The following is a 57,671-nucleotide window of genomic DNA, read 5'->3' as shown; positions in this document are numbered from 1 at the left end:
CGTGATGAATTACGGGGTTTTTATTTTGCGTATACACAGGATAATTTACCGGGACCAATGGCAACTACCGAATCCCAACTGGATACCTATCTTAAAATATATTGCCAAGCAGGGAAGTTTGATGATTTCGCCAATAATTTAGAACGATTCAATCAAAAATTTTGTGCTTGGGAAAATGGTGATGCATCTAAACAAGTTAGTCAATTAATCTTAAGGGGGAAATAACATGAATGATCAATCATTATTAATCGGTTCACACGTTAGTATGAATGGTAAAGATATGTTTCTGGGATCAGCAAAAGAGGCAGCCGGTTTTAATGAAACAGCCTTTATGGTTTACACAGGCGCACCACAAAATACGATCCGTAAACCGATTGAAAAACTAAATGCCGACAGTGGTAAAGCCTATATGCATGATCATGGTTTAAAAGAAGTGGTCGTTCACGCACCATATATTATTAATTTAGGAAATACATTAAAACCACAAAATTTTGCATTTGGCGTTCAATTTCTTCAGCAGGAAATTACACGTGCTGAGGCAATTGGTGCGAAACAAATTGTCCTACATCCTGGCGCCCATGTGGGGGCTGGTCCGCAAAAGGCGATCAATCAAATTGCTAAGGGGTTAAATGAAGTAATCACACCTAATCAAAAAGCACAGATTGCCCTTGAAACTATGGCCGGCAAGGGAACTGAAGTGGGTGTTAATTTCGAACAATTGGCCGAAATTATTGAAAAAGTGACTGATAATGAAAAACTGTCTGTTACTTTTGACACGTGCCATACGAGCGATGCCGGATACAATATTAAGAATGATTTTGACGGTGTTCTCAACGAATTTGATCACATTATTGGAATCAATCGCTTAAAAGTCATTCATTTAAATGATTCAAAAAATGAACAGGGGAGCCATAAGGATCGTCATCAAATTATCGGTTTGGGGACAATTGGTTTTAATACTTTAAACTATATTGCTCACTATCAACAGCTTGCAAACGTGCCTAAGATTATGGAGACCCCTGTGTTAAAGGATCCAGATAATAAAAAAGTCCGCTATAATCCTCACGGGTATGAAGTAACCATGTTGCGGAGACAAGTTTTCAATCCCAACATTATTGATGATATGAAAGCCAATCGACCATTTTAGTCCAATGTGCTTAAGAGCGACAAGGGACACTTTTTGATAATATTTTCTGGTTTTGGCACAAGAATTACAAATGAATAAAAGTGTATGGCATCTTAATTTTAAAGTAAAACCCCGTCAAATCAGTTTACAAAAGCACTGATTTGACGGGGTTTTAAAAAATAACTATTTTATCGACTTATGTCCCAAGGACCCGTTTCTTATAATCACGACTATTATCAAGAAAAAAAGTGAGACAAAAGCCCTTCCAGAACACAGCCGAATCATCCTATTATTTCACTCGGAGCATATCCAAACTATCCAATTGTAATCTGGAAGTTACCCGTCTTTTATCTCACTCTGAATTTGTTTAATCACAATTATTACCACGTAAAAGCGCCAATAAACGGGCAAATTCCGGTCATACAGTCAACTTTTCTCTGACCGGAATTTTTAATCGTGTTCATTGCCAAACGGAAATACACAATAATTTCGAAAAAAGGTTTCGCCTACTTATCTTGATCTGAATTGGTCCCCTGATTTTCAGTTAGACACGTTAGTCCTCAAAGGTTGTCGTATCCAAATTTAAGCTTTCCAAAATAATCGTTGCCGTTTCTTCAATCGATTTATTCGCAACATTAATTGTCAGACAGCCGATTTTTTTATATAATTTTTTCGCGTATGCCAATTCCTTCTTGATATTATCAGTATCGGAATATGGTGTATCCGCGTTTAATCCATAGGACAACATCCGTTGTTTTCTAATTTTGCTTAATTTTTCAGGTGTATTAAGTAGTCCAAATATCCGATTCTTATTAACTTCGGCCAATTCTTCTGGAATGTGCAGGCTTGGACCAATCGGTAAGTTAGCAACCCGTTGATTTTGATTTGCTAAATATAAGGAGAGCGGCGTCTTGGAAGTTCTGGAAACGCCAAGCAACACAATGTCAGCTTCTAACAATCCCTTTGCGTTTTTACCATCATCGTTTTCAACTGCAAATTCAATTGCCGAAATTCGCTCAAAATAGTTTTCGTTTAAATCGTGAATTAATCCTGGAACATGGGCTGGCTGCTCACCGGTAACCTTGGCCAATGTATTCATTGGCGTTTGAATACAATCAAAGTCAGCAATATGATTTCTTTCGCAAAAAGTTTCGACCATCTGACTTAGATCGACACTTACCAGAGTATGAAAAATCATAGCATGGTTAGTTTTAGCAATATTTAGAATTCCCTTTAAAATTGAGTCGGTTTGGATAAATGGGAAGCGCCGGATTTCAGCTTTTAAATTGGGAAATTGAGAAACCACCGTTTGGGCAACCGTTTGAGCTGTTGCCCCACTTGAGTCGGAAATGATAAAGACGTTCTGCGTTTTCATATAAATTTGCTCCTCACAAATAGAATTTACCAATTAATTCTAACATGTTCAATCAATTTTAGCTTAAATCATTGACGCATTCTCGATTAATATGTATAATTTATTTCGAACCGTTTTAGGATGCACATTTTTAGTGCTTTTAGACAGTTACATTTAAGCTCGGAGGGAGGGAATTTCATATGGCAAAGACGGTCGTTCGCAAAAACGAGTCTCTTGATGATGCTCTTCGACGCTTCAAACGTACAGTTTCAAAAAGCGGTACTTTGCAGGAATATCGTAAACGTGAGTTTTATGAAAAACCAAGTGTAAAGCGTAAGTTAAAGTCCGAAGCAGCACGTAAGCGTAATAACAAAAAGAAACGCCGTTATTAATAATAACTTTGAAGAGGTCGGAGCCTAATGTTTATTAGTCTCTGATCTTTTTTAATGGTAAAATTTAATTATCAATTGAAAAGGGGTTAATTTGATGAGTGTTTATGATCAATTAAAGTCTGATTTAAAGGATGCTATGAAAGCTAGGGATAAAGTAAGGCTCGGTGTTATTCGCGGCCTTAAATCGCAAATAATGAACGCTGAGGTTGATAGTAGTAATCACAAGCTGACTGATGATCAAATTAATACAGTTGTTATGAAAGAAATTAAACAGCAAAAAGAATCTCTTGAAGAGTTTCAAAAAGCGAATCGTCAAGACCTGGTCACTGATCAACAGGCCAAATTAAAGATTGCCGAGGAATACGCGCCAAAACAGCTATCTAATGACGAAGTTGAAAAGATTGTGGTTGAAACAATTTCTCAAGTTGGTGCTGAATCAATGGCTGATTTCGGAAAAGTAATGGGTGCTGTTATGCCAAAGTTAAAGGGCAAGGCAGATGGTAATATTGTGAACCAATTTGTAAAAAAACAGTTGAAAGGTTAAGATCGTCACTGTTTTCTTTAGCAACCACCCATTTTGTGATAGTATCTGATTAATATTACTAAATGAAAAGGAGCTCAAGTATTTGGCTGATACTCAACAAATTACAAAGGAATTTATCGTATCTGATCCAAATGAATTGTTGCAAATCGTTGGTGCTCAAGATGAATATATTACAATTATCGAGGAGGGCCTTGGCGTTTCTATTAATGTGTTTGGCAATTCTCTTCGTGTGACTGGTCAAAATGATTCGGTTGAAATTGCGATTCATGTTTTGGAAAATACATTAGCACTGATTCAAAAGGGCATTAGTGTTAATAGCAGCGATTTCATTAGCGCCATCAATATGGCGCAAAACGGCACCCTTGATTATTTCCAAGACCTATATAATCAGGTGCTGATTAAAGATGCCAAAGGTAAGGCTGTTCGGGTTAAAACATTCGGACAGCGACAATATGTTCAGGCAATACAACATCATGATGTGGCGTTTGGCATCGGACCTGCCGGAACCGGTAAAACTTATTTAGCGGTTGTTATGGCAGTTGCAGCATTAAAAAAGGGGACTGTCGATAGGATTGTTTTGACTCGGCCGGCAGTTGAAGCCGGTGAAAGTTTAGGCTTTTTACCCGGAGACCTTAAAGAAAAAGTTGATCCGTATCTTCGGCCAATTTACGATGCGTTACATTCGATCCTAGGTGCCGAACACACTGAACGTTTAATGGATCGTGGTGTCATTGAAATTGCACCGTTGGCTTATATGCGTGGTCGGACTTTAGACAATGCATTTGTTATTCTTGATGAAGCTCAAAATACGACAAACATGCAAATGAAGATGTTTTTAACCAGATTGGGTTTTGGATCAAAGATGATCGTTAATGGTGACATCTCTCAAATTGATTTACCAAAGCATGCCACCAGTGGTTTGGTAACTGCACAAAAAATTTTACAAAATATCGATCAAATCGAATTTGTTACCTTTAGCGCCAAGGATGTGGTAAGACATCCGGTTGTAGCCAAGATTATTACTGCGTATGAAGATAATGGACAATAATTTAAACGAGGACTAATAATTAATGGATTTAGAGATTTATGATAAAACCGATAAGGGTGTTTCTGAAAAAGACCAAAAGTTAATCCGTGATGTGCTAAACTTCGCTGGATCATACATTCATTTAGCCGATAATACTGAAATGTCAGTTACTTTGGTCAATAACCAAGAAATCCATCAAATCAATAAAAAATACAGAGGAGTCGATCGCGCAACGGATGTGATTAGTTTCGCAATTGAAGATCAGGGCGACGATGATTTTCCAATTCTCATGGATGAAGAACTTGAAGAAGAAATTCCTGAAAACATTGGGGATATCTTTGTTTCCGTCGATAAAGTTGCCGAACAGGCAGATTACTTAGGCCACTCATTTGAACGTGAGCTGGGATTTTTGGTTGTTCACGGTTTCCTGCATCTCAATGGCTATGATCACATGAAGAAATCTGATGCGGATGTGATGTTTCCGTTGCAAAAAGAGATTTTAAATGCATATGGGCTTAAAAGATAAACGACAAATAGATAAGAATAAAACATTTTTTCAATCACTTGGACACGCATTGGAGGGAATCAAGCGGCTGGTTCTAGAAGAACGCAACTTTCGCTTTGATCTCATCATCGCTGCCATTGTGCTTTGTTTGGGGATTGTACTTCAAATTAAAATTAATGAGTGGCTCTGGCTCTTTGCGGCATTTTTCTCAGTGATTGGATCTGAAGTTTTGAATTCAATTATTGAAAATGTGGTTGATTTAATTGTTGGCCATCACTTTGATTTAATGGCAAAGCGAGCAAAAGATATCGCAGCCGGTGGCGTTTTACTGTCGGCAACTTTTGCTGCAATTATTGGCGCATTAATTTTTATACCAAGGTTAATCATGTTATTCAAATAAAAGAGATGGAAGCCAAGATGTTACCCTCCAAAATTCAAGTGAGTACTGGGGTATCCTTTGGATCTAATTATCTGAATGATTAATTAGAATGGTTGAGCTGTGTGCCAATTAAATTGGCGACCCAGTTAACGTAAATTAAAACGAAGATGGGACAGAAACTTTTGCCCCGTTTCTATCAAAATAAAGGGAGTATATCATGGATAATCCAAATTATCGATCAGGATTTGTAGCAATTGTTGGTCGACCAAACGTTGGTAAATCAACTTTTCTAAATCGAGTTGTGGGCCAAAAAATTGCAATTATGAGTGACAAAGCACAAACAACTCGAAACAAAATTCAGGGTGTTTATACGACCAAGGATGCTCAAATCGTTTTTATTGATACACCTGGGATTCACAAGCCTCAAAATAAGCTTGGCGATTTTATGATGGCCTCTGCACTTTCAGCGCTTAAAGAGGTCGATGCCGTTCTTTTCATGGTTAATGCGACAGAGCGTCGCGGCGCCGGCGATAACTTTATCATTGATCAGCTGAAAAACGTTCACAAGCCAATTTATCTGCTTATTAATAAAATCGATGAAATTTCACCTGACGATATTATGGCAATTATTGAACAATACAAAAATGTACTTCAGTTTAAGGATGTTTATCCCATCTCTGCTTTGCAGGGAAACAATGTCCCTGAGTTGATCGATGCGCTTACTAAAGAGCTGCCGACCGGTCCACAGTATTATCCTGCCGATCAGGTGACTGATCATCCTGAACGTTTTGTGATCTCTGAGTTGATTCGAGAAAAAGTGCTGCAGTTAACGCGGCAGGAAATTCCGCATTCAACTGCCGTTTATGTTGAAAACATCAAAAACGATCGTGACATCCTGCATATCCAAGCCACAATTATTGTTGAAAGAGATGGTCAAAAGGCAATCGTGATTGGAAAGGGCGGCTCAATGCTGAAAAAAATTGGCACGCTTGCCCGCAAAGACATTGAGCATATGATGGGAAACAAAGTTTTTCTTGAATTATGGGTCAAAATTGAACCACGTTGGCGAGATAAAGCCAATTTACTGAATTCCTATGGTTATAGTAAAAAGGATGAGATGTAAGGATAAATAGTTGGTGCTTTTTAATTTCAATGCTTCAATCCTGATTAATTCGCAACCAAGCTGTTTTTTACCAATATGAGGAGGAATGAATGTGGCAACAGGCGATAGGGCTGATTTTAACGGGATTCTTTTATACACCAAGGACTATCGTGAACGTGACCTGTTAGTCAAATTTTTAACCCGTGAGTTCGGTAAAAAGATGTTTCTGGTTCGGGGGGCAAAACGACCAAAGTTTAAAATGCGTGCGGCAATCCTGCCGTTCACGTATGGCCTTTACGGCGGTGATATTCAAAGTAACGGTTTGTCTTACATTATTAACGACAAACGGCTTGACCATTTTCAGGCAATGGCCGAGGATATTGCCAAGAATGCCTATGCAACCTACATTATGTCGTTAATTGATCTGGCATTTCAAGACGGTGAGCCCATCCCAGCCTGGTATGATAAATTATTGGTTGGGCTTAACTTGATTAACGAGGGATTTGATGCCGAGATTATTGCTAACATTTTTGAAATCCAACTGCTTAAGCCATTCGGCGTCGCACCAAATTGGGTTGATTGTGCAATTTGTCATCGGCGTGACTTACCATTTGATTACTCGGAAACATACGGCGGTTTGCTATGCCAAAACCATTGGGATAAAGATCCTTATCGATTACATTTAGACCCGCGGACAATCTATTATCTGCGCTTGTTCTCCGTTGTTGATCTTAGTAAGCTCACTCATATTAAAGTTAACGACACAACTAAGAAGACATTACGGCAGGTTATTGATCAAATTTATGTCCGCAGCGTTGGTGTAACGCCCAAAAGCAAGCGGTTTATTGATCAGTTGGGGAAATTCAAAATCTGAACAGCATGACGTTGACATTCTTTTTAATGTCAACTATGATTATTTTTGAATTAAATAATTTAGCATTGAGAAAAGAAATAGATTAGCCGGTTTTTACAACGAGATCAGGCAGGTGTGAGCTGGTCAAAATCAGTTAATCAATTTGGCACTTTTTGAGCTAAATAATTAAGAGCTGGTAGTGATACCAGAAGTAGGGTGGAACCGCGATCTGATCGTCCCTATGTTTAAGTGGCTTACTGTAGTGAGCGCATTAAACATAGGGATTTTTTTGTGAAAAAATTAGGAGGAAGATTAATGACTGAAAAATTATCAGTGCAAGAAATTATTTTGCGATTACAGCAATATTGGGCGGCTCAAGGCTGCATGTTGATGCAAGCCTACGATACCGAAAAAGGTGCCGGAACGATGAGCCCATATACCTTTTTACGATCAATCGGCCCCGAGCCGTGGAACGCAGCTTATGTTGAACCGTCCAGGCGACCAGCAGATGGCCGATATGGTGAGAATCCAAACCGTCTTTATCAACATCATCAATTTCAAGTCATTATGAAACCGTCGCCTGAAAATATTCAAGAACTTTATCTGAATAGTCTCAAGGAACTTGGCATTAACCCGCTGGAACATGATATTCGCTTTGTTGAAGATAATTGGGAAAATCCATCAATGGGGTGTGCCGGTGTTGGTTGGGAAGTTTGGCTGGATGGAATGGAAATCACACAATTTACCTACTTCCAAATTGTGGGTGGCCTAGAAATGGATCCGGTTGCTTCCGAAATCACTTACGGACTGGAACGATTGTCCTCATACATCCAAAACGTAAACTCCGTCTTTGATTTGGAGTGGGGCGATGGCGTTCTATATGGTGACATCTTCAAAGAACCAGAGTATGAACATTCAAAATATAGTTTCGAAGTCAGTGATCAGGAGATGCTCTTCAACTTCTTTAACGATTATGAGCGTGAAGCCAAGCGGTTATTAAAGCAACGTTTAGTGCATCCTGCATACGACTATATTTTGAAATGTAGTCACACTTTTAATTTACTTGATGCCCGTGGTGCCGTTTCGGTAACTGAACGAGCCGGCTATCTCTCAAGAATTAGATATTTAGCTCGTTGGGTTGCCAAAGAGTTTGTAGCCGCCAGAAAGCGTCGAGGTTTCCCATTGATTAAAGATGAGAAAAAACGTCAGGAACTATTAAAAGATGACAAGGAGGAAAAGTAATGGCTAACAATTTCTTACTCGAAATCGGCTTGGAAGAAATTCCTGCTCATGTGGTAACGCCAAGTATTAATCAATTCAAAAAGCGTGCGAGCGATTTCTTAAAAAAACAACGCATTTCGTTTAAAGCAATTAAAACTTTTAGTACACCACGGCGATTAACATTATATATCACGGGACTTGCTGACAAGCAACCAGATATTGATCAATCCGTTAAAGGTCCGGCCAAAAAGATTGCTCAAGACGCTGACGGTAACTGGACAAAAGCAGCGATTGGCTTTTCTCGTGGACAGGGCGCGACACCTGACGATATTACGTTTAAGGATGTTAAGGGAACCCAATACGTCTTTGTTGAAAAACATATTGCCGGCAAACCTGTGGAAGAGATTCTGCCCGGAATGAAAAAGGTTATTACCGCAATGACTTTCCCGACAATGATGAAATGGGGGAGTTACTCATTCGAATACGTCCGACCCATCAAATGGTTAGTTGCCTTACTCAATGACACTGTCATTCCCTTCTCAATTCTTGATGTTACAACTGATCGAGTGACATCCGGGCACCGTTTCTTAGGAAAAGACGTTTCGCTTGCCAACGCCGATGAGTACGAAGAAAAACTCACTGAGCAATTTGTAATTGCTGATGCTGCCAAACGAAAAGAAATCATTACCAAGCAGATCAACAAAATTGCGGCCGATCACAACTGGAAAATCAATCTTGATCCAGACCTATTAGAAGAAGTTAATAACTTGGTTGAGTGGCCAACCGCTTTTGAGGGCAATTTTGACGATAAATACTTAACAATTCCCGATGAAGTCTTAATTACATCAATGAAGGACCACCAGCGTTTCTTCTACGTTACCGATCAAGAGGGCAGTCTCCTGCCAAACTTTGTTTCTGTTAGAAACGGTAATGATTATGATATTCAGAACGTGGTTGCCGGCAATGAGAAAGTCCTCACCGCTCGTTTGGAAGATGCCATGTTCTTCTATCAAGAGGATCAAAAGAAAACGATCGCTGATTACGTTGAACGTTTGAAAAAGGTAAGTTTCCATGACAAAATTTCGACGATGTACGAAAAAATGCAACGAGTTCAAGTTATTTCAGGTTATCTTGGCAAATTAATCGGTCTTTCTGATAATGAGTTGAAAGACCTGAAACGCGCCGCTCAAATTTACAAATTTGATTTAGTAACTGGGATGGTTGGGGAATTTGCTGAGCTACAAGGCATCATGGGCGAAAAATATGCCTTATTAAATCACGAATCACCTGTCGTTGCCAAGGCGATTGCCGAACATTATATGCCGATTTCCGCCAATGGTGATTTGCCTCAATCAGCCGTGGGAGCTGTTTTAGCGATTGCCGATAAGCTTGACAGTATTCTGACATTCTTTGCTGCCGGAATGGTGCCAAGTGGCTCAAACGACCCGTATGCCCTGCGTCGTCAAGCAACCGGGATTGTCCGAATCGTTGCTGAAAAAAATTGGAATTTTGACTTGGGATCAACATTAGACCAAATTATTCAGTTACAGAATCAGGAAAATGTTGCACCTAAATTGGATCAAGCCGCTCAGATTGACGCTGTCAGCAACTTCGTCAAGGACCGTATCAAACAATATCTTGATGACCTTGGGATTCGGTATGATATTTCAGATGCAGTTACTACTGGATCTCACACGAATATTTTATTTAATATTGCCAGTGGTAAAATGTTGCAAAGTCACAAAGATGATGATAACTTTAAAGCCATTATTGAATCGCTAACTCGAGTTCTTCGGATTTCTCAGAAGGGATCATTTAAGGATGATGACTTAACCGTTGATCCATCATTGTTTGAAAATGATTCAGAGAAAGCTTTAAACAAGGTTGTTAGCACAGCTGCTAATGACTACGATAGTCTAAACGCAGAACAAGATTTTGACCGCTTAGCTTCATTGGAAAATCCAATTAATGACTATTTCGACGCAACAATGATCATGGCCAAGGATGATGCTTTAAAAAATAATCGGCTTCGTCAATTAACAATTATTTCGAAAATGATCTTATTAATTGGTGATTTGGATAAATTGGTTGTTAAAGGATAATATCTATTCGGTCATTAACAGATTATTTCACCAGCTGTCACCCCTGATTTGAGTCCGCTTGTTTTAAGGGGTAATTGATTGTTTAATCTTGCATTGTATGCTACTATTTAATATGTATCGCTAGCAAAAGAGTCGCACTTCAAAGTGCGACTCTTTGCGGGTATTTAAATAGTTTTGAAGATGGGAGGCGAGGATGGTTGAAGATCCCTGAAGACGTGATTGAGCAAATCAGATCGCAAGTCAACATTGTTGATGTTGTTTCACAGTTTGTTCAATTAAAGCAATCCGGAAAGAATTTATTTGGCCTTTGTCCGTTTCATGAAGAACGAACCCCATCTTTTTCTGTTTCAGAAGAAAAACAAATTTTTCACTGCTTTAGTTGTGGCCGTGGTGGAAACGTCTTTAAGTTCATTATGGAACTTGAAAACTTATCCTTCCCAGAATCAGTTAAAAGAGTTGCTCAACTTGAAAATATTGATGTTGATGATCGTTATTTTAATGATACTGAGCCTGGCAGCCAAAATTCCGCTGCAAATGAAAAGGTCAAGCAATTAATCGATCTCCACGAACAGTCAGTTAAACTTTATCATCATATTTTGACGAATACTAAAATGGGGCAACCAGCGCTTGATTATTTGCACAACCGTGGTGTAACCGATGAAATTATCGATACGTATCAGCTTGGCTACGCACCCGGCCAACGACTGTTGAAACCATTTTTTGATCAGCGGAAAATCGATTATCAGCTTTTGCGAAAATCAGGCTTATTTTCTGAAGATCAGGAAGGCAATTTACGGGACCGATTTATTGATCGCGTAATGTATCCAATTCGCACTTCAAGTGGTCAAACCATTGCCTTTTCAGGTCGGTTATTAACGACAAATTCCGACTTACCAAAATATTTGAACAGTCCGGAAACAGAAATTTTCAACAAGCGAAAAATTCTATTCAACTTGGATCTTGCTCGATCGAACATTCGCAGTGACCAGCCGGCTATCCTGTTTGAAGGATTTATGGATGTGATTACAGCGTTCCAAGCAGGGATTAAGTCTGGAATTGCCTCAATGGGAACTAGTTTAACCGAACAGCAAATATACGACATTAAGCGAATTACCCATCACGTGATTATTTGTTACGACGGTGATACTCCAGGCCAAAAGGCAATTAAACGGGCAATTGATGCGTTTGGTGAATCTTCAAAGCTCGACATTAAGATTGTTACAGTTCCCGATGGGATGGATCCTGATGAATTCATCCGTAAAAAGGGTGGCCCAGCATTTCAAGAACTCATTAAACATGCATTAGCGCCAATTGAATTTGAATTAAATTATTTAAAAAAACAGTATAATTTAGACTCCGAAGTGGATCAAAGTCACTATATTACTGAAGCAATCAAATTAATTAGCGGACTTGATTCAAGCATTTCACGTGATTTGTATCTTAATCGGTTAGCCGATGAGTTTTCAGTTGACAAGCAGGTTTTGATTCAACAACTGGCACCTCTCACAAAAAGGGTGCCGGTGCATCCTAGTCAACATCAAACATCATACCATCAATCGATTCCCGTTGAACATCCAACTAAACACATGACATTAGTTCAGCGAACCGAGATGCAATTGTTAAATCGAATGTTGCACAATCATGATGTTTGGATAAAGGTCCGTGGTGTTCAAGGATTCGCTTTCGTTGATGAACCCTTTCAGATGTTGTACCTTTTAGCAGAGGGCTATTTCAGCAAATTTGCTGATTATCATGTCGCGACCTTTAGCAACATGATTACAGAGAGTTCGCTGCAAAGTCTATTGGTAGATATTGAAATGCTTGAACTACCCGAGCAGTCCACAGATGAAGAGGTTGATAACTATTTAACAATTTTGATGCGTCGCGTTCCGGTTGAAACTAAATTAAAAAAGAAACTCGCTGAGTTAAAGCAGGCTGCTAAAATTGGTGATGTTGATAAACAACGTCAGTTAACAATTGAAATTGTTAAACTTGAGCAGGAAAAAAGAATGAAGCAAAAAGTATAACTTCAGGAGGCATTTTGATGGCTAACAAAAAAGCAGGTAAAGTACGAGTAACAAAGAGTAAAAAAGCAATTACCAAGGAAGCTCAAAAACCATACAAGAAGGTTTTTGATGCCATCGTTAAGCAGAACAAGCCAATTGGACATATCACTTATGATGAGCTTGAAGAGAAGATCCAAAAGCCGTTTTCATTAAATCAAAAAGATATGGAAGAATTACTTGAGAACATTGAGGACTCCGGAATTAGTGTGGTTGATGAAAAGGGAGATCCTGATCCCCGAGCAATTGGTGCTGCTAAGAAGGTTACTAAAAAAGAACTTTCCGATGTTTCAGCGCCAACCGGTGTCAAAATTAATGATCCTGTGAGAATGTACCTGAAGGAAATTGGCCGAGTTTCATTGTTAAAGGCTGACGAAGAAATTAGTTTAGCTAAACGGATTGAGGCCGGCGATGAAGAAGCTAAACAAGAATTGGCAGAAGCCAACCTTCGTTTAGTTGTTTCGATCGCTAAGCGCTATGTTGGGCGTGGCATGCAGTTTCTTGATTTAATCCAAGAAGGAAACATGGGATTAATGAAAGCTGTTGAAAAGTTTGATTATCGAAAGGGATTCAAGTTTTCAACCTATGCCACATGGTGGATTAGACAGGCGATTACCCGTGCTATCGCTGACCAAGCTCGAACAATTCGAATTCCGGTTCATATGGTTGAAACCATCAATAAGTTAATTCGAATTCAACGTCAATTGCTTCAAGATTTGGGTCGTGAGCCATTACCTGAGGAAATTGGTGCCGAAATGGATATGCCAACTGAAAAAGTTCGAGAGATTCTTAAAATTGCTCAAGAACCTGTTTCGTTGGAAACCCCAATTGGTGAAGAGGACGACTCACATCTTGGTGATTTTATTGAAGATCAGGATGCCACTTCACCGGCTGATCATGCAGCTTACGAACTATTAAAGGAACAACTCGAGAGCGTTCTTGACACATTGACTGATCGTGAAGAAAATGTTTTGCGATTACGATTTGGGTTGGATGATGGTCGTACCCGAACACTTGAAGAAGTTGGCAAAGTTTTCGGTGTCACCCGAGAACGAATTCGTCAGATTGAGGCAAAAGCCCTAAGAAAATTACGTCATCCATCACGAAGCAAACAATTAAAAGACTTTTTAGAATAACCATCCTAACAGGGGCTGAGACAAAAGCAATTTTGTCCAGCCCCATTTTTGTAATCACGACTATTATCAGGCAAAAATGTGAGGCAAAAGGCAACTTCCTGTCGTACAATCGAATCATCTCACTATTCCACCCGGAGCATATTCGGATAATCCAATTATACTCTGGAAGTTAACCACCTTTTCTCCCACTCTGCTGTTTTTTTATGTTTGGATAATTTATAATGAAGGTATTAACAAGATATTAAGGAGTTATCAATGAATAGTAACCACTTATCTAAACGATTAGAAACCGTTAGCGAACATGTTGAAAGAGGCAGTCGACTAGCGGACATTGGCTCAGATCACGCATATTTGCCGATTTATCTCGCAAAAAATAAGATCATTCCGTATGGGGTAGTTGGTGAAGTTGCAAAGGGACCCTTATCAAACGCAGTTTCAGAAATAAAAAAAGAAAAGTTACTCTCGGTTTTGCAACCAAGATTAGCAGATGGGTTGGCCGCAATTGAACCCGGTGATAACATTACAGCCATCACGATTGCCGGAATGGGAGGAAACTTAATTACCCACATTTTAGAATCCGGTAAGGAAAAATTAAAAGGTAACGAGAAACTTATTTTGCAACCCAATGTTGGTGAGCCAATTGTTCGGAAATGGCTGATGGTTAATGGTTACCAAATTAAAGCCGAACAGATTTTGGTCGATGATAGCCACACTTACGAAATTATTACAGCGATTAAAGCTTCGCAAAAAATGGCCTATTCGCCTAATGAATTAATGTTTGGATCACTGCTCCTAAAAGAAAAGTCACCGGTTTTTAAAGCAAAATGGCGAGAAGAGATTGGTCAACGTCAACGGGTGATTGCAAATATGCAGAAGGCTTCTCATACAGATATTCAAAAGATTCAACGGATTAAAGTGGAAATTAAGACAATCAATGAGGTGATAAAGGGTGAAAGCTAGTCAACTAATTAATCAATTTGAAAAGTTCGCGCCAAAAAAGTTAGCAATGCAGCACGACCCAATTGGTCTGCAAATTGGATCATTAAATCAAGATATTCATAAAGTCATGACGACCCTGGATGTTCGACCAGAAGTTGTTGAGGAAGCGATTAAGAATGATGTTGATTTTATCTTTGCACATCATCCAGTGATGTTTCACCCAGCACATAATCTCGATCTCAGTGATCCTCAAAATGCCATGTACGCAAATATTATTTCTCACCATATCACAGTTTATGCAGCTCACACCAATTTAGATTCTGCAGATGGCGGGATGAATGATTGGTTGGCAGCCGCCTTAAATTTAAAAAATATTGCCGGATTAGTTCCTGAATACGAAGGGTCGGTTTTTCGACTTACGGTTCAAGTCCCCAAAGTATATGCAACTGCCGTTCGGATGTCATTGGTTGATGCCGGTGCCGAAGTAAGTGAAAATCAATATACGGGCTACACTTATGAAATTGACGGTACTGTCTTTTATGTACCCAAATCTGGTGCCGATCCAACGATTGGTGTTGCTGGTGAGCCTCGAGAAATTGAAGATTCACGTTTAGAATTTGAAGTTCCTGAAAAAAATCTGGACCACGTTTTAAAGACACTGGCAGACGTTCACCCACTGGAAAAACCTTTATACAACATCATTCGTCTTGAGGACAAGAAACATCAGTACACGATGGGGCGAGTTGGCGAGTTGCCGGATGAAATGACATTATCGACTTTCGCAAATTACTGCAAACAAGTTTTCAACGTTTCAGGCTTACGCGTAATTGCTAGCGATTTAAACCGCCCAATAAAAAGGGTGGCAATTTTAGGTGGTGATGGTGGCAAATTTTATAAGTTGGCCCAACAAGCTGGTGCCGACGTTTATGTCACCGGCGATGTTTATTATCATACCGGTCACGATATGTTGGCCGCCGACATGCCGGTTATTGATCCGGGTCATCACATTGAAAGTATTTGTATTCCCAAATTAGCTACAATGTTTGCTAAGTGGTCGTCTGAAAACAATTGGCATTTATCAGTTATTGAATCGAAAATTAATACGGATCCATTTACATTTATGTAAGCAAAGGAGTTTTTGAAATGGCAAAGTATCCAGAACTAATTAGTAATTTTTTAAAGTTTGCAAAGACCAACACCCGTTCCGATCCGAAATCCGACACGATCCCATCATCAGAACGTGAAACAAAGTTTTTAAACATGCTGAAAGACCATTTAACCGGGATGGGATTAGATCAGGTTCATACGAATGAAAAAAGCGCGTACGTTTTTGCGACGTTACCCGGCAATACTGATCGGAAGTCTCCAACGGTCGGATTCATTTCTCATATTGACACCGCAGATTTCAACTCAGAAAATATTGAACCACAAATTGTTGAAAACTATGATGGTAAATCGGTCATTAAACTTGATCAGACCGGTGAATATACATTAGATCCTGCTGTTTTTCCAAGTCTAAAAAAGTATCAAGGGGACACATTAATTACCACTGACGGCACAACATTATTAGGTTCTGATGATAAATCAGGAGTTGCTGAAATCATTGCTGCAATCACATATTTACAGAATCACCCAGAAATTGAACATGGTGACATTAAAATTGCTTTTGGTCCTGACGAGGAAATTGGGACGGGTGCTGACCATTTTGATGTTGCTGATTTTGGTGCTGGTGTTGCTTATACGGTCGATGGCGGTCCACTAGGTGATTTGAATTACGAAACATTCAACGCCGCAGATGGCCAAGTTGACATCAAAGGAACTGATGTTCATCCAGCAGAGGCTAAAGGGATCATGGTCAATGCGATTCAATTAGGGATGGATTTTCACGCCGCCTTACCGGAATTTGATCGTCCAGAAAAAACAGACGGCCGCCAAGGATTCTTCCACGTTTATGATTTTAAGGGAAGCGTTGACCATACTCATCTCGGCTATATTATCCGTGACCATGATCGGGAACGTTTCGAAGCCCGTAAACGATTATTTAAGGGGATTGCTGATCAGATGAACAATGAGTTTGGCGAAACTCGGGTAACCGTTACTTTAAAGGATCAATATTACAATATGGGTGAAGTTATTCAGAAAGATCCAACGGTTGTTAAAGTTGCTGAACAAGCGATGAAAAATGTTGGGGTTAAACCACATATTTTTCCAGTCCGTGGCGGGACCGACGGCTCAAAAATCTCTTATATGGGATTACCAACACCGAATATATTTGCCGGTGGTGAAAATATGCATGGTCGATTTGAATATGTTTCGGAACAAACCATGGAAAAGGCGACTGATGTCATTGTGGAAATTGCTAAGTTGTTTGCTGAAAAATAATTGGTCAAAAAAGGTCAAATTATTTTTCATTAGTAATAAAATTTGATAATATATGTTTTGAACAGTTTGGAATGGGCGTGAAAGCTTTTAATTCCAAGCTTTTTATTAGATAACATTAAATTCAATAATAAGGTGATATTTTAAATGAATCCTGATAATTTAACAGAAGCAGTGACACAGGCAATTTCTCAAGCACAACAAATTGCCACGACTCGAAAGCAACAAAACATTACAGTTGCTCATCTTTTCAAATTCCTGGTTCAACCAGGAGAATTAGCCCGCCAGATTTATTCAGATCTTGGTTTAAATTTAGATGATCTAAACAGCGAACTGGATAATGAAATCGATCAGATTGCAACCGTTGAGGGCAGTAACGTCAACTACGGACAATCGCTGTCTGCAAACTTATATGAACTATTACAAAATGCTGAACAATTAAAAAACGAGTTTGGCGATAGTTTTATCGCGGTTGATACTCTTACAATCGCGGTAATGGGATTACATGGCGATAAGTTTACCGATTATTTAAAGCAGCATGACATTACTGAGCAAAAAGTTCGTAACGTTGTTGAAAAAATTCGCGGTGGTCAAAAAGTCACCAGCAAGAATCAAGAAGACAGCTATCAAGCTTTGGAAAAATACGGTACTGATTTAGTGAAGGCTGCTCGTGCCAACAAATTAGGGCCGATTATCGGTCGGGATGAAGAGATTCTCGATGTTATCCGGGTATTATCGCGGAAAACCAAGAATAATCCGGTCCTGATTGGGGCCCCTGGGGTTGGTAAAACGGCCGTTGTCGAAGGCTTGGCTATTCGAATTGCCAATAACGACGTTCCTGAAAATTTGAAAAATAAAACAATTTTCCAACTAGATATGGGTTCATTAATTGCGGGGGCAAAATACCGCGGTGAGTTTGAAGAACGTCTTCAATCAGTTCTTAAAGAAGTCAAAAAAGCTGAAGGCCAAATTATCATGTTTATTGATGAAATTCACAACATTGTTGGTGCCGGAAAAGCTGAGGGCAGTATGGACGCCGGAAATATTCTAAAGCCAATGTTGGCCCGTGGTGAACTCCATTTAATTGGCGCAACGACGCTCGATGAATATCGCAAATATATGGAAAAAGACAAAGCTCTCGAACGCCGCTTCCAGCGGGTTGTGGTTCACGAACCAACCGTTGAAGATACGATTACGATTTTGCGAGGATTGGCTGAGAGTCTTGAAATTCACCACGGTGTGCGAATTCACGATAATGCGCTGGTAGCCGCTGCCAAGTTATCTGATCGTTACATTACTGATCGCTATTTGCCCGATAAGGCCATTGATTTGGTAGATGAGGCTTCAGCTGAAATTCGGGTGGAGATGAACTCAAGCCCAACCGAATTGGATCAATCCAACCGACAATTAATGCGATTGGAAGTTGAAGAAGCATCCCTCAAACAAGAGACCGATGAAGCTTCCAAAAATCGGCTAAAACAACTTCAATCTGAGCTGGCTAATACGAAAGAAAGGGTTAATACCTTAAACGCCCGCTGGAAGCAGGAAAAAGATTCTATAAAAAAGATTAGTGACAAGAAAAAGCAACTGGATCAAGCAAAAAACGATTTGAAACAAGCCGAAAACAATTATGATTTAAACAAAGCAGCTGTCTTACAACATGGCACGATTCCCGAATTGGAAACTGATCTAAAAAAACTGGAGACAAATGATCAACACGCTGATTGGCTGGTTAGTGAGTCTGTGACCGCTAACGAGATCGCCAGCGTTGTTAGCCGTGAAACCGGTATCCCTGTAACCAAATTGGTAGAAGGTGAACGCAAAAAGCTGCTTCATTTAGCGGACAATCTGCATAAACGGGTAATTGGCCAGGACGCCGCCGTTACGGCTGTCTCAGATGCCGTTATTCGTTCTAGAGCAGGTCTGCAGGACCCCAGTCGGCCTCTAGGCTCATTTTTATTTCTTGGTCCAACCGGTGTTGGGAAAACAGAATTAGCAAAGGCCCTTGCCGAAGATTTATTCGATTCAGAAGATCATATGGTCCGAATTGACATGTCGGAATACATGGAAAAGGAATCCGTGTCACGTTTAGTGGGAGCGGCTCCCGGCTACGTTGGTTACGAAGAAGGCGGTCAATTAACAGAGGCTGTTCGTCGAAATCCATATACAATTGTATTGTTTGACGAAATTGAAAAAGCCCATCCAGATGTTTTTAACATTCTACTTCAGGTTCTGGACGATGGTCGATTAACAGACAGTCAGGGCCGGACCATTAATTTTAAAAACACCATTTTAATTATGACGTCCAATTTAGGCTCGGATATTCTGTTGGAAGGAACGGATGAAAATGGCGTCATTTCAACTGATGCCAAAAAGCAGGTTAATCAGTTATTAAGGGCATCATTCAAACCGGAGTTTTTAAACAGAATTGACGATGTCATTACCTTTACACCATTGTCTAGATCCGATATTGAAAAAATTGTCCAAAAATTAATTGATCAACTTTCAAACCGGACCAAAGCACAGGATGTCACCATTTCGATTTCTGATGACGCTAAAAGTTGGATCGCAAAGAATGGATATGAACCGCAATATGGTGCCCGACCACTGCAGCGGTATGTTACCAATGTTGTTGAGACACCTTTGGCAAAAATGATGATTGCTGACCAAATTAAGTCCCACAGTATTGTGCATATTAATTTGGACAACGATCAATTGACATTTGTTCCAGAATTAGTGCCACAGAATGGCTAACTTTGATGGCCATAATGTCCATACTTCATAAATTCAATCTCGATTTTTACAAAAATCTATGCTAAAATACCATTGATTGTGAGGTGGCTGTTTGATGAAATATGTTACTGCAAATATCGTAGTTGTTTTATGGGCATTTGTCTTCGGTGAAATCATCGATTATATCGGTTCAGCCCTTGAAAACACTACGTTTAACGGAACACCCGTGGGCATTACGGCTGCAATTGTGGCTTTTATTGCCGTTAACGGTATTTACTTGGTAAGCAAAGGTTCATATTCAAAGAGTAAGAGTAATTAGATCTCATTTTTTTACAAGAGTGGTTGAAGACAAATTTAGTTTGCCTTTGACCACTTTTTGTATTCCAAGAAACTAATCGGCAAACATGATTTTGAACAATAATTTAGAGTATAATTTTGGTAGGAAAGAGGGGATTTTTGTGGGCTACGTACCACTTCAAGTGATAAGTTCTTACAGTTTATTACAAAGTCCAATTCGAATTGAACTGTTGGTCGCTGAAGCAAAAAAGCGCGGTTATCAAGCGTTGGCGCTGACTGACATTAACGTCATGTATGGTGCCGTTGAATTTTACGATGCCTGCGTCAAAGCAGCGATCAAACCAATTATTGGATTAACGTTGCAACTCCCCGGAATTGTAATTAGTGAAAAAGATTATCCAATTGTCTTAATTGCCAAGGATCAACAGGGCTATCAAAACTTAATGCAGATTTCGACATTAAGAATGACCAAGCAAGACCTTAAATTATCTGATATCAATGATTACTTATCTCACTTATTTGTCATTTTGCCACCGATTGCAGAGCTAAATGACTTGATGTTACAGGGACGGACAGCTGAAATTTCTGGCTTGATTGGGCACTTAAAAGACACTAAATTGGATTTAGATGCTCTCAAAATCGGAGTCGATTACCATGCTTCGGATAATCTCGTTGATATGTGTAGTAAACTAGCTGCTGATAATCAGGTTGATTTAATTGCTGACGCACCGGTTCAATATCTCAATGCCACTGATTATTTTCCAATGCAGGTATTAAAGGCAATTGGTGATGCCACTAAGATGACAGACATTACTCAGCTAAGTAAACAGGTCGGTCCATATTGGCTGCGACCACGAGAACAAATTGAACATGAATATCAACAAATTCATCTTAATGACGCCCTGAAGCAAGTGGATACGTTAATCCGGCAGGTTGACGTCCAAATTCAAAAGCAACAACCCAAGCTGCCACAATTTGATACCCCAAACCACATTGATTCCGGGGCTTATCTCCGACAGTTGTGCAATCGCGGTTTAAAGCAGCGGCTGTCAACTAACCAAATCAACAATCCGCAACCATATCTCGAGCGACTAAACCGTGAATTATCGGTCATTCATTCAATGGGTTTCGATGATTATTTCTTAATTGTCTGGGATGTGATTAATTTTGCTCATCAAGCAGATATTATCACTGGACCGGGTCGAGGTTCAGCAGCCGGTTCACTGGTTGCTTACGTTTTATTTATCACGGATGTTGATCCAATTAAATATAATCTATTGTTTGAACGATTTTTAAATCCAGAACGAATTCAGATGCCGGATATTGATTTGGACATTCCGGATAATAAGCGTGATGAGGTAATCCAATACGTTCATAAAAAATATGGGCATGCCCGAGTTGCTCAAATCATTACTTTCGGAACTTTGGCGGCAAAACAATCAATTCGTGATGTCGGGAGAGTCTTTGGCTTAAATCCAACCCAACAGGATCAATGGAGTAAGGCAATCCCGAGTGCATTTCACGTTACCTTAAGAGATGCGTATCATAATTCCCAGAAGCTGAAAAATTTGATCGCAGATAGTCCACTTAATCAGGCGTTATATCAAACCGCAATTGCGCTTGAAGGTCTTCCTCGTCATTATTCAACACATGCCGCGGGATTAATTTTAAGTGATCGTGCATTGGTAAATTTGGCGCCTCTTCAGGATGGTAATGAGGGGTTGCTCATGACCCAGTATTCCAAAGATTATGTTGAATCCGTTGGTCTGTTAAAGATTGACTTTTTGGGATTGCGAAACCTCTCCATTTTGGCTGACGCTTTAGCCGAAATAAAAAAATCAACTGGTCAAACACTGAATATCTCTCAAGTATCACTTGCAGATAAAAAGACACTGACACTATTTTCCCAAGGCGAAACGACCGGTATTTTTCAATTCGAATCAAATGGTATTCGAAGTGTTCTAAGACGGCTACATCCCGAACAATTCGATGACGTTGCATTGGTTAACGCGCTTTATCGACCTGGACCGATGCAGAATATTGATGAAGTGATTAAACGAAAAAATGGCCACGAAAAGCTTCAATTTCCAGACGAATCCTTAGCGACAATTCTTAAACCAACGTATGGTGTGATTGTTTATCAAGAGCAAGTCATGCTGGTTGCTTCCGAAATGGCCGGTTTTTCACTTGGTCAAGCTGATATTTTGCGACGGGCAATGAGTAAAAAGAAACTCAAAGTGATGGACCAAATGAAGGCCAAATTTTTGGCAGGGGCTAAAAAGCGCGGCTATTCCGACAAAATTAGTCATCAGGTATTCGATTATATCGAACGATTTGCCAATTATGGCTTTAACAAATCACATGCGGTTGCTTATAGCAAAATGGCATACGAGTTGGCCTATCTTAAAACATACTATCCCGGCGAATTTCACGTTGCGTTATTGAATTCAGTTCAAAATAGTCCTGTAAAAATTAAGGAATATTTAATCGACGCAAAAGCAATGGGCGTCAAAATTTTAGGACCGGATATCAATAAGAGTGCGGCTGCTTTTTCTTATCAAAATGATCAGATTATGTTTGGCCTTGGTTCAATTAAAAGTGTCCGGCATGATATGGTGGTTGATTTAATTCAGGAACGTCAAACCAACGGGGCTTATAAAACATTTCCCGATTTTTTGAACCGACTGGATAGTAAGTATCGCAAGACCGAGTTGATTGACGCTTTAATTTATTCAGGTGCTCTTGATGGCTTTAAATTTAACCGATCCGAATTAATTGCTGCTGCTCCCGAATTCATTAGCTCAGTTGAATTGAGTGGTCATTCGTTATCGTTATTCAAGGCGTTGGAACCTAAAATGCCAAGGATGCCCGAATTACCATTGATGCAACGATTGGAAAAGGAGAATGATTACTTAGGCGCGTATCTTTCCGGCCACCCTACCGAACGATTTTCATCCTTAGCCAAACAATTAAAAGCAAAGACAACCGCCGACTTGGTAGTTGGGATGGTCAATGTATCTATTTTTCTGTATATTACAAAAGTTAAAATCATTCGAACAAAAACGGGTAAACAAATGGCATTTCTCGATGGTAATGATCAAGTTGGCGAATTATCGGTAACGGTTTTTCCTAACCTGTTTTCCAACAGTCAGTCTTGGCTTCATAAAGACATGGTTTTATTGATCAGTGGCAAGGTTGAGAAAACAACCGCAATTCAATTGGTTGCTAATCGAATTCAGCCTGCTGATAATGTATTGAGATCTTCCGAAAAACCGACAACGTGGTACCTCAGAATTGACGATGGTCATGATCGGAACCAAATCTTTCACAAACTAGACCAATTAAGCGATGAATCACACGGTTCAATTCCAGTAATTGTTTATGAAGCAGCTACTAAAAAAACTTGGAAACTCGATCGTCATTTATGGCTTCGTGAGGGAAATCAAATGAAAAGCAAATTAATCACAATCTTTGGTGAAAATAATGTTGTTTATAAGTAATTTTTTTGATCGATCTTTTTAACTTGGTAAAGGCTTTCATTTACGGCACACCTAACTTTTGCATTTACACCAGACAATCAATTGCACATTATCAGCCAAAATTTGGGCGACATGGCCTGAAAAAAGTGATAAAATACGGTTGAACTCTAAAGGGAAGTCAACCATCTAATTACATCTTTGTAGTTAAGAAATTGGCGTGCCCAAAAACCGAAGGAGAGATTTTACTTATGAAGAAAACTAAGATCGTAAGTACATTGGGACCAGCTAGTACCGATGTCGAAACAATTACTAAATTAATTGAAGCTGGTGCTAATGTTTTCCGATTTAACTTTTCACATGGTGACCATCCAGAACATTTGGATCGTTTAAACAAGGTTCACGAAGCTGAAAAGAAGACTGGTAAGACTGTTGGAATTATGCTTGATACCAAAGGGGCAGAAATTCGAACAACTGTTGAAAAAGAGGGTAAAATTGAATTTCATACCGGTGACCAATTCCGAATTTCAATGGATGCCAGTCTTGAAGGTACCAAGGATAAAATTGCCGTAACTTATCCTGGACTTTATGATGATGTTCATGTCGGCGGCCATGTTCTTTTTGACGATGGTTTGTTGGACACTGTTGTTGAGAAAAAAGACGATGCCAATAAAGAATTAGTTGTCAAGGTTCAAAATGATAGCACACTTGGTTCACGGAAGGGTGTTAACGCACCTGGTGTTTCAATCAATTTGCCTGGTATCACCAAGAAGGATTCTGATGATATTCGTTTTGGTTTGGATCATGATATCGACTTCATTTCTGCATCATTCGTTCGTAAACCCCAAGATGTTTTGGATATTCGTGCCTTACTTGAAGAAAAGCACATGGACCATGTTCAAATCTTCCCTAAGATCGAATCACAAGAAGGTATCAATAACTTTGAAGACATTATCAAGGTTGCTGATGGTTTAATGGTTGCTCGTGGTGACATGGGTGTTGAAATTCCAGCTGAAAATGTTCCGTTGGTTCAAAAGACTTTGATCAAGCGATGCAATCAATTAGGTAAACCGGTTATCACCGCTACTCAAATGCTTGATTCAATGCAAGAAAACCCACGTCCGACTCGTGCCGAAGCTTCTGATGTTGCCAACGCTGTCTTTGATGGTACTGATGCAACCATGCTTTCAGGCGAAAGTGCTAATGGTGAATACCCAGTTCAGTCAGTTCAAACAATGGCTCGAATTGACGTTAAGGCTGAAAATGCCTTCAGTGAATTTGGAACACCACGTCCAACTTTTGATGCTAGCGATGTAACAGAATCAATTGGTGATTCAGTTGCCCGGGTTGCTAAAGAATTAGGCATTCACACAATTGTTGCCGCTACTCGTTCAGGCTACACAGCTCGAATGATTTCTAAGTATCATCCAGATGCTGATATCCTTGCTTTAACCTTTGACGAACGTACTCGTCGCGGTTTGATGGTTAACTGGGGTGTTCATCCAATTTTGGTTGATGAAGTTAAGAGCAGTGACGAAATCTTCGAATTAGCTGCTAAGAAAGCCCTTGAAACCGGCTTGGCTAAGGAAGGCGATTTAATTATCGTAACCGCCGGCGTTCCAGTTGGTGAAAGCGGCACAACTAACTTGATGCGAATTCAATTAATTGGTTCAAAGTTGGTTCAAGGCCAAGGTGTTGGTGATAAGACTGTTATTGGTAAGGCAGTTGTTGCTAAAAATGCTGCTGATGCTAAGAGCAAGGTAACTGAAGGTAGTATTTTGGTTACTAAGTCAACTGACAAGGAATACTTACCAGCAATTGAAAAGGCAAGTGCCGTTGTTGTTGAAAATGGCGGTTTGACTTCACATGCTGCTGTCGTTGGTATTTCAATGGGAATTCCTGTTGTTGTTGGCGCTCAAAATGCAACAACCAAGATTTCCGACGGTGAATTAATCACTGTTGATTCACATCGTGGTGTGATTTACCATGGCGCATCAAGCTCAATTTAACAATTAACAGCTGATAATGAATTTAGTTATCACATTTAAATAACGGTTACTTGAACGAGGTTGGAACAAAATTTATTTTGTTTCAGTCTCGTTTTTATGTTGTGAGAGAGTTGATACAACAAAGATAAGACGCAATTATTTTTTCGACTTTCCTAATAATCAACATGAGTTATTAATGAAAATTCGACTTTTTAATAACTGAAGCTGTAAGCCGCCAATCTGTCAAAACTCGAATTTTGTCCAGAAAGCGTGTAAAATGAAACCATGATGTTTCAGAACGGAGAAAAAATATGAATAACATTATTGCACAAATTGTAACTGGCAAAATAATCGACGAAAATGATAAACGTTATTTTGTCCAGGTCAGTGGCGAAACTTTTGAATTAGATAAGTCTGAAATAGAAAAACCGCTTCAGCTGGGTGCCGACTTTACAGGGTTTACTTATGAAAACGAACAGCATAAAATGCAAATCACACGTAATATTCCAGCAATCCGCAGAGATCATTATGGTTTTGCAACCGTTGTAAAAGAAAAATTTGGCCTGGGTGTATTTGTCGATATTGGACTGCCAAATAAAGATGTCGTGGTTTCCATTGATGAGTTGCCAACATTACGAGCACTCTGGCCTCAAGCTGGCGACAAATTATTGATTAGCCTGGTTGTCGATAAGAAAAACCGGATCTGGGGACATTTAGCCGATGAAGAAATATTTATGGCAATTGCCCGACCAATTACCGGTGATATTAAAAATAAGAATTTAAAAGCGCGGGTTTATCGCCTCAAAATGGCGGGCACCCGTTTACTAACTGAAAATTATCACCTGGCTTTTCTCCATCCCGATGAACGTTTAATTGAGCCACGACTAGGAGAAGAAGTCGAAGGTCGGGTTATTGGTATGCTACGCGATGGGACAATCAATATTTCAACTCGGCCACGAGCGTACCAGGAAATTGGTGAAGATGCGAAAATGATTCTAGCTGCCCTTGAACACACCGACGATAAACAACTCGAGTTCAGTGACAAGAGCACACCGGATTCAATCAAAGATTACTTTGGAATTAGCAAGGGGGCCTTTAAGCGAGCGCTTGGACACCTATTAAAAGAACAACTAATCGTTCAGGAATCAGGGCATATTGCATTAAAAAAGTAGGCGGCTAAATGTTAAATGAAGTCGAAAACTATTTACATTATTTACGTGTTGAACGAGGACTTTCCGAAAATACGATCAAAAGTTACCGCCAAGATCTTGTTGAAGCAACCACTTACTTCGAAAAATCAGAATCCAGTCTGACTCAGGTTGATCAATTTTTGATTTTAAATTACTTGGAATTTCTCCAAAATCAACACAAAGCACGTAATACAATCATTCGGACCGTTTCCAGCCTGCGTAAATTTTTTCAATACCTCATGCAATTTGGGATTATTAAAACTGACCCAATGATCAAAGTAGATTCTCCCAAAAAAGCATATGGGCTCCCTGATGTATTGACGGTTAATGAAGTCACCAAACTATTGTCAACGCCAAACGTGACGACTAAGCTGGGAGTTAGGGACCGAGCCATTTTAGAAACGTTATATGCCACAGGATTGCGGGTTAGTGAATTGGTTAACCTGAAGCTCAATGATTTACACCTACCAATGAACTTATTACAAACAATTGGTAAGGGGGATCGTGAGCGGATCATCCCAATCAGTGATGTCGCAATTGATTGGCTTAACCAATATCTGACTACCACTCGAGTGAGACTGCTTCATCACAAAACAAATACCGACTATGTTTTCTTAAATGCTCATGGTCGACAACTCACGAGGCAGGCAATTTGGCAGATGATAAAAAAATATGTTAGTCTTGCCGGAATTAAGCGACACGTTACACCACACACATTACGCCATTCGTTTGCAACTCATTTGTTGGAAAATGGCGCGGACCTACGAATTGTTCAAGAGTTGCTTGGTCACGCCGATATTTCGACAACCCAAATCTACACCCATATTTCACATCAACATTTAACCGAAGTTTACAATAAGTATCATCCCGGCGCATCTAATCGAGGTAATTAAATGCTATATCAATACCGTAAAGACTACGAAAAAATAACGATGGGATTATTTTCCCTGGTTTCTGAATTGCAAAACATGGACTTGGTTACTCAGGAAATGGCTTGGTATGCAAACAGTGATAACCGCATGATTTATTTATGGAAAGACCATTCAAACAACTGGTCAGGTTTAGTTGGAATTGAACTCCAAGAGAAACAACTTTTAATTCATCAATTAGTTGTCACACCTCAAAGTCATAACCAAGCCAATTTCAATCAATTGTTCGACGAACTACAATCGCTTTATCCAAGTTATGAAATCATTACCGGATTCGATATTAAATCAATTTGGATGAAATGGGAGCAATCAAAAAAACATGTCTGAATTAAAACAACCTGAACTCCATTTAGATGACTTTGATGGGCCTCTGGAAGTATTATTACACCTCATTCAAGAATCTAAAATGGACATTTATGATATCCAGATATCTAAAATCACAGAACAGTACATGGCTTACATTTATGATGCCCAACAGCTTAATCTTGATATTGTTGGCAACTATTTTGTGATGGCCGCCAAACTAATGGTCATTAAGTCAAAAATGTTGTTACCCGTCATAGCCGATGATGATCCTGACGACCCGCCTGACGACCCAAGGCAAGAACTGGTTAGTCAGTTACTCAATTACAAACGCTACAAGTTGGTTGCCTCTAAACTAAAACCTCTGGAAGCTAGTCGACGATTAAGCTTTACGAGACCTGAGCTATCGGTTGCAGCCTCTAAGGAACAACTAATTACCCCATCGCCATTCAATCCGGGCGATGTGATGGCAAGCTATGTGGATGCTCTGAAACGATTTCATTATCATCGACCGTTGACAACCACGATTCATGAATGGACCTATACGATTAAAAGTCAGACTGAAGAAATCCGCAAGCTTCTCAATTATCATCAAGCTAAACTTTCATTTACAACCATTGTCAAAGATGCCAATGAACCCGAGGAAATTGTTACTGACTTTTTGGCAATTCTTGAAATGGCAAAATATAATGAAGTGACACTCGATCAAAGGGATATGAAGTCAACTATCAGGATTGGAAGGGGGCCAGCATACCATGCTAAGTAATTTAGCTAAAATTGAATCACTTTTATATGCATCTGGCGATCAGGGCATTACGCTAAAACAGCTTTCCCAACGAACTGCTTTAGAGGCGGCTGCATGTCGACAACTCATCGCCAAAATCGCTGACGCATTTAAAAGGGATTCTGATTGTGGCTTAAGTATTTTAAACAGCAACGACACTTATCGGATTGGCACAAAAGACGATTTGTCGGAGTTAGTTGCCGACTACGTTAACGATGCCAAACCACGAGTTCTTTCGCAAGCTGCCTTGGAAACGATTGCGATTGTCATGTATAATCAGCCAATTACTCGTGTTGAAATTGACGACATCCGTGGTGTTAACAGTTCAGCAATTTTACACCGATTGGTTAATCAAGATTTACTTGAAATAACTGGCGTTAAACAGGAGGTGGGTAACCCCAAACAGTATGGGATTACTAATTTTGGCCTTGATTATTTTGGTCTTAAATCATTAAAGGACCTGCCAGAATTACCTAAAGATGAAAAACTTGATGATAATACCAGTGATGCACTATTAACGAGATTCAACAAAGAAATTGATCAGGGAAAAATGGAGGTGGATTCATGAGTGACAGATTACAAAAAGTGATTGCCCACGCGGGAGTTGCATCAAGGCGAAAAGCTGAAAAGTTAATTGCAGCTGGTCATGTTAAGGTAAATGGTCAGGTAGTTAAAGAATTGGGAACGAAAGTTAGCTCAACGGATGAAGTAAAAGTTGATGAAGTCCCAATCGCTAAGGAACCGCCTGTTTATTATTTACTGTATAAACCACGCGGCGTGATCACTGCCGTAACAGATGACAAGCATCGAAAAACAGTTGTCGATATTTTAGAAGAAGTTCCTGAACGAATTTATCCAGTGGGGCGGCTGGATTACGATACATCTGGACTACTCATCCTAACAAATGATGGTGACTTGGATAATCAATTGACTCATCCAAAGTACGAGGTTGAAAAAACATACGTGGCTAAGGTCAAAGGAATTGTCACCAACGATGATTTAAAGCGGCTTAGGACCGGTGTGATGGTGGATGGTCGTAAGACTTCAAAAGCCAAAACCAATCTTATTCGAACAAATCGTGAAAGCTCCATTGTTTCATTGACAATTCATGAAGGGCGTAATCATCAGGTTAAAAAAATGTTTGAAAGCATTGCTCATCCCGTTGAGAAGCTGAGTCGTGAAACTTATGGCTTTTTAACATTAAGAGGTCTTCAACCTGGTGAATATCGTCGGCTTAAACCGCATGAAGTTGAAGAACTAAAAGAATTATCAGAAAAGGTAAAGCGTTGACATTGCAAAAATATCTGATATATTTAAGTTGAATCTAAATAAATTGGTTTATCTTCAGGGCAGGGTGCAATTCCCGACCGGCGGTAAAGTCCGCGACCGTGATTTATCACGTTGAACTGGTGAAATTCCAGTACCGACAGTAAAGTCTGGTATGTAGAAGATTAATTCTTTTTACTACGCTATGATGTCCTGACATTGTTCTATGTCAGGACCTTTTTTGAAGATCGACCATTGGGGAGAGGTTTTTTCAATGGAAAAAAGTAGTAATCACAAGCAATTATTAACGTCTCAATTAGTCGAAATGTCGGTGTTGGCAGGGTGCTCCTATGTTTTAATGTTCATCGCCGTGCCGATCATCCCGATTGTGCCATATATGAAAATTGATCTCAGTGACATTCCAATTCTAATTGGGACTGTTATTTTTGGCCCAGTTGGTGGCATGATTATTGCCGCATTACGGTCATTACTTCATTGGCTGACAATTGGCGGCGCATCAATTCCTGATTTGATTGGTACTAGTTCAGCGTTACTGTCATCAATCACATTGGTTTGGACCTTCCACTGGGGCGAGCGACTCTTTTCATTCACAAAGGGAATAAAAAAGGCACTACTAGTTATTGCAACAATGACAATTGGGTTAACCGTTATAATGTCATTATCTAATTGGGCTGCCGTTATCCCGTTGTACATGAAAGTTATTGGATTAAAGCTGAACATGCCCCTCGCATTACTGATTACTTACGGTGTTATCCCGTTTAACTTAATTAAAGGGATTGTTGTAGGCGGCATCTTTTATGGTATCAAAGGTAGTTTCTTACCACGGTTAAAATTAAAGTAAAATGAATCATCAAATTGTTTCGTAAGAATATGACCTTAAGATCGTATATAATAAGTGTGGTTAAAACACAGAAGCTGACCAAAACAAATCGTTTTGACTCAGCTTCTTTTTTAGGGGAGAGAATATGAATTCAGCAGATTTGTTTTTTATATTCTGTGATGATCAACAATTTCGCAGAGCCAAAGCAATCAAAAACATCCTAATTGGTCGACGAACGGTCTCAAATCTCTATTGGGCGCTTGAATACAATTTATTGGACTATGTTGATTCACTCCATGGTATTAATTTTGATGATATTGATCACACATTACATCGGCTTCAGCAACAAAAATTGCTTCTATTAGATGATCAGATGCGCGTCAAATTAACGACCAGTGGTATGATGAAGCGCCAACAAATCCTAAGTAAGTTACTACCACTAAAATATCTAAAAATTGCTTCTCAATATGATGTCAGCCGATTCTTACAGCGATTTGTATTTGCGACCCAAATTGTCTCTGAATATAGCTACAGTAATCGAAAATACTATCCACAATCGATCAGTTTTTTTGAGGATCAGTTAATAAAAAAATGGTTTATCCAAAATAAAGGGCAACAATTACCAGAACTTTTTCATCAACTGCTAACAGATTTTCTGAATTGGGTAAATCGTGATGATTTAGCAACCATTTTAGTTGAAAGTTTAAGCGGCCATCATTTTTCCGGGAAAACAGAAGAACAAATTAGCAACCAGCAACAGGTTAGTCCTTTAGTTATTCAAATTTGTTGGCGGCAGTTGTATAGTTGTCTCTTACTAGAAATTTTTAAGAAAAAAGTAAATGAACCGTTGACGGCACTCACAACCAATTTAAGGCGACCAATTATTTCTAATAGTAGTCGGCAGACCTATGATTTATTCATTCATCATCCAGAAGAATCAACAGCAATTATTGCCAGCAAACGACGGATCAAAATAACAACCGTGTATGAGCATTTAATTGAAGCCGCTATTTTTTTACCAATCAGTCAATTTCCGTTCCAACGATTGATTAATCCGCAGATTATGGATAAGTTAGAGTTCAATCAACCAGCGTTACTCGGTGAATGGTCATATCGTGATGCAGTTAACAAAATACCGCAACTGCAATTTTTTGAATTTCGGCTTTACCAAATTCTTAGGAGGAAACAGGTAAATGGTAAATCTACTTGATGAACTTTATAAATATTTCGGATTTAGACAGTTTCGTCCTGGTCAAGAGCAAGTCATTCAAAATTTAATTGCTCGCCACCATACCTTAGCCGTTTTGCCAACAGGAGGTGGGAAAACATTATTATATCAACTTTATGGTGCAATATCCCACCAACGAGTTGTTATCGTTTCCCCACTAATTTCCCTAATGCAGGACCAGGTTAGCAGACTGCAATACTTAGGATCAAAACACGTTGTTGCACTAACCTCAACCCTTGATTTTAAGCAGCGCTGGGCAATTCTTACTCATTTGCAAGACTATCAATTTATCTATGTTTCTCCGGAAATGCTGAGTAATCCTAAGGTAATTGCTTATTTTCGGCAACTATCTGTTGGCCTTTTTGTAATTGATGAGGCCCATTGTATTTCCGAATGGGGACCAGACTTCCGGCCGGATTATTTGCGGTTGGGCCAGATCCGTGAGCAGCTCAACCGCCCATTGACCTTGATGATGACGGCTACTGCAACTCAACAGATTCAAAAGGATATCCTTTCTAAGTTGGGTTTTGCCAGCCAAGATGTTCAAAAAGTGGTTCTCCCCGTTGATCGACCGAATATTTTTTTAAGTGCCAAGATGTGTGAGAATCAAAAATCTAAGAATCAATTATTGCAGTCATTGGTTTCCAAGTTAAATGGCGCAGGGATCATCTACTTTTCAAGCAAAAGCCAAGCTGAGCAAACCGCATTAACATTGAACCGCCAAACTGGCAAACGGGTAATGGCCTATCATGGCGGAATGGATAGTCAGCCCCGATTTCGTATTCAACAGCAATTTATGAATGATGAGATTGATGTGATTTGTGCAACAAGTGCCTTTGGGATGGGGATCGATAAGGATAATATCCGTTTTGTTATTCACTATCATCTACCAAGCAGTATTCAAAATTATGTCCAGGAAATTGGCCGCTGTGGTCGTGATCAACAACCTAGTTTAGCCATTCTGCTATACGAGCCAAACGACCATTATCTACAAACTCATCTCATTGAAAATAATTTTCCAGAAGAAGGGTTGTTGCAATACCTTTATCAGCATCCAGACAAGCTCACTGGTAATGACGCATTTAAAGTAATCAAATACTACTATGATCAGCATTATTCATTTGAAAAAATTCAGAAAACATTCCGTCTGATACAACAACATCGATTAACTGAGTTAAACGAAATGTTGGCCTATGTTGAAGCAACAGGTTGCCGTCGCGCATCAATTTTGTCCCATTTTAACGAACAAATAAGCCCAACTCTGAATCCAAAATATTGTTGTGACCATCATTATGATTTTTGGCGATCTTGGGAAACTTTTAACGATCAGTATCTAAAAAAAACGCCGATCACAAATTTGAAAAGTCGCTCAAATTGGCGAACCATTTTGGATCGATTATTTTTATTAAAAAATTAAAGAAAATGACTTGCAATTAATGCTAGAATTGATTTGTCAATATTTGTAGTGAGGAGGGGGGCTTAGTATGAATACAAACAGTGAACATAAAAAAACAGAGGAAGACGAACCGTGGAACCAAACTTTTTCTGGCGACCGTGATGAAAATGGCAACTTATCACGGGTTAAGCTCCGACAACAAAGCCATAATCACAATTTAGTTACCATTACACTAGTCGCATTAATTATTATGATTGCCTTAGTTGCCTTGATATACGGTATTGCTAAGCAAAGCGCAATGGGCAAAGGCGGTTCCCAGCAGGCTGATTCTTCAGTTCGGGTTACCAGCCAAATAAGTTCAAAAAAAAAATCCAATTCAGATAGTAAGGGTTTCAGTAAGCACACCAAGCAAGCTTCTTCTGTAACAAGATCAAACCACTTAAAAAAGCAGGCTACCGATGACCGGTCGGCGTCAGTTAAAACCAATCAATCAAGGAATCATTCTACCATCCATCGGACAGACTCACAGTCTCAACCAACAACGACTTCCAAACAGGCAGCTGATCAATCGACAGCTTCGACAATGTCAGGTCATAGTAACTCGGCAACTCATCAATATGCAACGGTGGGCGCAGGTCAGGGAATTTATCGGGTGGCTGTTAATCATGGTCTAACAATGGATCAATTAATGGAAATGAATGGCTTGACGTCATCTTCACAAATCCATCCCGGTGAAAAATTGCGCATTAGATAAACGATTAAACAACGCACAATGTGGAAACAGTTCAAGGTTAAATTAACCCAAAGATAACTTTTAACATTCATTTACTGTCGGCTGGGTTTAACTTAATTGTGTTCACAATCAAAAATAGAGGATTGGGTAAAGACAATGGTTGTCCCTCTTCAGCCCAAAAATAATTTCAGGTTAGGAATGTAAGCATGCGAAAAAATGGATTACAAGTAGCAATCGACGGACCGGCTTCGGCTGGTAAAAGCACGGTAGCTAAATTAGTCGCCAAACAATTTAACTATGTTTATTGCGATACGGGCGCCATGTATCGTGCAATTACACTAAAAGCGCTCCAAGCGGGGGTTTCATTGGATAATGTTGATGAGATCTCAAAAATTGTAAAATCATCAAAAATTACTTTTGCTCCCAGCAATGACGGGCAAAGGGTTTTTATTGACGGTGATGAAATTACTCAAGAAATTCGGCAGGAAGACGTCACTAATTCTGTATCGGCAGTGGCAGCAATTGCAGACGTTCGAAAAGAACTCAGTGATCAACAAAAACAAATCGCACTCAATGGTGGCATTGTAATGGATGGTCGAGATATCGGTAGCACGGTATTGCCGGATGCTGAAGTTAAAATTTTCCTAGTCGCAAGTGTTGAAGAACGAGCTCAAAGGCGGTATAAAGAAAATATTCAAAAGGGAATCAACACACCCCTGGATGAATTACAACTCGAAATCGAAGCAAGAGATTATAAAGACTCCCATCGAAAAATTTCTCCTTTGACGAAAGCTAAAGATGCAATTGAAATTGATACAACATCGCTTTCAATTGAAGAAGTCGTGTCTGAAATTGCAAAAGTTGTAAAAAATAAGCTTAATTAACAACTAATTGATCAATTAACTGGTAATATCAGTGAATTTAAGATAAAATTATGATTAGAGTTGTTTCAAGGAGGAATTGTTTGATGAGTGAAAATGCAAATAATGATAAAAATGATTTACTTAACGCTTTAAACAGCGTTAACGAAGTAAAAGTTGGTGACGTTGTCACTGGTGAAGTTCTTGCTAAAGATGATAACCAACAATTAATTGTTGGAATTGAAGGATCCGGTGTTGAAGGAGTTGTTCCACAACGTGAACTCGCATCTTCACAAAACGTTGATGATATCAAGCAAGGCGACAAGCTTAAATTAGTTGTTACCTCAAGAATTGGTAGCGACAAAGAGGGTGGAAGCTTCTTACTTTCATCACGTCGATTAGAAGCCCGCAAAGTATGGGATGAATTAGCTGAAAAGTCTAAGAATGACGAAACGATTACTGCCAAAGTTAGCCAAGCCGTTAAAGGTGGATTGGTTGTTGACGCGGGTGTTCGTGGCTTTATTCCTGCTTCAATGATTTCTGATCACTATGTTGACGATCTTAATCAGTTTAAAGGTCAGGAACTTGAGTTAAAAGTTATCGAAATTGATCCAGTTGAAAACCGATTAATTCTTTCTCACAAGGCAATTGTTCAAGCTGAAAAAGCTGAAGAGCGTGAAAAACTCATGGAAACTCTTCACGAAGGTGATGTGGTTGAAGGGACAGTTGCTCGTCTAACTAGTTTTGGTGCCTTTGTTGACCTTGGTGGTATGGACGGACTAGTTCATGTTTCTCAAATTGCTTACGAGCGAGTTGACAAACCATCTGATGTATTGAAAGTTGGCCAAAAGGTTAAGGTTAAGGTATTATCAGTTGATTTTGATCGTAACCGAATTTCACTTTCAATTAAACAAACTCTTCCTGAACCTTGGGATGGTATCGAAGAAAAAGCACCAGCCGGCAGTACACTTGAAGGAACTGTTAAGCGTTTAGTTGATTTCGGTGCCTTTGTGGAAGTATTCCCTGGTGTCGAAGGTTTAGTTCACATTTCACAAATTTCTCACGAGCACATTGCAACGCCTGGTGATGTCCTAAAGGTTGGTCAAGTGATTAAGGTGAAAGTCTTAGATGTTGATCCAGACAGAAAACGTTTGGCATTATCGATTAAGGCATTGACGGATGCACCTAAGGACGAACAACAACCTGCTAAGCGTTCTGAACATCGTCCATCACGTAATAACCATGCTTCAAATAATAACGCACCTGAGGAAGAAACTGGATTTACTTTAGGTGATATTGTCGGTGATGAATTAAAGAATCCTGACAAGAAGTAAACTAATAAGATTAAGAGGCCGGGACAAAAGTAATTTTGCCTCAGCTTCTTTTTTTAATGGGTCATCATTCTAATTCAAAGGATGAAGCAAAATTGCTTGATTTTTTTAACTAAATGGTCTTAATTTATTTGCTTGAAACTTAATAAAAGGAGGGATTTAAATGGCACTGCCTACTGTTGCATTTATTGGTCGTCCCAATGTTGGTAAGTCAACAATCTTTAATAGAATTGCCGGTGATCGAATATCGATTGTTGAAGATACACCTGGCGTTACTCGGGATCGAATCTATTCACATGGCGAATGGCTGTCAACAAAATTTGCCATGATTGATACAGGGGGAATTCAGATTAGTGATGCCCCATTCAGTACTCAGATTAAAAACCAAGCCGAAATTGCCATTGACGAAGCAGACGTGATTGTTTTCATCGTTAGTGGGAAAGAGGGGGTTACTGATGACGACGAACAAGTCACTAAAATTTTATATCGAAGCGATAAACCGGTTGTTTTAGCAGTCAATAAAGTTGATAATCCTGAAAGCCGAGAAGACATCTATGACTTTTATTCACTTGGTTTTGGTGATCCAATGCCTATTTCCGGCGTTCATGGACTAGGCCTAGGGGACCTACTTGATAAAGTTGTTGAAAAATTCCCTAAAACCGATGAAAAGGCGCCCAACGATGATATTCGTTTTAGCATTATTGGCCGTCCCAACGTTGGTAAGTCTTCACTTGTTAACGCAATTCTTGGCGAAGACCGGGTCATTGTTTCGGATATTGCAGGAACCACACGGGATGCAATTGATACTCGCTTTGAGTCTGATGGCATCAAATTTACAATGGTTGACACTGCTGGAATTCGAAAACGCGGTAAGGTCTACGAAAATACTGAACGCTATTCAGTTATGCGAGCCATGAAGGCAATCGATCAAAGCGACGTCATCCTCTTTGTAATGAACGCTGAGGAAGGCATTCGCGAACAGGACAAAAAAGTGGCGGGGTATGCCCATGAAGCAGGGAAAGCAATTATCACTGTTGTTAACAAGTGGGATACATTAAAAAAGACAAACCATACTCAGCAGGACTTTGAAACATTAATTCGTAACGAATTTCAGTATATGGCATATTCGCCTATTATCTTTGTTTCAGCTGTAACTAAACAACGAATTGAAAAGCTACCGGAATTAATTAAACGAGTCTACGACAATCACGAAAAGCGGGTCCAGTCTTCCGCTCTTAATGATGTGATTATGGATGCCGTTGCCATTCATCCAACCCCGACGGTCAATGGTAAACGACTTCGAATTTATTATGCAACTCAGGTTGTTTCCGGGCCACCAACATTTGTCGTGTTTGTGAATAATCCGGATTTAATGCATTTCTCGTATGTTAGATTCTTGGAAAATCAAATTCGTGATAATTTTGATTTCATGGGAACCCCTATCAGAATCATCAAACGAAGCAGAAAGTAACGTTTTTTTAATCAATTTCACAAAGAATTGGAAAAAACAGTTGTTTAACCATGAAAATTGGATAAAAACATTGCAATGACGGGATTCTTATGCTATCTTTGAACAAGAAATGATGCGAAAAACGCTTCATTTTAACAACTCTGATTCCGTTGAATCCAGATTGTAATGTTTTACATACCTATTCTTTAAGGGAGGTGAATACACTCATGGCAAATAAAGCAGAATTAGTAAGCAACGTTGCTTCAGCAACCGGCTTGACTAAAAAAGATGCTACAGCAGCTGTGGATGCAGTATTTGAATCAATCCAAGCTAGTTTAGCAAAAGGTGACAAAGTTCAATTGATTGGTTTCGGTAACTTTGAAGTACGTCAACGTGCCGCTCGTAAGGGCCGTAACCCACAAACAGGTCAAGAAATTCAAATTCCAGCAAGCAAGGTACCAGCTTTCAAACCTGGTAAGGCGCTCAAGGATGCTGTTAAATAGTATTCATCTGTTAAGCCAGAACGGCATTTGTCGGGCTGGCTTTTTTATATACTCTGGAGGAAATGATATGAGTTATTCACAAACCGCATTGGACGAACTTGAAGGCGGCCAATTAGATGCTTTTAAAAAATCATTTAAACAGGCACTAAATAACGATTCTGATGATTTATTGTATTCATTAGCCGAAGAATTATATTCGCTCGGATTTTCTAGTTATTCAGAAACAATCTATCAACAATTATCCAAAAAATACCCAAACGATGATGGCCTAAAAATAAATTTAGCAGAATTGGCCATTGATGCTGACAAAGATGATCAAGCACTTAACTATCTATCCCAAGTTTCTCAACAATCACCTGAATATGTCCGTTCTTTGATGGTTGCAGCCGATTTATACCAGACACAGGGTCTATTTGAAATTAGTGAACAAAAGCTCTTAGAAGCTCAAAATTTGGCACCTGACGAACCGGTTATTGAATTTGCAATTGCGGAATTCTATTTCACAACGCGCCATTATCGAAAAGCAATTAATAACTATCTGGATTTGATTAAATCCGGAACACTGGAAATGTCCTCGGTTAACTTGGTTGAACGGTTGGGTGTCTCTTACGCAGAAATCGGTAAGTTTGAACAGGCACTAGGTTACTTGGAACAGATTAAGCCCGTGCACATGAACAGTGATGTGAAATTTGAATTAGCGTTTACTTACTTTAGTTTAAAAAATTATCAAAAAGCAATTGAAACCTTTGAAGATTTACGTGATAGTGATCCCCAATATAGTTCTTTATATCCATATCTGGCAGATTCACTGGTTAACCAAAAACGAGTTGATGAAGCCTTGAAGGTAATTCAAGAAGGAATTTCAATTGATCAATTCAATGAAAAAATTTGGCAAAAAGCTGGTCAAATCGCGTTAATGGCGGGAGAGGATGAATTGTCGTTGCACTATCTCAAAAAAGGCCAAGAAATCGCTCCTGACGACATGGAGATACTAACATTACTATCTGATTGGTATGTCTCCCATCAGCGTCACAGCGACAATTTAAAGCTATTAGAGCCCATTTTGGCCGATCATGTCTTTGATGCTCATCTAGCCTATAACCTGGCCTTGTCGTACCAGGCAACAGGGAACGTTAAAAAAGCCGCCGAAAATTATGAAATCGCCAATCATGAATTAGCTGACAATCCTGATTTTCTAAAACATGCTGCTTTATTTTATCGCCAAACAGGAGAGGTCGATCAAGAACGGGATTACTTAAAAAAGTACCTCGCTTTAGTCCCTGGAGATATGGAAATGGCTTCATTATACGAAGAGGATCTATAAGACACGCCTGCTTTTGTTTATTAGAACAAAAGATATTGATTTAATCAAAAAAATCAGGTATTTAAACCAATGAAGATTATTAGCGAATATTTGGGCTTCTGAGTCGTTATCAATACAGAACACCAGAGTGAGACAAAAGGCGGTTAATTTGGATTATCCGGATATGCTTCAGATGGAATAGTAGGATAATTCAGTTGCATGGCAGGAAATCGCCTTTTGATGTCTCACACCTTTGCTTGATAATAATCGTGATTACACAACACGGGATTGGACAAAAGTGATTTTGTCCAATCCCGTGTTTTTTCGATATTTAACTAGGTTACGAATTTTTGACTATTGATAGTTTGACAAAATTTTACTTTAACAGCTTAAACTTTTTCGGCCGTTTGTAAGAGAATCCCTCACCAATTGCTTCATTTACGTCTAAAATCGAAATAAAAGCCGCTTTATCAATTTTTTCAACCAATTGTTTTAGCGAATGCAACTCGCTGGGAGAAACAACGCAGTAAACAATTTGCTTGGATTCATGGGAATAACCACCCTCGGCATTGATGAACGTCACGCCACGACTTAATTGTTCCTGAATCGCTTCAGAAATGGTCTGCGACTGATCGCTGATAATCAAAATGCCACGAGCCGTATAGGCACCTTGCTGGGTAAAATTAACTAATAGTGAGAAGATCCAAACATAAATTAACGTATAGGCCATTTGCCGAACATCTAAATAGATCAGTGACGACAGCAAAACAATAACGTCCATTGTTAATAATGTTTGCCCCATCTGAACACCTTTAAACCGTTCAAAGAGTCGAGCAACGATGTCAACTCCGCCCGTTGTCCCGCCAAAGCGGTAAACAATCCCACAGCCGAAGCCGCCAAACAGGCCGGCACCGATTGCCGCAAGTAATAAATCGTGCTGAATATTAATTACAATTGGTACCCGTTGCCAAATCCATAGAAAAATTGAAAGGACAATTGTGCCATAAGGCGTGTAGATCATATCTTTTTTGCCTAAGAATCGATAGCCGATTGCAAATAATGGAATATTTACCAAAATTGTTGAATAAGCAGGATCAATGTGAAAAACCGCCCTTAAAATTAGAGTGATCCCAGTAACACCACCATCCGCCAGATGGTTATAAATATTAAAAAAGACAATTCCAAATGAATAAATTGCAGCACCTAACGCAATGACTAATAAGTCAACAACGGAAATGCCAAGTTGAAAACGACTTTGATTTTTGGCCATTTCAAAACCTCCCAATTTTTTAGAACGACTAACTATAACAATTGTACTTCCAATGTTGCAATCTTTTCGCCATTCTTTTTAATGATCACTAATTCTGTTAGAATTATGGAGTGAGAATAAATAATTGGATGGCGATGATTGTGCGAATATTAAAGATTCCCAATGAATTTAAAGAGGCTTTACCAATTCTCCGAAAAATTGAGAGAGCGGGGTATGAAGCTTATTTTGTCGGCGGTTCGGTGCGAGACACTATTTTGCATCGACCCATTCATGATGTTGATATTGCAACGAGTGCTTACCCCAGTGAAGTCAAATCTCTTTTCAGAAGAACAGTGGATACTGGAATTGAACATGGAACGGTTATGATTCTCGATCACGGTAATGGCTACGAGGTCACAACTTTTCGAACAGAATCCGGTTATCAGGATTACCGTCGACCCGACAAAGTCTTTTTTGTCCGTTCTTTAAAGGAGGACTTAAAGCGTCGCGACTTTACCATTAATGCGCTCGCACTCAGTGAAAGTGGCGAAGTAACCGATCTTTTTGGCGGTTTAGCTGACATGAAGCAGCATATTATTCGGGCCGTAGGGGACCCTAATGAACGCTTTAATGAAGATGCATTGAGGATGATGCGGGCGGTTCGTTTTGCCAGTCAGCTTGATTTTAAAATTGAACAGGCCACATTAGCCGGCATCGCCAGACACAGCCAGTTGCTTGAAAAGATTGCTGTTGAGCGAAGCCATACTGAATTTGTCAAAATGATGTTGGGCGTGGATGCTGAAAACGGATTGAACATCATGTTGCAGACCAAGCTTTACCAACATGTACCGGTATTTGGTGATCACTTTAAAGAACTGCAACAAATTGTTGACACGAAGTTTGATCTAGTCAATGAAACTCAAGTTTGGTCATTAATCTGTTATCAATTTGGTTTCTCACGTCAGCAGATTACCCACTTTCTCAAACGATGGAAGACTGCCAACAAAATAATCAATGATGTTATACTAACTACTGATCTCCGATTCAGGATTGCCGCTAATCGAGTAGATAATTGGTTGTTGTATCAGGCCGGCAGACAAAATGTGGTCAATGCAATAACAATTCTCGGCAAACCAAATCATACTGAAAGCCAGGAATTATTGCAAAAATATGATAATCTTACTATCACAAATAAAAAACAGCTTAAAATAACTGGTGGCGATTTAATTAAGCGCGGCATTCTCAAACCGGGACCAACAGTTGGTCAAACGCTAAATTACTTAGAGCGGGCAGTCGTTTCCAATCAAATTGGAAATACCCCTCAAGAACTGATTAAAGCAACCTTGAATTTTATTAAATGAGGACTGGTAAATTAATGGAGACTATGCGAGTAGAAGGACTAACAAAGACGTACGGCGAAAAGACGCTCTTTGATCACCTTGATTTTATGATAAATGAACACGACCGAATTGGGTTAATTGGGACAAACGGAACTGGAAAAACATCGCTCCTAAACGCCATTTCTGGTTTAGATCATGACTCTACTGGTAACATTATTACGTCAAAATCTTATACAATCGGCTATTTAACCCAAGATCCAGAACTAGACGAAAATCTGTCGATCATGGACGCCGTTTTTTCAGGTTCCCAACAGGTTTACCAAATCATTCGAAATTATGAAGCGGCACTCAAAGCATACTCTGATCACCCAGAAGATGCCCAGGCGCTTAAAAGATATACTAAGGCCGAGGCGCGAATGAACGAAGAAGATGCTTGGAATGCGCAAAATGATGTCAAAACAATTTTAACCCAGGTCAAGATTGATGACTACAATCAAAAGATTGCCGACCTTTCGGGTGGTCAAAGACGCCGGGTCGGCTTGGCACAGGTCTTAATTCAATCGCCCAATCTACTTCTCCTGGATGAGCCGACCAATCATTTGGACTTTGACTCGATTGACTGGTTGGAAAATTATTTGGCTGGTTATAAGGGATCACTAATTGTTGTGACTCATGATCGTTATTTTTTGGATCAGGTTGCCAATAAGATTTGGGAACTATCATTTGGAAAACTTTATCAATATGATGGAAATTATCAAGATTACGTCGCAAAAAAGGCAACCCGGGTTCAGGGAGAAGTTGATGCCCAGCACAAAACACAACAATTATACAAATCTGAGTTAGCTTGGATGAAAGCCGGGGCCAAGGCTCGTTCGACGAAACAACAAGCTCGAATTAATCGATTTGATGAACTAAAGAAAAATGTTAACACGCTTCAAATGGATCAGGATGTTGATATTTCACTGGGGCAGACTCGTCTGGGTAAGGAAGTTCTAACCATGAAGGATGCTAATTTGGCAATCGCCGGCAAAACTATTTTGAAGAACTTCAATATCCTAGTCCAACCAAATGAACGGATCGGAATCAGCGGTGAAAATGGGGCTGGTAAAACCAGTTTGCTAAACGTGATTGCTGGCCGTAGACACTTGGATTCCGGGATTATCAAGATTGGCGAAACCGTCAAAATGGCTTACTATACCCAATTAACTGAACCAATCCCAGAAGATAAACGAATCATTAGTTATCTGAGTGAAATTGGGCAACAAGTTACTGACAAAAATGGGCAAAAAATCAGTGTCGCTGATCTTCTCGAACAATTCCTGTTTCCTAGATTTATGCACGGAACATTAATTCGTAAACTTTCCGGTGGTGAAAAACGCCGACTTTACTTATTAAAATTATTGATGCAACAACCAAATGTTTTATTGTTGGATGAGCCCACCAACGACCTTGATATTGCAACATTAACGGTTCTGGAAGACTATATTTCTAAATTCCAAGGCACTGTAATCACCGTTTCTCATGATCGATACTTTTTGGATAAAGTAGCTGATCGGCTCCTCATTTTTAAAGGCAACGGGGTGATTGAAACTCATCGGGGTCGATTTACCGATTATTGGGCTGCCACAAAAGAGCAAGCGAAAAAGGAACAAACCACTGATACTAATCACGCTAGGCAGAGCACTCAAAAACAAAATCAGTCCAAGTCGGAAACAACCTCAGATCAAAAGAAGAAAAAGCTCACTTATGCTGAACAATTAGAGTATGATCACATCGAAGACGACATTGATAAGTTAGAGGATCAGAAGTCAACAATCAGCCAACAAATGCAATCGAATGGTAGTGACTATGACAAACTGGCTGATCTTCAAGAGCAAAAGGACCAATTAGATCATCAAATTGATAAAAAAATGAAACGTTGGGAATATCTGAGCGATTATGCGGAATAATTGTCATTAAAAGGAGAATTGTCATGTTAGAAGACGCCTACTTAAATTTGGAAAAGTTTGTTTTAAAGAATGGCCATCATAAAGCTGACCGGACACACACTGGGACATTAAGTACTTTTGGTTACCAAATGAGGTTTGATTTATCAAAAGGGTTCCCGTTACTAACCACGAAGAAAGTGCCTTTCGGTTTAATTAAGAGTGAATTACTATGGTTTTTACGAGGAGATACCAATATTCAATTCCTGCTCAAACATAAAAATCATATTTGGGATGAATGGGCTTTTGAAAAATTCGTTAATTCGGCTGACTATCATGGGCCAAATATGACCAATTTTTCGCATCGTGCGCAAACAGATCCAGATTTCAACGATATTTACCAAACTCAAAAACGGCTATTCTGTCAACGCGTTCTGGAAGATGATGCTTTTGCCAAAATCTATGGTGATCTTGGGCTTGTTTATGGCAGTCAATGGCGAGCTTGGAAAACATCAACGGGTGACACCATTGATCAAATCAAGAACGTCATTGAAATGATTAAAACTCATCCGGACTCTCGAAGACTCATCGTTTCAGCTTGGAATCCCGAGGACATCCCTTCAATGGCACTACCACCCTGTCACACAATGTTTCAATTCTACGTTGCCGACGGTAAATTAAGTTGTCAACTATATCAGCGTTCAGGCGATATTTTTTTAGGTGTCCCGTTCAACATTGCAAGTTACGCGTTACTAACTTCTTTAGTTGCCAGGGAATGTGGCCTTCAAGTAGGTGATTTTGTCCACACTTTGGGAGACGCCCACATCTACTCTAATCATATTGATCAGGTCAAAGAACAACTTTCTCGGACACCGCGGCCGGCTCCACAGCTGTGGTTAAATCCAGATAAGAAACAGTTATCTGATTTCGATATGACTGATATTAAAGTAAAGAACTATGATCCATATCCAGCGATCAAAGCACCGGTTGCTGTTTAAAAGAGGAGGGTAAACAGTGATTTCTTTTATTTGGGCCGAAGATGAAAACGGCGTGATTGGATCATCAGGTAAACTACCATGGCATTTGCCGGAAGATATGAAATATTTTCGACAAACGACAATGGGACATGCAATCGTGTCGGGATCACGAACCTTCCGTAGTTATAATCGTGCACTTCCGGGCAGAGAAAATATTGTTTTATCGTCTAAAGATGATTTTCCGGACGGCGTTGTCGTTATTCATTCAGTTAAAGAATTATGCCAACTGGTGAAGCAGCATCCGGATAAGAATTATTTTGTAACCGGCGGTGCGAATCTTTTTTCTCAACTACGAAATCAAGTAGATCGTTTGTATCGAACGAAAATTCACCATACTTTTAAAGGTGACACCGTGATGCCGACAATTGACTACCGGAAATTTTCAAAAATTCAATCAATTATAGGCGTTGTCGACCAAAAAAATAAATATCCACATACTTTTGAAGTCTATCAAAAGACCGTTTAGCTAATGGTCTGAATTTTGCGAATCAATCAACAAGTTTGTTATAATGTGATCTGATTTACAAATTAATTTATTAAAGAAACGAGTGGCGTACATGGCAAATGTAAAGGTTGTGACAGATTCATCAGTTCAACTCACAGACGATGAAATCAAACAATATAATATTACAGTTGTACCTTTAACCGTCATGATTGACGGAACGGTTTATGTTGAACGGGAGACAATTAATAATGAACAATTTGTTCCTAAAATGTTGGCTTCCAAGGATCTACCCAAAACTAGCCAACCCCCAGTAGGTAAGTTTGTTGAAGCATTTGACGAACTTGGAAAAGACGGTAGTCAGGTTCTGTGTATTGATATGCTTGAAGCCATCAGTGGAACAGTTCACGCGGCAGAACAAGCAGCCACACTTAGTAAAAGTGACGTTACGGTTATTGATAGTCAAAGTACTGATCGTGGTCTCGGCTTTCAAGTTCTTGAGGCCGCAAAATTAGCGCAAGAGGGTGCTGACTTGGCTACCATTCTTGACAAGATTGCCAAAGTTCGCAATAATACACGATTGTATCTTTGCGTGATGACGCTTGATAATATCGTTAAGGGTGGCAGGCTTCATCCAATCGCTGGTGCAATTACTAATTTCCTAAACATTAAGTTGGGCTTACAGGTAACCGGTGGTAAATTAAAAGTCGTTTCAAAGGGGCGCGGTGATAAGTCCTTGAGAAAGTTCTTTAACGGGATTATTAATGATATGAAAAATACACCTGCGTTAAAAGAAATTGGTATTTCTTACGTAACTGAGACAAGCGTCCTTAAAGAAACGGTTCAAAAACTCAAAACCGACTTTCCGGATGTGCCGTTGTTATATCGAATCACATCTCCCATTATTTCAACCCATACGGGTGAGGGTGCGTTCGCGTTAATTTATTATAGTGATCCAGATTAAGCTAGTATTAAGCATTCAATCATCAATGTTCTCCAAGTGACGTTTAGTGCTGATTCACATTTTCTGATTTATAATATTTGAAACCAAGGAGTGAGGCCGGGACAAGAGCAATTCTGTCTTGGTCTCTTCTTTCATGGATGCGATGATCTTTTTAAATTAACATTCAAAAGCCATTTTTTCTTTAATAGTTGTTCAAAGAAATGATTCGCCGTAGTATAATAAACGTTTAATTCATTGTCATCATTGATATTAATTTAATTGACCAACAATCATTTGGAAGTGAAAAACGATTAAATTAAATAGTCGTTTGGATTGATTTCTCGTTGGACAAATTGTTGTTTTTCTTGAATTTTAAATTGTTAGGAGCGTTATAAGATTGGCAAAAGTCACAAAGAAGCATCGACTGCGATCGTTTTTTATTGGACTTATCGGAACTGTAATTGTCATTTTAGGGATACTTGTTATATACAACCACTTTCAGAAGACCAGTCGCCCTCAAACAATCAAGTTGACCGCGGTCGGGGATTCCCTTACCCAAGGCGTCGGAGATCCTAAGGGTAAAGGTGGCTACGTAAATTTAATTCGTAAAAAGGTGAATCATCAAAAATCTAATGTAACAATGACAACTGCTAATTTCGGTATTTCCGGAGAAACTACCAATCAAATTAATCACCGGGTTGTGACTTCCAAGCGACTTAAACGGAATTTACGTCAGGCAGATATGATCACGGTGACCACTGGCGGTAATGACTTAATTCAGTTTCTAAAGGCAAATATTTCATTGGGAAATAATCAAGGCTTAAAAGACCATCTTGATAGCTATTGTGTAACATACCAAAAAAGAGTATCCCGATTATTTCGAAGTATTCGTTACTTGAATCATTCCGCGCCAGTGTTCGTTTTTGGTATATACAATCCCGTTTATGTTTATTTCCCCCAAGTCTCGTTCATTGGAACCGCGATCGCTCACAATAATCGGATTACCCAGCAAGTGATTGATCGCCAAAAGAATATGTATTTTATCCCAATTGATAAAAAAATGTCTGACGGCCAATATCAAACCGCAAGTGCTAGAAAACGGTTAAGGCAGAGAGCCGTTATTCATGATGGTAACAATCAGGGAGCTAATGCTGGAATTGAAGGATTACTAAGCAATTCAAAAGCCGAACCTAACGAATACCTTTCAAATACCGATCACTTCCATCCTAATGAAACCGGTTATCAGATTATGACAGACTTGTTGTATCGCGATATGATAAAACATACGAATTGGTTAAAGGAGTAATAATATGAATCAGCCTCAAAGAAAATCACGACCTAGCCGAAATCCTTGGAAAGTGGCATTTTTGTCATTAATTACCCTGATCATAGTAGGGACCCTTGGCTTACTAATCGCAATTCGGCTATCATCCAATGTTGATCAGTCAGTTGACAAGGCCTACGATAATGGAACGACACCAATTTCAGCGGAATTAAATAAAGCACAACTTAATCAACTTTCTAATTATTATTTAAATAAGCTTCAAGCCAACAGCCAGAAAGCCAAGTATCATTTTGAGGTAGCTGACCAGGGAATTGTTTATGGATCCGTTAAATTGTTGGGAACGAATGTTGATTATTCATTATTTTTTGATCCTAAGGTTCTTTCAAACGGAAACATTGAACTTCACGCAACTAAAATGTCGTTGGGAAGATTCCCAGTACCAATCAGCTTTGTATTATACAACGTAAAAAAAGCTTATCATTTACCTAAGTGGGTGCAGCTGATACCAAATAAGAAACTTATCAAACTAGACATTGTTCATATGAATGGACCACAAGGCGTTAACTATCGAGCAAAAACGATCAATATGAGCGGTAAGGGTCAATTTGCCTTTGATATCATCTTGCCAAAGGAGGTTAATTAATGCACAAAAGCTTTTATCAATTTTTAATGACCAAACGAAATCCGGGGAGCTCAGATCCAATCGCAGAATTTGCAAATAACGCTTTCTATGATCAATCATTTCCTAAACAATTAGATGAATTTGATTCAATCTCTAAATATTTAGAAGAGAACGCAGGCTATTTGCCAAGTATGGTCGTTTTTGACGACGTTTGGAAACAGTATCAAGAAGACATGTAGGAGGAATTTTGATGACAGTCACAATTCAATGGTTCCCGGGACATATGGCTAAAGCGATTCGACAATTTGAAGAGAACCTATCATTGGTTGACATTGTCTTTGAAATTGTCGATGCAAGGATTCCATATGCTTCTCAGAATCCAGAAATTAAGCGAATTAGTGGTCAAAAACCACGCTTAATCATTTTAACCAAGCGTGATTTGGCTGATCCCAAACTAACAAACATCTGGTTAAGACATTTTGAAACGCTTCATCAACCGGCAATTGCAATCGACGCGAAAACACGCTTTGACATCAACAACGTTTTATCTGTTATCTCGCCCATTTTAAAGGATAAACTTCAACGCGAGCAAGACAAAGGCATGAAGAAACGGCCAATTCGAGCAATTAGCGTTGGCGTTCCCAATGTTGGAAAATCCACGGTTCTTAACCGGCTTGTTAATCGACGTGCTGCTCAAGTTGGTAATCGGCCAGGGGTCACAAAGGGCCAACAATGGTTAAAAGCAGGTAAGCAGTTGGAACTTCTCGATACGCCGGGAATTTTATGGCCAAAGTTTGAAAGCCAAGAGATCGCGGACAAACTGGCGTTAACCGGTGCAATCAAAGAGAGTGTTTTTGCCAGCGATGATATTGCTTTATTTGGTTTAAATTTTTTTAGAGACACTCATTCTGACGAACTCCAACGGCGTTATCATTTATCAGATTCTGACATGAACTTATCCGACGTTGACTTACTTCTTAAAATCACTCAAAAGATCGGTATGCGTGATGATTATGAACGAGCTTCAAACCGGATTATTCAAGACATCCGTGCCGGTAAATTGGGCGGCTATACCTTGGACATTCCAGAAACGAGGTAGGCACGGCAATGAAGCTGACAATTAGTGATATCAAGAAAATATTGAAAGAAACGCGATCACTCAACGATCCTTTATTCGCAAAGTTTTCACACGATTCACGCAAAGGTGTTCAGATGGCAATTCAATCAGCCAAAACACGAATCCAAGCTCAACAAAGACGCCTGGCAGCCTTTGAACATCGTTTTAAATATGAACGAGAATTATGGCATAAGGGAATCCACTACATTGCAGGCGTCGATGAAGTTGGTCGTGGACCGCTTGCTGGACCAGTAGTTGCGGCGGCAGCAATTTTACCAAAGGATTTTGACTTAATTGATGTTAACGACTCCAAGCAACTGACACCGGAAAAGCGATTAAGTTTAGCACCTATGATTCGAAAAGAGGCTCTCTGTGTTAGTATTGGGCTTGTCAGTAATGAAAAAATTGATCAGTTTAATATTTATCAGGCAACTCGAATGGCAATGAAACAAGCCATTGAATCTTTATCGCCCAGTCCTGAAGAAATCATCGTTGATGCCATGCAAATTAACGTTCCAATTGATCAGATCAGGCTAATTAAAGGTGACGCCAAGAGTATCAGTGTCTCTGCTGCAAGCGTTGTTGCAAAAGTTTATCGAGATCAGTTAATGGATGACTATGCAAAAATATATCCACAATACGATTTCCACCATAATGCAGGATATAGTACCGCAAAACATCTGGCCGCATTAAAAAAATATGGTCCAACCCCTATTCATCGGCGAAGTTTTTCACCCGTTCAAAAGTTTTTACAATAAAACTTAATATTTTACGTAGATACTCTTAAAAGGATGGAGAACATGATATGCTTTTAAGAGATTTTTTATTGCGATTACATTTGTGCAAAGGGATTGGAATTGTTGGTAAGTATCGGATTTATGAATGGTTAAGTCAATTTCAATTAAAACAAATTTCAGCACCAGCGGTTGAACAGCTGATCAAAGTGGGGCAAATTAAAGCACGAAATGTCACCACCTTTTCCTCAAGTTATATTCAATTAATGAGGAGCTCTAACTTAGTATCTAAAATTATCGGGAATGATCAATGGGTCAGTCTTTGCGATTCGATGTATCCATCGGCCCTAAAGGAATCATATGCTCCGCCAATTATCATGTTTTATCGTGGCAATTTAAGTCTGGCTACGGGTCAATTATTAGGAATTGTCGGTGCCCGTGATGCATCTAAATATTCATTCGAAATATTAAAAAAGTTGATTCCTGGCGAAATTTCCCATAGAATGACAATTGTGTCCGGTTTAGCTAAGGGGGTTGATACCTGGGCACATCAATGTGCAATTGCTAATCAGGGGAAGACAATTGCGGTCATTGGAACCGGCCTAGATATTGCTTATCCAGTCGCTAATAAATATTTACAGGCTCAGATAGGGCGCAATCATTTATTAATTTCAGAGTATCCGTCGGGAACAAAGGGGTTTCGAAACCACTTCCCTGAACGAAATCGAATTATTGCCGGGCTGGTTCAAAGTTTACTGGTTACTGAGGCAAAACATCATTCAGGAAGCTTAATTACCGCAAATTTAGCACTTCAAAATAATCGTAATGTGCTTGCTGTACCGGGCAATATTATTAACGATTTGTCTGTTGGAACGAACGAATTAATCGCAGCTGGTGCAAAGCCGATTTTGTGTTCAAAGGATATTCTTGAGGAGTTCATTAGTTGACACCTGAAAAATCATGCAATATGATGTGGTAGATTTGTGGAATAAAAATTAACAAATAACTAATTATAATATAGTAGCTTTTATAAAGCTTTGAAGGGAGAAAAAATGGCAACTACAACAAAACCAAAAGCTAAAGCCAAGACCAAACGTAAATCACCCAGAAAAAATCTTGTGATCGTCGAGTCTCCTGCTAAAGCAAAAACCATCGAAAAATATTTGGGCCGTTCTTATAAAGTTGTCGCCAGTAAAGGCCATGTCCGCGATTTGCCAAAGAGCAAAATGGGCGTTGATATTGATAACGATTATGAGCCCCATTACATTTCAATTCGTGGTAAAGGTGATACCATCAAGGAATTACGGTCTGCGGCTAAAAAGGCCAAAAAAGTCTATCTGGCAGCCGATCCGGATCGTGAGGGAGAATCAATTGCCTGGCATCTATCCCATATTTTGGATTTAGACCCAAAAGCTGACAACCGAGTTGTCTTTAACGAAATCACTAAGGATGCAGTTAAAGAATCATTTAAACATCCTCGGAATATTGATATGAACTTGGTTGATGCTCAACAAGCTCGGCGAATATTGGATCGACTTGTGGGATATTCAATTTCACCTTTGTTATGGCAAAAAGTAAAAAAGGGATTAAGTGCCGGTCGAGTTCAGTCAATTGCACTCTGGCTGATTATTCAACGTGAAAATGAAATTAATCATTTTAAACCAGTTGAATATTGGTCCATTGATTCCGAATTTAAAAAAGGAACCAGTAAATTTAATGCCAGCTTTTATGGCGTTAACGGAAAAAAGAAGGAGCTGCCGAATAATGAGGCCGTTCAAGAAATCTTAAACCAAATTGATCCTAAGGGCGACTTTGATATTACCAAAGTAACCCGTCGTGAGCGAAAGCGTCAACCGCAACCACCGTTTACAACCAGTACGCTTCAACAAGAAGCCAACCGAAAGCTGAATTATCGGACTCGAAAGACAATGATGGCTGCCCAACAATTATATGAAGGGATCAATATTGGTAAGGAAGGCAGTCAAGGACTGATTACCTACATGCGGACCGATTCAACCCGGATTTCTGTAATTGCCAAGCATGAAGCTTCAAAATTCCTTCATGAAAAATACGGGGCTGAATATGCAGCAACCAAGCCAATTAAGGGCAAGCTACCTGAAGGTGCGCAGGATGCTCATGAGGCGATTCGGCCAACGTCAGTATTTCGGACCCCAGCTAGTCTTAAAAAGTATTTGACCCGTGATCAATTTAGACTCTACCAAATGGTCTGGTCAAGATTTGTTGCGAGTCAAATGACCCCGGCACTTATGGATACGATGGCTGTTACAATTGAACAAAACCACATCATTTTTAAGGCAAACGGTTCCAAAATGAAATTTGACGGATTCTTGAAGATCTACGGTGATAGTAAAGAAAAAGACAATTTACTACCGGATCTTGAAGAAGGCGACCTTGTTAAATTAGTCAAGAATAATCCAGATCAACATTTCACCCAGCCACCAGCTAGATTTAGCGAAGCCACACTCATTAAGGCACTTGAAGAAAATGGTGTTGGTCGACCATCGACGTATTCCCCAACGTTGGAAACCATCCAACGTCGATACTACGTTAAACTGGTTGGCAGACGTTTTGAACCAACTGAACTTGGTGAAATTGTTAATAAGATTATTATTGAATACTTCCCAGATATCGTAAATATTGATTTCACGGCAAATTTGGAAGGTAAATTGGACCAAGTTGAAGCGGGAAAAGAAAACTGGATTAAACTCGTCGATACTTTCTACAAGCCATTCTCAACCGAAGTTGAATCTGCGACCGAAAATATGGAAAAGGTTCAGATTAAAGATGAACCAGCTGGTTTTAATTGTGATATCTGTGGTGCTCCTATGGTCATTAAGATGGGACGATACGGAAAGTTTTATGCTTGTTCTCGATTCCCAGATTGTCGAAATACCAAGGCAATTGTCAAAGAAATCGGTGTTATTTGCCCCAAATGTCATCAAGGCCAAGTCATTGAACGAAAGTCAAAGAAAAACCGACTTTTCTATGGGTGTTCACGATTCCCTGATTGTGATTTTGTTTCATGGGATAAACCGATTGGCAGAAATTGTCCAAAAGATGGTCATTTCTTAGTCGAGAAAAAGGTTAAGGGCGGCACTCAGGTGATTTGTCCAAATGGTGATTATGAAGAACCGGCTCAAAAATAACTTCTTCGATCATGATGTCAAACAAGAAAGCCGAAATAAATAAAACTGTTTTTAAAGGCGTAGAAACCTTGTTATCATTTGGTTTCTACGCTTTTTTTGCTTGAAATCAATGATTGTACCTGATAAACGCTGCTCAAAAATCTGCCGATTGTTGTAAAATCAAATTAAGGTTCATTAAATGATTGTTAGGAGGTTATTGATATGGATTCATCAGAACATAGTAGTTGTACCACCATTTTAGTTGGTAAAAATGCCAGTTATGACGGTTCAACACTGATTGCCAGGAATGAAGATGCCGGCGTTGCGGTTAATCCAAAAAAATTCGTCGTTATGCATCCTGCAGATCAACCACGTAACTATCATGCCAAGGGTAGTCAATTTGCAATTCAGCTACCCGATAATCCACAGCGTTATACGGCCGTCCCGGAAGCAGTGGATCAGAATGGCGTTTGGGGCGAGGCTGGGATTAACGGAAATAACGTTGCTATGAGTGCAACTGAAACAATTACAACCAACTCCAGAGTCCTAGGTGCCGATCCACTGACCAAGAGTGGAGTTGGTGAGGAAGACTTACTGACCGTTACACTGCCATACATTAATTCGGCCAGAGAAGGTGTTCAACGAGTTGCCCAAATTTTAAAGGAACACGGGACTTACGAGTCCAACGGGATTATTTTTTCTGATGTTAATGAGATTTGGTATATGGAAACTGCTGGTGGTCACCACTGGGTTGCCCAACGAATTCCAGATAACGCTTATGTTATTGCACCAAATCAAACAGGAATTCAAGAAGTTGATTTTAATGATCCGGACAATTTCATGTTTCCAGCCGATCTCCGAGACTTTGTTAAAACGAATCATCTTAATCCAGCCAATGACTTTAATTTCCGGAAAATATTTGGCTCAGATTCACAACTTGATCATCACTATAATACACCGCGGGCTTGGTACGGCCAACGTTACTTTAATCCAGAATCCGTTCAGGGCAAGTCCCCAATGAGTAACAATTTGCCCTTCATTTGTCATGCAGATCGTAAAATCACCATTGAAGATATTAAATTTGTCTTGAGTTCTCATTATCAAGATACACCATATGATCCGTTTGCCCCTGGTGTTGATTATGAAAAAACACCTTATCGACCCATTGGTTTTAATCGTAATCAAGAATTATCAATTATGCAGCTCAGACCGTACGTAGCCAAATCGTCTGCAGCTATTCAGTGGCTGGCGTTTGCGGCAAATCCGTATAATATATTGGTGCCATTCTTTACAAACATCGATGAAACACCGGCTGCCTATGGCAACACGACCGGGCTTTTAGATAGTCATAATGCATATTGGTTGAACCGATTGATCTCTTTAATCGCAACTGATCACTATCACAGTTTGATGGATCAAGTAGAAGCATACCAAGAGAAGGAAATGGGCTATGGTCATCAACGCGTTGCTGAAATTGATAAATTAGCAGCCAAGACGTCGCAAGCTGGTTTAATAAAGGTACTAACTGATGAGAATGACAAAACTGCCGATACCGTTATGAAAGATACACAAAAACTGTTAACCAAATTGGTTGCTCAGGCCAGCAACCGTGTTCGTGGTTCGTTTACTCGTGCACATTATTAAAAGAATTTTTAATATCATGATTCATCGCAGCAATTAAATAAAGCATCCAAGTATCTCTTTTGAGATATCTGGATGCTTTATTAAACATAAAATCATTGAACGCTCATTGCTCACCAATCACAAGTTAACGTCCTGTTTAAAATTAATTGGTGAAAAATCAGTCGCCGCTGTCACTAAGCGACTGATCAATTTTTGATAAGCCGTTAACGCAATTCTTGAATTATCGAAATTAACCTTCGTCAAATAATTTTCAAGTTCAACGTTTGATAATTCTTTAGCAACCCGATCCGTCTGCTTAACGAGTTGTTGGAACCTGATTCGAAGCTGTTCCTTGGCTTCGTTTAACTTCGGTCCAAATTCAATATAATGAGGGTCAACCAGTACACCTGCTAGTTTATACGTCCAATATGCTTGGTCAGGCGCGTACTGACCACTTGCATTTTGATAGGCTTGAGGCGTATCTGTTGCGCCAGCATAAAATGGAACAAAGGTACTTTGAGCAGCCACACCCATTGCCAACCACTGAATGCCGGAAGCACCGAGCGGCATAGAAGGCCGAATTTGAAGGATATGAGCCTCTTGGGTCTTGGCTAGACTAATTGGTCGATATCGATGCTTGTCCGCCTCTGATCCCTCACCAATTGGATCGTAAGGGGTACCTTGGTAATGAGAACTCAAGAAGTCTTGGACATCGAAGACACTTAATTTCCGGTTGGCACGATTAAAGAAGGGCATATCTTGATCTACAGGCTCGTACGATTGTTCCGGTGAAAATAATTTCAAACCATACCAAACTCGCGGCGTATTGTAATAAGTGTCAGCTAAAGTAGCCGTTCCAAAAATCTTTCTAAAATTAAAGGTTCGACCGGTCTGATCCGGGTTGAGATGGTTTTCTTGAACAAACTGACGAATATTCGTTGACCACAAGTAATTTTGCGGATCATCAAAGTCAATTTCCTGAATGGCAGTTTGATTGGCAATAACTGCGTAACTATCATCGGGAATTTTGACAGCAACCCAGCGATGCCCACCGGCAGTTTCCATGTACCAAGCTTCGTTTTTATCAGCAAACAAAATGCCGTTTGACTCAAAAGTTCCATAGTGTTCAATGATCGTACCGAGTCGCTTAACGCCGGCACGAGCCGTTTTAACATACGGCAATACAACAGTAATCATAGCTTCTTCGCCAATGCCATCTTTTTCCAACGGGTCGGCTCCCAGTGCCAATTCATTAGTATATGTGCTTTCAGTGGCACTCATTGCAACACCGTATTCGTTAAACCCATTTTCTTCAAATAACCCAAACTTATCGGTCCATTCAGGTGTTGCGGAATAGGATCCCCGAACATGTGGTAAGGGCATCTTAAAACCATTATCAGTTGATGAAAATTGTTGATCATCGTTGAATTCTTGATGGGGGTGAATCACATAGTTTTTTGGCCAAGATGATTTGCTGTCTTCATTTCGGGCAATCATAATTGATCCATCAATACTAGCCTTTTTGCCAATGATCATGCTTGTGCAGGCAGAATAATTTTTAAATGGTATCATTTATTTTTTCTCCTTGATTATTCAAAATTTGATACCGTTAATTGTATCATCTTTTTCTCAAGCGTCGAATGAATAACCCTTATAAATTCCTCGAATTCAGTCTAAAGAAGATTGCGGATTAAATTAAAATAAGGTATACTTTTTCTAATTAAAAAATAATTTAGGAGGTTGAGCTAATGCCAATTGTTGATATCCATTTAATTGCTGGTAGATCTCAAGATCAATTGAAGGGGCTTGTTGAAGACGTTACGGCCGCTGTTGTTAAGAATACTGGAGCGCCTGCAGAACATGTTCACGTTATTTTGAGTGAAATGCAAACTAATCGTTATAGCGTTGGTGGCGTCTTGAAAAGTGACGAAAAATAAATCATTATATTGACTATTTTACGTCTTCCTAGATGACCACTAATAAATATTGCTGAGTGAGACGAAGGGCGGTAGTGCTCTGGAAGTTGCCCTTTATCTCACGTTTTTCTTGATAATAGTTATGATTACAAAAATGGGGCTGGACAAAATCACTTTTTGTCTCAGCTCTTTTTTAGAAGGCTGGGACAATAATCATTTTGACCAGTCTCTGTTGGTATAAACACGATTTCTACCGAACTAAAATGCGGGACAAACGGCAACTTCCGGCCGTGTACCCGGATTATCTAAATATTCAAATTCAGAATATTCGGTTAATCCAATTACTCTCTGGAAGTTAAGCACCTTTTGTCTCGCTCTGATTCCTACGATTAGTCAAGAGTTTAATTGAAGAATTAAATAGCCCACAATTAGTCATGAGAATTGGCAACGGGAATTGTGGCTTAGGTAAGTATAGTCAGCAATTAATGGATTTTTGCGTATACTTAACAGGCCTCACTAAAGCCCGGTTTAAAAAAGGATTGGTGCGGTATATACTTAA

At 39.4% G+C, this 57,671-nt stretch carries 52 protein-coding genes and 1 riboswitch (1 of these 53 cut by a window edge); of the genes, 49 read left to right on the top strand and 3 right to left on the bottom strand.

Annotated elements, in window-relative coordinates; translation table 11 throughout:
- Positions 1-225, top strand: the final stretch of a protein-coding gene (locus FC85_RS11680; RefSeq protein ID WP_371862934.1) for a CDP-glycerol glycerophosphotransferase family protein. Its footprint begins 972 nt before the window's first position; the window shows 225 of its 1,197 coding nt (coding positions 973-1,197); the start codon falls outside the window, past its left edge; it ends in the stop codon at positions 223-225.
- A 1-nt stretch (position 226) separates the two neighbouring features.
- Entirely contained in the window at positions 227-1,147 is a 921-nt protein-coding gene (locus tag FC85_RS11675) for a deoxyribonuclease IV (protein WP_083485128.1), read from the top strand.
- A 532-nt stretch (positions 1,148-1,679) separates the two neighbouring features.
- Here the strand turns inward: FC85_RS11675 and FC85_RS11670 are convergent.
- Positions 1,680-2,501 (bottom strand): pyruvate, water dikinase regulatory protein, encoded by an 822-nt coding sequence (locus FC85_RS11670; protein WP_057865718.1) that lies wholly within the window; start codon positions 2,499-2,501, stop codon positions 1,680-1,682.
- Positions 2,502-2,680: 179 nt separating this feature from the next.
- Here FC85_RS11670 and rpsU point away from each other — a divergent pair, with 179 nt between their 5' ends.
- From rpsU to FC85_RS11505, 33 genes are all read left to right on the top strand, one after another.
- Positions 2,681-2,872: a 30S ribosomal protein S21 gene (gene rpsU, locus FC85_RS11665; RefSeq protein ID WP_035177572.1), complete on the top strand. Its 192-nt coding sequence runs from the start codon at positions 2,681-2,683 to the stop codon at positions 2,870-2,872.
- A gap of 94 nt (positions 2,873-2,966) precedes the next feature.
- Entirely contained in the window at positions 2,967-3,416 is a 450-nt protein-coding gene (locus FC85_RS11660; RefSeq protein ID WP_057865717.1) for a GatB/YqeY domain-containing protein, read from the top strand.
- Positions 3,417-3,498: 82 nt separating this feature from the next.
- The gene (locus FC85_RS11655; RefSeq protein ID WP_057865716.1) at positions 3,499-4,464 is read left to right on the top strand and encodes a PhoH family protein; all 966 of its coding nucleotides are present in this window, start codon (positions 3,499-3,501) and stop codon (positions 4,462-4,464) included.
- Between the two features lie 22 nt (positions 4,465-4,486).
- Complete coding sequence (gene ybeY, locus FC85_RS11650) at positions 4,487-4,969, top strand: rRNA maturation RNase YbeY (protein WP_057865715.1); 483 nt, start codon at positions 4,487-4,489, stop codon at positions 4,967-4,969.
- Positions 4,953-5,348 carry a diacylglycerol kinase family protein gene (locus FC85_RS11645; RefSeq protein WP_083485131.1) on the top strand — a complete coding sequence of 132 codons (396 nt, stop codon included), beginning with the start codon at positions 4,953-4,955 and terminating at the stop codon, positions 5,346-5,348. The genes ybeY and FC85_RS11645 overlap by 17 nt, the downstream gene beginning before the upstream one ends.
- 196 nt (positions 5,349-5,544) lie before the next feature.
- A complete protein-coding gene (gene era, locus FC85_RS11640) occupies positions 5,545-6,450 on the top strand; it encodes a GTPase Era (protein ID WP_057865713.1) in 906 nt (301 codons plus the stop codon).
- Between the two features lie 91 nt (positions 6,451-6,541).
- Entirely contained in the window at positions 6,542-7,303 is a 762-nt protein-coding gene (gene recO, locus FC85_RS11635; protein WP_147008446.1) for a DNA repair protein RecO, read from the top strand.
- 294 nt (positions 7,304-7,597) lie between these two features.
- Positions 7,598-8,524: a glycine--tRNA ligase subunit alpha gene (gene glyQ / locus FC85_RS11630; RefSeq protein ID WP_057865711.1), complete on the top strand. Its 927-nt coding sequence runs from the start codon at positions 7,598-7,600 to the stop codon at positions 8,522-8,524.
- Positions 8,524-10,605: a glycine--tRNA ligase subunit beta gene (glyS, locus tag FC85_RS11625; RefSeq protein WP_057865710.1), complete on the top strand. Its 2,082-nt coding sequence runs from the start codon at positions 8,524-8,526 to the stop codon at positions 10,603-10,605. The genes glyQ and glyS overlap by 1 nt, the downstream gene beginning before the upstream one ends.
- A 197-nt stretch (positions 10,606-10,802) precedes the next feature.
- A complete protein-coding gene (dnaG, locus tag FC85_RS11620; protein WP_057865709.1) occupies positions 10,803-12,632 on the top strand; it encodes a DNA primase in 1,830 nt (609 codons plus the stop codon).
- A gap of 17 nt (positions 12,633-12,649) precedes the next feature.
- Positions 12,650-13,804, top strand: a complete 1,155-nt coding sequence (gene rpoD, locus FC85_RS11615) for an RNA polymerase sigma factor RpoD (RefSeq protein ID WP_083485127.1) — start codon at positions 12,650-12,652, stop codon at positions 13,802-13,804.
- Positions 13,805-14,059: 255 nt separating this feature from the next.
- Entirely contained in the window at positions 14,060-14,764 is a 705-nt protein-coding gene (locus FC85_RS11610) for a tRNA (adenine(22)-N(1))-methyltransferase (RefSeq protein WP_057865708.1), read from the top strand.
- Positions 14,754-15,869, top strand: a complete 1,116-nt coding sequence (locus FC85_RS11605; RefSeq protein ID WP_057865707.1) for a Nif3-like dinuclear metal center hexameric protein — start codon at positions 14,754-14,756, stop codon at positions 15,867-15,869. The genes FC85_RS11610 and FC85_RS11605 overlap by 11 nt, the downstream gene beginning before the upstream one ends.
- 17 nt (positions 15,870-15,886) lie before the next feature.
- A complete protein-coding gene (gene pepT / locus FC85_RS11600) occupies positions 15,887-17,125 on the top strand; it encodes a peptidase T (protein WP_057865706.1) in 1,239 nt (412 codons plus the stop codon).
- A 144-nt stretch (positions 17,126-17,269) separates the two neighbouring features.
- On the top strand, positions 17,270-19,876 hold the full coding sequence (gene clpB / locus FC85_RS11595; RefSeq protein WP_057865705.1) for an ATP-dependent chaperone ClpB: 2,607 nt from the start codon (positions 17,270-17,272) through the stop codon (positions 19,874-19,876).
- Positions 19,877-19,970: 94 nt separating this feature from the next.
- Complete coding sequence (locus FC85_RS11590) at positions 19,971-20,174, top strand: DUF2929 family protein (RefSeq protein ID WP_057865704.1); 204 nt, start codon at positions 19,971-19,973, stop codon at positions 20,172-20,174.
- Positions 20,175-20,313: 139 nt separating this feature from the next.
- Entirely contained in the window at positions 20,314-23,652 is a 3,339-nt protein-coding gene (gene dnaE / locus FC85_RS11585) for a DNA polymerase III subunit alpha (protein WP_057865703.1), read from the top strand.
- Positions 23,653-23,879: 227 nt separating this feature from the next.
- Positions 23,880-25,637, top strand: coding sequence for a pyruvate kinase (gene pyk / locus FC85_RS11580; protein ID WP_057865702.1), 1,758 nt, complete (start codon positions 23,880-23,882; stop codon positions 25,635-25,637).
- 290 nt (positions 25,638-25,927) lie between these two features.
- Positions 25,928-26,788: a CvfB family protein gene (locus FC85_RS11575; RefSeq protein WP_057865701.1), complete on the top strand. Its 861-nt coding sequence runs from the start codon at positions 25,928-25,930 to the stop codon at positions 26,786-26,788.
- A gap of 8 nt (positions 26,789-26,796) precedes the next feature.
- Positions 26,797-27,699, top strand: a complete 903-nt coding sequence (xerD, locus tag FC85_RS11570; RefSeq protein ID WP_057865700.1) for a site-specific tyrosine recombinase XerD — start codon at positions 26,797-26,799, stop codon at positions 27,697-27,699.
- Positions 27,700-28,062: a hypothetical protein gene (locus FC85_RS11565; RefSeq protein WP_057865699.1), complete on the top strand. Its 363-nt coding sequence runs from the start codon at positions 27,700-27,702 to the stop codon at positions 28,060-28,062.
- Positions 28,055-28,804 (top strand): segregation and condensation protein A, encoded by a 750-nt coding sequence (locus FC85_RS11560; RefSeq protein WP_057865698.1) that lies wholly within the window; start codon positions 28,055-28,057, stop codon positions 28,802-28,804. Before FC85_RS11565 ends, FC85_RS11560 begins: the two co-directional genes overlap by 8 nt.
- Positions 28,794-29,390: an SMC-Scp complex subunit ScpB gene (gene scpB / locus FC85_RS11555; protein ID WP_057865697.1), complete on the top strand. Its 597-nt coding sequence runs from the start codon at positions 28,794-28,796 to the stop codon at positions 29,388-29,390. The genes FC85_RS11560 and scpB overlap by 11 nt, the downstream gene beginning before the upstream one ends.
- Complete coding sequence (locus tag FC85_RS11550; RefSeq protein WP_057865696.1) at positions 29,387-30,112, top strand: pseudouridine synthase; 726 nt, start codon at positions 29,387-29,389, stop codon at positions 30,110-30,112. The genes scpB and FC85_RS11550 overlap by 4 nt, the downstream gene beginning before the upstream one ends.
- 46 nt (positions 30,113-30,158) lie before the next feature.
- Positions 30,159-30,278: riboswitch (FMN riboswitch) on the top strand.
- An 84-nt stretch (positions 30,279-30,362) separates the two neighbouring features.
- Entirely contained in the window at positions 30,363-30,950 is a 588-nt protein-coding gene (locus tag FC85_RS11545) for an ECF transporter S component (protein ID WP_057865695.1), read from the top strand.
- 124 nt (positions 30,951-31,074) lie between these two features.
- Positions 31,075-32,139, top strand: a complete 1,065-nt coding sequence (locus FC85_RS11540; RefSeq protein ID WP_057865694.1) for a YpbB family protein — start codon at positions 31,075-31,077, stop codon at positions 32,137-32,139.
- Complete coding sequence (locus tag FC85_RS11535) at positions 32,123-33,574, top strand: RecQ family ATP-dependent DNA helicase (protein WP_057865693.1); 1,452 nt, start codon at positions 32,123-32,125, stop codon at positions 33,572-33,574. The genes FC85_RS11540 and FC85_RS11535 overlap by 17 nt, the downstream gene beginning before the upstream one ends.
- Positions 33,575-33,641: 67 nt before the next feature.
- Complete coding sequence (locus tag FC85_RS11530; protein ID WP_057865692.1) at positions 33,642-34,307, top strand: LysM peptidoglycan-binding domain-containing protein; 666 nt, start codon at positions 33,642-33,644, stop codon at positions 34,305-34,307.
- Between the two features lie 185 nt (positions 34,308-34,492).
- Positions 34,493-35,170: a (d)CMP kinase gene (gene cmk / locus FC85_RS11525; protein WP_057865691.1), complete on the top strand. Its 678-nt coding sequence runs from the start codon at positions 34,493-34,495 to the stop codon at positions 35,168-35,170.
- A gap of 83 nt (positions 35,171-35,253) precedes the next feature.
- Positions 35,254-36,480: a 30S ribosomal protein S1 gene (rpsA, locus tag FC85_RS11520; protein WP_057865690.1), complete on the top strand. Its 1,227-nt coding sequence runs from the start codon at positions 35,254-35,256 to the stop codon at positions 36,478-36,480.
- Positions 36,481-36,640: 160 nt separating this feature from the next.
- Positions 36,641-37,948 carry a ribosome biogenesis GTPase Der gene (der, locus tag FC85_RS11515; protein WP_057865689.1) on the top strand — a complete coding sequence of 436 codons (1,308 nt, stop codon included), beginning with the start codon at positions 36,641-36,643 and terminating at the stop codon, positions 37,946-37,948.
- A 194-nt stretch (positions 37,949-38,142) separates the two neighbouring features.
- Positions 38,143-38,430, top strand: coding sequence for an HU family DNA-binding protein (locus FC85_RS11510; RefSeq protein WP_225427539.1), 288 nt, complete (start codon positions 38,143-38,145; stop codon positions 38,428-38,430).
- 67 nt (positions 38,431-38,497) lie between these two features.
- A complete protein-coding gene (locus tag FC85_RS11505; protein WP_057865687.1) occupies positions 38,498-39,754 on the top strand; it encodes a tetratricopeptide repeat protein in 1,257 nt (418 codons plus the stop codon).
- Between the two features lie 355 nt (positions 39,755-40,109).
- On the opposite strand, the gene FC85_RS11500 is transcribed toward FC85_RS11505, so the two are convergent.
- On the bottom strand, positions 40,110-41,003 hold the full coding sequence (locus FC85_RS11500; RefSeq protein ID WP_057865686.1) for a YitT family protein: 894 nt from the start codon (positions 41,001-41,003) through the stop codon (positions 40,110-40,112).
- A 140-nt stretch (positions 41,004-41,143) separates the two neighbouring features.
- Between FC85_RS11500 and FC85_RS11495 the strand changes: the two genes are divergently transcribed.
- From FC85_RS11495 to FC85_RS11435, 13 genes are all read left to right on the top strand, one after another.
- Complete coding sequence (locus FC85_RS11495; protein ID WP_371862933.1) at positions 41,144-42,343, top strand: CCA tRNA nucleotidyltransferase; 1,200 nt, start codon at positions 41,144-41,146, stop codon at positions 42,341-42,343.
- A gap of 14 nt (positions 42,344-42,357) precedes the next feature.
- Positions 42,358-44,271, top strand: coding sequence for an ABC-F family ATP-binding cassette domain-containing protein (locus tag FC85_RS11490; RefSeq protein WP_057865684.1), 1,914 nt, complete (start codon positions 42,358-42,360; stop codon positions 44,269-44,271).
- A 23-nt stretch (positions 44,272-44,294) separates the two neighbouring features.
- Entirely contained in the window at positions 44,295-45,245 is a 951-nt protein-coding gene (locus FC85_RS11485) for a thymidylate synthase (RefSeq protein WP_057865683.1), read from the top strand.
- 16 nt (positions 45,246-45,261) lie between these two features.
- Complete coding sequence (locus FC85_RS11480) at positions 45,262-45,750, top strand: dihydrofolate reductase (RefSeq protein ID WP_057865682.1); 489 nt, start codon at positions 45,262-45,264, stop codon at positions 45,748-45,750.
- A gap of 91 nt (positions 45,751-45,841) precedes the next feature.
- On the top strand, positions 45,842-46,690 hold the full coding sequence (locus FC85_RS11475) for a DegV family protein (RefSeq protein WP_057865681.1): 849 nt from the start codon (positions 45,842-45,844) through the stop codon (positions 46,688-46,690).
- Positions 46,691-47,066: 376 nt separating this feature from the next.
- On the top strand, positions 47,067-47,975 hold the full coding sequence (locus tag FC85_RS11470) for a GDSL-type esterase/lipase family protein (RefSeq protein ID WP_225427540.1): 909 nt from the start codon (positions 47,067-47,069) through the stop codon (positions 47,973-47,975).
- 4 nt (positions 47,976-47,979) lie between these two features.
- Positions 47,980-48,597: a YpmS family protein gene (locus FC85_RS11465; RefSeq protein ID WP_057865679.1), complete on the top strand. Its 618-nt coding sequence runs from the start codon at positions 47,980-47,982 to the stop codon at positions 48,595-48,597.
- Positions 48,597-48,815, top strand: coding sequence for a YozE family protein (locus FC85_RS11460; protein ID WP_057865678.1), 219 nt, complete (start codon positions 48,597-48,599; stop codon positions 48,813-48,815). Before FC85_RS11465 ends, FC85_RS11460 begins: the two co-directional genes overlap by 1 nt.
- Positions 48,816-48,826: 11 nt before the next feature.
- Positions 48,827-49,675, top strand: a complete 849-nt coding sequence (ylqF, locus tag FC85_RS11455) for a ribosome biogenesis GTPase YlqF (protein WP_057865677.1) — start codon at positions 48,827-48,829, stop codon at positions 49,673-49,675.
- 8 nt (positions 49,676-49,683) lie between these two features.
- Positions 49,684-50,451 (top strand): ribonuclease HII, encoded by a 768-nt coding sequence (locus FC85_RS11450; protein WP_057865676.1) that lies wholly within the window; start codon positions 49,684-49,686, stop codon positions 50,449-50,451.
- Between the two features lie 47 nt (positions 50,452-50,498).
- Positions 50,499-51,374, top strand: coding sequence for a DNA-processing protein DprA (dprA, locus tag FC85_RS11445; protein ID WP_057865675.1), 876 nt, complete (start codon positions 50,499-50,501; stop codon positions 51,372-51,374).
- Positions 51,375-51,479: 105 nt separating this feature from the next.
- Positions 51,480-53,594 (top strand): type I DNA topoisomerase, encoded by a 2,115-nt coding sequence (gene topA, locus FC85_RS11440; RefSeq protein ID WP_057865674.1) that lies wholly within the window; start codon positions 51,480-51,482, stop codon positions 53,592-53,594.
- A gap of 201 nt (positions 53,595-53,795) precedes the next feature.
- Positions 53,796-55,217 (top strand): C69 family dipeptidase, encoded by a 1,422-nt coding sequence (locus tag FC85_RS11435; RefSeq protein ID WP_057865673.1) that lies wholly within the window; start codon positions 53,796-53,798, stop codon positions 55,215-55,217.
- A 117-nt stretch (positions 55,218-55,334) separates the two neighbouring features.
- Here FC85_RS11435 and FC85_RS11430 read toward each other — a convergent pair whose 3' ends face one another.
- The gene (locus FC85_RS11430) at positions 55,335-56,768 is read right to left on the bottom strand and encodes a C69 family dipeptidase (RefSeq protein ID WP_057865672.1); all 1,434 of its coding nucleotides are present in this window, start codon (positions 56,766-56,768) and stop codon (positions 55,335-55,337) included.
- Between the two features lie 176 nt (positions 56,769-56,944).
- Here FC85_RS11430 and FC85_RS11425 point away from each other — a divergent pair, with 176 nt between their 5' ends.
- Entirely contained in the window at positions 56,945-57,133 is a 189-nt protein-coding gene (locus FC85_RS11425; protein ID WP_057865671.1) for a 2-hydroxymuconate tautomerase, read from the top strand.
- Positions 57,134-57,671: the final 538 nt, after the last annotated feature.

The sequence above is a fragment of the Lentilactobacillus diolivorans DSM 14421 genome, assembly GCF_001434255.1.
Taxonomy (GTDB): domain Bacteria; phylum Bacillota; class Bacilli; order Lactobacillales; family Lactobacillaceae; genus Lentilactobacillus; species Lentilactobacillus diolivorans.
The sequence above is the reverse complement of the archived record's forward strand: the minus strand, read 5'-3'. Positions and strand labels throughout refer to the sequence as shown.

What these genes read in the sequence shown, in the direction of transcription:
- FC85_RS11675 (WP_083485128.1), top strand. Translation starts at nt 227, where the DNA reads ATGAATGATCAATCATTATTAATCGGTTCACACGTTAGTATGAATGGT.
- FC85_RS11670 (WP_057865718.1), bottom strand. Translation starts at nt 2,501, where the DNA reads ATGAAAACGCAGAACGTCTTTATCATTTCCGACTCAAGTGGGGCAACA.
- rpsU (WP_035177572.1), top strand. Translation starts at nt 2,681, where the DNA reads ATGGCAAAGACGGTCGTTCGCAAAAACGAGTCTCTTGATGATGCTCTT.
- FC85_RS11660 (WP_057865717.1), top strand. Translation starts at nt 2,967, where the DNA reads ATGAGTGTTTATGATCAATTAAAGTCTGATTTAAAGGATGCTATGAAA.
- ybeY (WP_057865715.1), top strand. Translation starts at nt 4,487, where the DNA reads ATGGATTTAGAGATTTATGATAAAACCGATAAGGGTGTTTCTGAAAAA.
- FC85_RS11645 (WP_083485131.1), top strand. Translation starts at nt 4,953, where the DNA reads ATGGGCTTAAAAGATAAACGACAAATAGATAAGAATAAAACATTTTTT.
- era (WP_057865713.1), top strand. Translation starts at nt 5,545, where the DNA reads ATGGATAATCCAAATTATCGATCAGGATTTGTAGCAATTGTTGGTCGA.
- glyQ (WP_057865711.1), top strand. Translation starts at nt 7,598, where the DNA reads ATGACTGAAAAATTATCAGTGCAAGAAATTATTTTGCGATTACAGCAA.
- glyS (WP_057865710.1), top strand. Translation starts at nt 8,524, where the DNA reads ATGGCTAACAATTTCTTACTCGAAATCGGCTTGGAAGAAATTCCTGCT.
- rpoD (WP_083485127.1), top strand. Translation starts at nt 12,650, where the DNA reads ATGGCTAACAAAAAAGCAGGTAAAGTACGAGTAACAAAGAGTAAAAAA.
- FC85_RS11610 (WP_057865708.1), top strand. Translation starts at nt 14,060, where the DNA reads ATGAATAGTAACCACTTATCTAAACGATTAGAAACCGTTAGCGAACAT.
- pepT (WP_057865706.1), top strand. Translation starts at nt 15,887, where the DNA reads ATGGCAAAGTATCCAGAACTAATTAGTAATTTTTTAAAGTTTGCAAAG.
- clpB (WP_057865705.1), top strand. Translation starts at nt 17,270, where the DNA reads ATGAATCCTGATAATTTAACAGAAGCAGTGACACAGGCAATTTCTCAA.
- FC85_RS11590 (WP_057865704.1), top strand. Translation starts at nt 19,971, where the DNA reads ATGAAATATGTTACTGCAAATATCGTAGTTGTTTTATGGGCATTTGTC.
- pyk (WP_057865702.1), top strand. Translation starts at nt 23,880, where the DNA reads ATGAAGAAAACTAAGATCGTAAGTACATTGGGACCAGCTAGTACCGAT.
- FC85_RS11575 (WP_057865701.1), top strand. Translation starts at nt 25,928, where the DNA reads ATGAATAACATTATTGCACAAATTGTAACTGGCAAAATAATCGACGAA.
- xerD (WP_057865700.1), top strand. Translation starts at nt 26,797, where the DNA reads ATGTTAAATGAAGTCGAAAACTATTTACATTATTTACGTGTTGAACGA.
- FC85_RS11565 (WP_057865699.1), top strand. Translation starts at nt 27,700, where the DNA reads ATGCTATATCAATACCGTAAAGACTACGAAAAAATAACGATGGGATTA.
- FC85_RS11560 (WP_057865698.1), top strand. Translation starts at nt 28,055, where the DNA reads ATGTCTGAATTAAAACAACCTGAACTCCATTTAGATGACTTTGATGGG.
- scpB (WP_057865697.1), top strand. Translation starts at nt 28,794, where the DNA reads ATGCTAAGTAATTTAGCTAAAATTGAATCACTTTTATATGCATCTGGC.
- FC85_RS11550 (WP_057865696.1), top strand. Translation starts at nt 29,387, where the DNA reads ATGAGTGACAGATTACAAAAAGTGATTGCCCACGCGGGAGTTGCATCA.
- FC85_RS11545 (WP_057865695.1), top strand. Translation starts at nt 30,363, where the DNA reads ATGGAAAAAAGTAGTAATCACAAGCAATTATTAACGTCTCAATTAGTC.
- FC85_RS11540 (WP_057865694.1), top strand. Translation starts at nt 31,075, where the DNA reads ATGAATTCAGCAGATTTGTTTTTTATATTCTGTGATGATCAACAATTT.
- FC85_RS11535 (WP_057865693.1), top strand. Translation starts at nt 32,123, where the DNA reads ATGGTAAATCTACTTGATGAACTTTATAAATATTTCGGATTTAGACAG.
- FC85_RS11530 (WP_057865692.1), top strand. Translation starts at nt 33,642, where the DNA reads ATGAATACAAACAGTGAACATAAAAAAACAGAGGAAGACGAACCGTGG.
- cmk (WP_057865691.1), top strand. Translation starts at nt 34,493, where the DNA reads ATGCGAAAAAATGGATTACAAGTAGCAATCGACGGACCGGCTTCGGCT.
- rpsA (WP_057865690.1), top strand. Translation starts at nt 35,254, where the DNA reads ATGAGTGAAAATGCAAATAATGATAAAAATGATTTACTTAACGCTTTA.
- der (WP_057865689.1), top strand. Translation starts at nt 36,641, where the DNA reads ATGGCACTGCCTACTGTTGCATTTATTGGTCGTCCCAATGTTGGTAAG.
- FC85_RS11505 (WP_057865687.1), top strand. Translation starts at nt 38,498, where the DNA reads ATGAGTTATTCACAAACCGCATTGGACGAACTTGAAGGCGGCCAATTA.
- FC85_RS11500 (WP_057865686.1), bottom strand. Translation starts at nt 41,003, where the DNA reads ATGGCCAAAAATCAAAGTCGTTTTCAACTTGGCATTTCCGTTGTTGAC.
- FC85_RS11490 (WP_057865684.1), top strand. Translation starts at nt 42,358, where the DNA reads ATGGAGACTATGCGAGTAGAAGGACTAACAAAGACGTACGGCGAAAAG.
- FC85_RS11485 (WP_057865683.1), top strand. Translation starts at nt 44,295, where the DNA reads ATGTTAGAAGACGCCTACTTAAATTTGGAAAAGTTTGTTTTAAAGAAT.
- FC85_RS11475 (WP_057865681.1), top strand. Translation starts at nt 45,842, where the DNA reads ATGGCAAATGTAAAGGTTGTGACAGATTCATCAGTTCAACTCACAGAC.
- FC85_RS11465 (WP_057865679.1), top strand. Translation starts at nt 47,980, where the DNA reads ATGAATCAGCCTCAAAGAAAATCACGACCTAGCCGAAATCCTTGGAAA.
- FC85_RS11460 (WP_057865678.1), top strand. Translation starts at nt 48,597, where the DNA reads ATGCACAAAAGCTTTTATCAATTTTTAATGACCAAACGAAATCCGGGG.
- ylqF (WP_057865677.1), top strand. Translation starts at nt 48,827, where the DNA reads ATGACAGTCACAATTCAATGGTTCCCGGGACATATGGCTAAAGCGATT.
- FC85_RS11450 (WP_057865676.1), top strand. Translation starts at nt 49,684, where the DNA reads ATGAAGCTGACAATTAGTGATATCAAGAAAATATTGAAAGAAACGCGA.
- dprA (WP_057865675.1), top strand. Translation starts at nt 50,499, where the DNA reads ATGCTTTTAAGAGATTTTTTATTGCGATTACATTTGTGCAAAGGGATT.
- topA (WP_057865674.1), top strand. Translation starts at nt 51,480, where the DNA reads ATGGCAACTACAACAAAACCAAAAGCTAAAGCCAAGACCAAACGTAAA.
- FC85_RS11435 (WP_057865673.1), top strand. Translation starts at nt 53,796, where the DNA reads ATGGATTCATCAGAACATAGTAGTTGTACCACCATTTTAGTTGGTAAA.
- FC85_RS11430 (WP_057865672.1), bottom strand. Translation starts at nt 56,768, where the DNA reads ATGATACCATTTAAAAATTATTCTGCCTGCACAAGCATGATCATTGGC.
- FC85_RS11425 (WP_057865671.1), top strand. Translation starts at nt 56,945, where the DNA reads ATGCCAATTGTTGATATCCATTTAATTGCTGGTAGATCTCAAGATCAA.